The 44,251-nt window shown below is 47.0% G+C and carries 35 protein-coding genes and 1 riboswitch; of the genes, 21 read left to right on the plus strand and 14 right to left on the minus strand.

Annotated elements, in window-relative coordinates; genetic code table 11:
* Window positions 1-227 precede the first annotated feature (227 nt).
* From argS to ABW391_RS14925, 9 genes are all read left to right on the plus strand, one after another.
* The gene (gene argS / locus ABW391_RS14885; protein ID WP_353482680.1) at window positions 228-2,072 is read left to right on the plus strand and encodes an arginine--tRNA ligase; all 1,845 of its coding nucleotides are present in this window, start codon (window positions 228-230) and stop codon (window positions 2,070-2,072) included.
* 59 nt (window positions 2,073-2,131) lie between these two features.
* Window positions 2,132-3,814, plus strand: a complete 1,683-nt coding sequence (locus tag ABW391_RS14890) for a glutamine--tRNA ligase/YqeY domain fusion protein (protein ID WP_353482681.1) — start codon at window positions 2,132-2,134, stop codon at window positions 3,812-3,814.
* 112 nt (window positions 3,815-3,926) lie between these two features.
* Window positions 3,927-4,637 (plus strand): Bax inhibitor-1/YccA family protein, encoded by a 711-nt coding sequence (locus ABW391_RS14895; protein ID WP_353482682.1) that lies wholly within the window; start codon window positions 3,927-3,929, stop codon window positions 4,635-4,637.
* Between the two features lie 47 nt (window positions 4,638-4,684).
* A complete protein-coding gene (gene pyrR / locus ABW391_RS14900) occupies window positions 4,685-5,242 on the plus strand; it encodes a bifunctional pyr operon transcriptional regulator/uracil phosphoribosyltransferase PyrR (protein WP_353482683.1) in 558 nt (185 codons plus the stop codon).
* Window positions 5,243-5,251: 9 nt separating this feature from the next.
* Window positions 5,252-6,187: an aspartate carbamoyltransferase catalytic subunit gene (locus ABW391_RS14905; RefSeq protein WP_353482684.1), complete on the plus strand. Its 936-nt coding sequence runs from the start codon at window positions 5,252-5,254 to the stop codon at window positions 6,185-6,187.
* Window positions 6,188-6,268: 81 nt separating this feature from the next.
* On the plus strand, window positions 6,269-7,117 hold the full coding sequence (locus ABW391_RS14910; protein ID WP_353482685.1) for a helix-turn-helix domain-containing protein: 849 nt from the start codon (window positions 6,269-6,271) through the stop codon (window positions 7,115-7,117).
* A 165-nt stretch (window positions 7,118-7,282) separates the two neighbouring features.
* Complete coding sequence (locus ABW391_RS14915; RefSeq protein WP_353482686.1) at window positions 7,283-7,795, plus strand: (2Fe-2S)-binding protein; 513 nt, start codon at window positions 7,283-7,285, stop codon at window positions 7,793-7,795.
* 25 nt (window positions 7,796-7,820) lie between these two features.
* Window positions 7,821-9,977: a xanthine dehydrogenase family protein molybdopterin-binding subunit gene (locus ABW391_RS14920; protein WP_353482687.1), complete on the plus strand. Its 2,157-nt coding sequence runs from the start codon at window positions 7,821-7,823 to the stop codon at window positions 9,975-9,977.
* Between the two features lie 64 nt (window positions 9,978-10,041).
* Complete coding sequence (locus tag ABW391_RS14925; protein ID WP_353482688.1) at window positions 10,042-10,563, plus strand: hypothetical protein; 522 nt, start codon at window positions 10,042-10,044, stop codon at window positions 10,561-10,563.
* Window positions 10,564-10,618: 55 nt separating this feature from the next.
* Here the strand turns inward: ABW391_RS14925 and ABW391_RS14930 are convergent, their stop codons facing one another.
* The 3 genes from ABW391_RS14930 to rpmI form a co-directional block, all read right to left on the minus strand.
* Window positions 10,619-12,337: a peptidoglycan-binding domain-containing protein gene (locus ABW391_RS14930; RefSeq protein ID WP_353482689.1), complete on the minus strand. Its 1,719-nt coding sequence runs from the start codon at window positions 12,335-12,337 to the stop codon at window positions 10,619-10,621.
* Window positions 12,338-12,496: 159 nt separating this feature from the next.
* Window positions 12,497-12,841 carry a 50S ribosomal protein L20 gene (rplT, locus tag ABW391_RS14935; protein ID WP_353482690.1) on the minus strand — a complete coding sequence of 115 codons (345 nt, stop codon included), beginning with the start codon at window positions 12,839-12,841 and terminating at the stop codon, window positions 12,497-12,499.
* A 92-nt stretch (window positions 12,842-12,933) separates the two neighbouring features.
* Window positions 12,934-13,131 (minus strand): 50S ribosomal protein L35, encoded by a 198-nt coding sequence (gene rpmI, locus ABW391_RS14940; RefSeq protein ID WP_353482691.1) that lies wholly within the window; start codon window positions 13,129-13,131, stop codon window positions 12,934-12,936.
* 217 nt (window positions 13,132-13,348) lie between these two features.
* Here rpmI and ABW391_RS14945 point away from each other — a divergent pair, with 217 nt between their 5' ends.
* From ABW391_RS14945 to ABW391_RS14955, 3 genes are all read left to right on the plus strand, one after another.
* The gene (locus ABW391_RS14945) at window positions 13,349-16,522 is read left to right on the plus strand and encodes an ExeM/NucH family extracellular endonuclease (RefSeq protein ID WP_353482692.1); all 3,174 of its coding nucleotides are present in this window, start codon (window positions 13,349-13,351) and stop codon (window positions 16,520-16,522) included.
* 84 nt (window positions 16,523-16,606) lie between these two features.
* Window positions 16,607-17,866: an MFS transporter gene (locus tag ABW391_RS14950; protein ID WP_353482693.1), complete on the plus strand. Its 1,260-nt coding sequence runs from the start codon at window positions 16,607-16,609 to the stop codon at window positions 17,864-17,866.
* Between the two features lie 30 nt (window positions 17,867-17,896).
* A complete protein-coding gene (locus ABW391_RS14955; protein WP_353482694.1) occupies window positions 17,897-19,486 on the plus strand; it encodes an amidohydrolase in 1,590 nt (529 codons plus the stop codon).
* A gap of 100 nt (window positions 19,487-19,586) precedes the next feature.
* Here ABW391_RS14955 and ABW391_RS14960 read toward each other — a convergent pair whose 3' ends face one another.
* Window positions 19,587-20,630, minus strand: a complete 1,044-nt coding sequence (locus tag ABW391_RS14960; RefSeq protein ID WP_353482695.1) for a UDP-glucose--hexose-1-phosphate uridylyltransferase — start codon at window positions 20,628-20,630, stop codon at window positions 19,587-19,589.
* Window positions 20,631-20,785: 155 nt separating this feature from the next.
* Between ABW391_RS14960 and ABW391_RS14965 the strand changes: the two genes are divergently transcribed.
* Both ABW391_RS14965 and ABW391_RS14970 read left to right on the plus strand, forming a co-directional pair.
* Entirely contained in the window at window positions 20,786-21,958 is a 1,173-nt protein-coding gene (locus tag ABW391_RS14965) for a glycoside hydrolase family 130 protein (RefSeq protein WP_353482696.1), read from the plus strand.
* Window positions 21,958-23,169: an AGE family epimerase/isomerase gene (locus ABW391_RS14970; protein ID WP_353482697.1), complete on the plus strand. Its 1,212-nt coding sequence runs from the start codon at window positions 21,958-21,960 to the stop codon at window positions 23,167-23,169. Before ABW391_RS14965 ends, ABW391_RS14970 begins: the two co-directional genes overlap by 1 nt.
* A gap of 91 nt (window positions 23,170-23,260) precedes the next feature.
* Here the strand turns inward: ABW391_RS14970 and ABW391_RS14975 are convergent, their stop codons facing one another.
* The 3 genes from ABW391_RS14975 to ABW391_RS14985 form a co-directional block, all read right to left on the minus strand.
* A complete protein-coding gene (locus ABW391_RS14975; protein ID WP_353482698.1) occupies window positions 23,261-23,926 on the minus strand; it encodes a hypothetical protein in 666 nt (221 codons plus the stop codon).
* A gap of 70 nt (window positions 23,927-23,996) precedes the next feature.
* Window positions 23,997-25,088 carry a hypothetical protein gene (locus tag ABW391_RS14980; RefSeq protein WP_353482699.1) on the minus strand — a complete coding sequence of 364 codons (1,092 nt, stop codon included), beginning with the start codon at window positions 25,086-25,088 and terminating at the stop codon, window positions 23,997-23,999.
* Between the two features lie 160 nt (window positions 25,089-25,248).
* Complete coding sequence (locus ABW391_RS14985) at window positions 25,249-26,115, minus strand: sigma-70 family RNA polymerase sigma factor (RefSeq protein WP_353482700.1); 867 nt, start codon at window positions 26,113-26,115, stop codon at window positions 25,249-25,251.
* Window positions 26,116-26,451: 336 nt separating this feature from the next.
* On the opposite strand from ABW391_RS14985, the gene ABW391_RS14990 reads away from it, so the two are divergent.
* Window positions 26,452-28,053 (plus strand): AAA-like domain-containing protein, encoded by a 1,602-nt coding sequence (locus tag ABW391_RS14990; RefSeq protein WP_353482701.1) that lies wholly within the window; start codon window positions 26,452-26,454, stop codon window positions 28,051-28,053.
* 134 nt (window positions 28,054-28,187) lie between these two features.
* On the opposite strand, the gene ABW391_RS14995 is transcribed toward ABW391_RS14990, so the two are convergent.
* From ABW391_RS14995 to metX, 6 genes are all read right to left on the minus strand, one after another.
* Window positions 28,188-30,479, minus strand: coding sequence for a polyribonucleotide nucleotidyltransferase (locus ABW391_RS14995; protein WP_353482702.1), 2,292 nt, complete (start codon window positions 30,477-30,479; stop codon window positions 28,188-28,190).
* 148 nt (window positions 30,480-30,627) lie between these two features.
* A complete protein-coding gene (gene rpsO, locus ABW391_RS15000) occupies window positions 30,628-30,903 on the minus strand; it encodes a 30S ribosomal protein S15 (RefSeq protein WP_353482703.1) in 276 nt (91 codons plus the stop codon).
* A 159-nt stretch (window positions 30,904-31,062) separates the two neighbouring features.
* Complete coding sequence (locus ABW391_RS15005; protein WP_353482704.1) at window positions 31,063-31,827, minus strand: SDR family NAD(P)-dependent oxidoreductase; 765 nt, start codon at window positions 31,825-31,827, stop codon at window positions 31,063-31,065.
* A gap of 86 nt (window positions 31,828-31,913) precedes the next feature.
* Complete coding sequence (locus tag ABW391_RS15010) at window positions 31,914-32,822, minus strand: helix-turn-helix transcriptional regulator (RefSeq protein ID WP_353482705.1); 909 nt, start codon at window positions 32,820-32,822, stop codon at window positions 31,914-31,916.
* A 43-nt stretch (window positions 32,823-32,865) separates the two neighbouring features.
* Window positions 32,866-33,285, minus strand: a complete 420-nt coding sequence (locus tag ABW391_RS15015; protein ID WP_353482706.1) for an OsmC family protein — start codon at window positions 33,283-33,285, stop codon at window positions 32,866-32,868.
* A 151-nt stretch (window positions 33,286-33,436) separates the two neighbouring features.
* Window positions 33,437-34,543, minus strand: coding sequence for a homoserine O-acetyltransferase MetX (gene metX / locus ABW391_RS15020; RefSeq protein ID WP_353482707.1), 1,107 nt, complete (start codon window positions 34,541-34,543; stop codon window positions 33,437-33,439).
* Between the two features lie 11 nt (window positions 34,544-34,554).
* A riboswitch (SAM riboswitch) is annotated at window positions 34,555-34,729 on the minus strand.
* 173 nt (window positions 34,730-34,902) lie between these two features.
* On the opposite strand from metX, the gene ABW391_RS15025 reads away from it, so the two are divergent.
* Window positions 34,903-35,853 (plus strand): NAD(P)-dependent oxidoreductase, encoded by a 951-nt coding sequence (locus ABW391_RS15025; RefSeq protein WP_353482708.1) that lies wholly within the window; start codon window positions 34,903-34,905, stop codon window positions 35,851-35,853.
* Between the two features lie 131 nt (window positions 35,854-35,984).
* Complete coding sequence (locus ABW391_RS15030) at window positions 35,985-38,939, plus strand: DEAD/DEAH box helicase (protein ID WP_353482709.1); 2,955 nt, start codon at window positions 35,985-35,987, stop codon at window positions 38,937-38,939.
* Between the two features lie 7 nt (window positions 38,940-38,946).
* Here the strand turns inward: ABW391_RS15030 and recF are convergent, their stop codons facing one another.
* Window positions 38,947-40,056 (minus strand): DNA replication/repair protein RecF, encoded by a 1,110-nt coding sequence (gene recF / locus ABW391_RS15035; protein WP_353482710.1) that lies wholly within the window; start codon window positions 40,054-40,056, stop codon window positions 38,947-38,949.
* A 178-nt stretch (window positions 40,057-40,234) separates the two neighbouring features.
* Here recF and pdhA point away from each other — a divergent pair, with 178 nt between their 5' ends.
* From pdhA to ribB, 4 genes are all read left to right on the plus strand, one after another.
* Window positions 40,235-41,272 (plus strand): pyruvate dehydrogenase (acetyl-transferring) E1 component subunit alpha, encoded by a 1,038-nt coding sequence (pdhA, locus tag ABW391_RS15040; RefSeq protein ID WP_353482711.1) that lies wholly within the window; start codon window positions 40,235-40,237, stop codon window positions 41,270-41,272.
* A gap of 143 nt (window positions 41,273-41,415) precedes the next feature.
* Window positions 41,416-42,135: a tetratricopeptide repeat protein gene (locus ABW391_RS15045; protein WP_353482712.1), complete on the plus strand. Its 720-nt coding sequence runs from the start codon at window positions 41,416-41,418 to the stop codon at window positions 42,133-42,135.
* 82 nt (window positions 42,136-42,217) lie between these two features.
* Window positions 42,218-42,736 carry a 6,7-dimethyl-8-ribityllumazine synthase gene (ribH, locus tag ABW391_RS15050; RefSeq protein WP_353482713.1) on the plus strand — a complete coding sequence of 173 codons (519 nt, stop codon included), beginning with the start codon at window positions 42,218-42,220 and terminating at the stop codon, window positions 42,734-42,736.
* A 56-nt stretch (window positions 42,737-42,792) separates the two neighbouring features.
* Window positions 42,793-43,938, plus strand: a complete 1,146-nt coding sequence (gene ribB / locus ABW391_RS15055) for a 3,4-dihydroxy-2-butanone-4-phosphate synthase (RefSeq protein ID WP_353482714.1) — start codon at window positions 42,793-42,795, stop codon at window positions 43,936-43,938.
* The last annotated feature ends 313 nt before the right edge of the window (window positions 43,939-44,251 follow it).

The following is a 44,251-nucleotide window of genomic DNA, read 5'->3' on the forward strand; positions in this document are numbered from 1 at the left end:
CCCTACGTGGTCGACCCTACGTGGTCGACCCCCTACGTGGTCGACCAAAGAGCCCACGAAGTGGGCGAAGGGCGATCACGTAGGATCGCCCCAACGGATCGCCCCAACAAATAACACCATCTTGAAGAAATGCGCTACCCCGACGATCCCCCCGAAGATTTTTTTCTTACTTTTGCCACCCAGATTTCAATTTACGTTTCAACATACATTTCAACATACCCGGACAAATGAATATTGTCAGTATCATTCAACAGGGAGTCATTCAGGGCGCCTTGAAGTTGTACAACCTGGAAATCAACGCCGAAGACGTTCCATTGAGTACCACGCGCAAAGAATTTGAAGGCGATTATACCCTGGTTGTTTTTCCTTTTACCAAATACGTCAAGAAGAATCCGGAAGCCATCGGCAACGAGCTCGGCGCCTTTGTCGTCGAACACGTTCAATACATCAAGGCTTACAATGTCATCAAGGGCTTTTTGAACCTGGTGGTAGACGATCAGTACTGGCACGATTTTCTACAAGACATTTACGACAATCCTCAATACGGCACCCAACCTGCCAATGGCCGCAAGGTCATGGTGGAATACTGCTCGCCCAATACCAATAAACCCCTGCACCTTGGCCACATCCGCAACATCCTGTTGGGCTGGTCGGTCAGTAAAATTTATGCAGCAGCGGGATACGAGGTAGTGCGGGTTCAGATCATCAACGACCGGGGCATTGCCATCTGCAAGAGCATGCTGGCCTGGCTTAAATTTGGAGAAGGTGCAACGCCAGAATCCACCCAAACCAAAAGCGACCATTTTGTAGGCGCTTACTACGTGCTTTTTGAGAAGAAATTCCAGGAAGAATACAAAGCCTGGCAGCAAAGTGAAGCGGGAATAGCCCTGCTTGAAGAGAAGAAAAAAGAAGGCCAAACGCCCGAAGAATTTTTCAAAGCCTACAAAGACCAGTATTTCAACTTGTACAGTGACCTGGGCAAAGAAGCCCGCACCATGCTGCTGGCCTGGGAAGCCAACGATCCCGCCACCATCGAGCTTTGGAAGAAAATGAACGGCTGGGTGTACGCCGGATTTGATTCTACTTTTGACAAACTCGGCGTCAGTTTCGACAAGTTGTACTACGAATCCAACACTTACCTGCTGGGTCGCGAAACGGTAGATCAAGGCTTGGATTCAGGTGTGTTTTATCGCCTGGAAGATGGCTCGGTCTGGATTGATCTGGAAGATGTCAAACTCGACAAGAAATTGGTGCTGCGTAAAGATGGCACCTCGGTATACATCACCCAGGACATTGGTACCGCACAAGTGCGCTACCAGGATTTTGGTGCTGAAAAAATGATTTACGTCGTAGCCGACGAGCAGAACTACCACTTTCAGGTGCTTTTTGAAATCATGAAGCGCCTGGGAGAGCCTTACGCTGCGGGATTGTACCACCTTTCTTACGGCATGGTGGATTTGCCGACCGGCAAAATGAAATCGCGCGAAGGAACCGTTGTAGACGCCGACGACCTGATCGATGAAGTAGTAAATGAAGCCTGGGAAAACAGCAAAGAACGCGGCTCACTGGCCGATTTGACACCCGAAGCGCAACAGGAGGTCATCCGCAAAATTGGAGTGGCTGCCCTGAAGTTTTTCATTGTCAAAGTGCATCCCAAGAAGCGCATGATTTTTGACCCCAAAGAATCGGTTGACTTGCAGGGGCAGACCGGGCCATACGTGCAAAACGCTTTCGTGCGCTGTAGTTCCATGCTCAACAAAGCTGGAAATCCAGACCTTAGCGCAGCCAAAGATTACCAGACCCTGGAAACAGCAGAAAAGGACATCATTGCCCAATTGTACTCGTTTCCGGAGATCATCGTCCAAGCAGCAGAGGGCTACGACCCCTCGATGGTTGCCATGTATTGCTATGAATTGGCCAAGGCGTTTCACCGTTTTTGGCACGATTACCGCATTTTGCAGGCCGAAACCGAAGCTGCCAAAGCCTTCCGCATCCAATTGTCGATGGCCGTGCGCAATGCCTTGCGAACTGGTCTTGACTTATTGGGCATCGAAACACCAGAAAGAATGTAAACAGAAAGGATGTAACCCGAGCCGAAACATTCAACCCTTCAACTTTTCAACTATAAATAATGAGTGCCGAGAATCAATTGCACGAAAAAGAAGAACGATCACTCAATTTTATTGAGCAAATCATTGAAGAAGACATCGCCAACGGCAAGCACGGAGGACGGATTCACACCCGTTTCCCACCCGAGCCCAACGGCTATCTGCATATCGGCCACGCCAAGGCCATCACGGTCAATTTCGGCATCGCCCAACGGTTTAAAGGCAAATTCAACCTGCGTTTTGACGATACCAACCCGGTTACAGAAGACGTAGAATACGTCGACAGCATTCGCGCCGACGTGCGTTGGTTGGGTGCCGAATGGGACAACGAGTGCTATGCTTCTGACTATTTTCCGCAGCTGTATACTTTTGCGGTTGCGCTGATCCAGAAAGGGCTGGCCTACGTAGACGACTCTACCAAGGAAGAAATTGAAGCACTGAAAGGCAATCCAATCGTGCCGGGGCAAGCAAGTCCATACAGAGATCGCAGCGTCGAAGAAAACTTGGACTTGTTTGAGCAGATGAAAAACGGCGCTTTCCCGGATGGCGCCAAAGTGTTGCGGGTAAAAGGAGACTTGAGCTCGCCGAACATGCACATGCGGGATCCTATCATTTACCGCATCAAACATGCTCACCACCACCGTACGGGAGATCAATGGTGCATTTACCCAATGTACGATTTTGCGCATGGGCAAAGCGATTCCATCGAAGGCATTACGCATTCCTTGTGTTCGCTGGAGTTCATTCACCACCGCCCTTTGTACGAGTGGTTTATTGAGCAACTGGAAATTTTTCCGAGTCGCCAAATCGAGTTTGCCCGCATGAATGTGGCCTACCTGATCACCAGCAAGCGCAAATTACTCAAGTTGGTCACCGAAGGCCATGTCACCGGATGGGACGACCCCCGCATGCCCACCATCTCAGGAATGCGCCGCCGCGGTTATCCAGCTCTAGGCATCATCAACTTCTGCGAACGCGCAGGAGTGGCCAAGCGTGACAATACCATAGAATACGGCTTACTGGAATTCTCGATCCGCGAAATCCTGAACCAAACTGCAACGCGCGCCATGGCGGTACTCGATCCTTTGAAAGTAGTGATCACCAACTATCCCGAAGGGCAAGTAGAGCAAATGGAACTCGAAAACAACCCGGAAGATCCCAATGCTGGAAACCGGATGATTCCTTTCTCTCGCGAAATCTACATCGAGCAGGAAGACTTTATGGAGGATGCCCCCAAGAAGTTTTTCCGCCTCGCTCCCGGAGCAATGGTGCGCCTGAAAGGGGCTTACATCATTCAGTGCGATGCGGTACAAAAAGACCCTGCAACTGGCCAAATTACGGAATTGCACTGCACCTATTTCCCTGAAAGCCGCTCAGGTTCAGATACTTCTGGCCTCAAGGCCAAGGGCGTATTGCATTGGGTATCGGCTGCACAGGCCATTGAAGCTGAAGTGCGCATGTACGATAAACTGTTTACAGATCCAGAACCCACCAATCACGAAGACCGCGATTACCTGGAATTCATCAATCCTGATTCGCTGAAGGTAATTGCCAATGCCAAATTGGAGCCCAGTCTGGCCGAGGCCAAAGCTGGCGATAGCTTCCAGTTTTTGCGCATGGGTTATTTCTGTGCCGATCAGGAAACAGTTTCGGGCAAACCCGTGTTTAATTTGACCGTGGGATTGAAGGATGGGTACAAGCCCTAGTCTATAAGTTTTGGGTTCAAAACTTTAAAACTTGCACGGAACAAAAACTATCCTTAATCTTGTTTATACTATCGGATTCATTTGTTTAACTTTCTAACAAAACCCAATTAAAATGAATGAACGTTCTTTTGTAGGAAATCAAAGACAAGCAGATATTGAAGCAGAACAGGCCAGGTTTATTACCAAGGTGTTCGGTTGGATGGCTTTTGCCTTGGCCATTACGGGAGGAGTAGCTTTTTTGGTGGCCAGTTCTCCTGCCTTGCTCCAATTTATTTTTGGAAACCGTTTCGTCTTTTTCGGACTGATCATCGGTGAATTGATCATGGTAGGGTACCTATCTGCAGCAGTACGTCGCATGTCGGCAGCTACGGCTACCATGGTGTTTTTGCTGTACGCCATGCTGAATGGCCTCACGCTGTCTTTTATTTTCCTGGTGTATACCGCTACTTCCATCACGGGCACTTTCCTGATCACTGCAGGTACTTTTGCGGCCATGAGCGCCTATGGCTATTTTACCAAAAATGACCTCACCAAAGCGGGAAGTTTGCTCTTTATGGCCCTGATTGGTCTGGTGATTGCTTCAGCGGTGAATATCTTTTTGCGCAGTCCAATGATGTACTGGATCATCACTTATGCAGGCATCCTCATTTTTGTAGGACTTACTGCATACGATACCCAGAAGATCAAGGAAATGAACATCATCGGCAACGAAGGTACTGAAGAAGACCATAAGGAAGCCATCATGGGCGCATTGACGCTGTATCTGGACTTTATTAATTTGTTCTTGTATTTGCTCCGTTTGTTCGGACGTTCGAACGATTAATTGGTAGGAAGAATGGCTGAACAGCCATTCTTCCTACACCTTACCATATGGAAAAGCAACGCATCATCATCGGCTCCGAGCGATTTGCCTTGACCATTGATCGGCTCTGCCATCAATTGGTAGAAGAGTTCGATGATTTTACTGGAACCTGTATCATTGGCATTCAGCCCCGCGGGGTTCCCTTGTCGGAACGCATTTACCGCCACCTCATCGAAGACCTCAATATTCCCCATATCGATTATGGCAAACTGGACATTACCTTTTATCGCGACGATTTCCGTCGGGTGGGGGCTTCCATTCATGCCAGCGTAACCGACATTGATTTTTTGGTGGAAGGGAAAAAGGTCATTCTGGTAGATGATGTATTGTACACTGGACGTACTGTGCAGGCCGCTTTGACTGCCCTTAATCATTACGGGAGACCTGATAAAGTAGAGTTGCTGACTCTGGTAGATCGTCGTTTCAACCGGGAATTGCCCATTCGCTCCACTTTTACGGGCATCAAAGTAGATGCAGTGGACGAGGCTTACGTCAAAGTGGAATGGGCGCATACCCACGGTGAAGACCGCGTGATTTTATTTTCTGACAAAAAAGAGGCACAATAAAACGGGACAATGGCAAGTGCGAACCAACAACTGAGTAGCAAACACCTTCTTGGAATCAAAGACCTCAGCACCGAGGACATCAAACTCATTTTTCATACGGCGGTCAATTTTAAAGAAGTCATCAATCGTCCCATCAAAAAAGTGCCTTCTTTGCGCGACATTACCATTGCCAACCTATTTTTTGAAGATTCTACCCGCACCAGGGTCTCGTTTGAATTGGCTGAAAAACGCCTTTCGGCAGATACCATCAACTTTTCCGCATCTTCTTCTTCCGTCAAAAAAGGAGAAACCCTCCTGGATACCGTCAACAACATTTTGTCCATGAAAGTGGACATGGTGGTGATGCGCCATCCCGCTCCTGGAGCCTGTCAATTTTTGGCGCAGCACATCGATGCCAATATCATCAACGCTGGCGATGGCACCCATGAACACCCTACCCAGGCCTTGTTGGATGCCTTTTCTATGCAAGAGCAACTCGGCGATCTGGAAGGTAAAAACGTAGCTATTTTTGGAGACATCCTCCATTCAAGGGTAGCGTTGAGCAACATCTTTTGTCTACAAAAACTCGGCGCCAAAGTACGCGTATGTGGGCCACCAACCTTGATGCCCAAATTCATCCACAAATTAGGTGTAGGCGTCAGCTACAATGTGCGCGAAACCCTGCAATGGTGCGACGTGGCCAACATTTTACGCATCCAATTGGAACGCCAAAACATCAAGTATTTCCCAACCTTGCGGGAGTATTCCCAATACTTCGGCATCAATCGCCAATTGCTGGATTCCTTGGATAAAAAAATTGTGATTATGCACCCTGGCCCCATCAATCGGGGCGTGGAAATCACCAGCGATGTGGCCGATTCAGATCACTCCATCATTTTGCAACAAGTTGAAAATGGTGTTGCTATAAGGATGGCGGTGCTGTTTTTGCTGGCAGCAAAAGGGTAAGTTATTCCAAGGATCTCCACTTCCATTGACTTCATTTTGCATAAAATGGCCATAAAAAGCTATTTTTAAACAAAAAATCCAATGAAGATCAAATTCGAAGACATTCGGCCAGATTCCGATAGCTCTTTCCGAATTTTGCTGACTCCACGGTTGCAGAATACCTTTCTATGGCATTACCATCCTGAATACGAATTGGTATACATAGACGGTGCCAATGGAACCCGGCACATCGGCAATCACCTCTCGCGTTACGAGGGCAGTGACCTGGTTTTTATTGGCCCCAATGTCCCTCATTTGAATTTTGATTACGGTGTACAGACAGAGCACCAAAAAGTAGTGGTACAACTCAAAGAAAATTTTTTGGGAGAAGGGTTTTTCAACGCGCCAGAATTGAGTCAAGTGCGTGAATTGTTTGAGCGGGGTAGGGAAGGGGTATCTTTTTTTGGAGAAACCAAAGTCAACATTGGCCGTCGACTCAAGCGCTTAAATGAGCTCCACCATTTTCAGCAACTGATGGAGTTATTGGATATTTTTCAGACTTTGGCCACCAGTTCTGAAGCACAAGCCTTAGGCGCATCGCCTGTTCAACTCGAACATTCATTTGCAGAACAACAACGCTTGCAAAAGATCTACCATTTTGTTGAGGTGCATTACCGCGAGCAAATCCGCATGGAGGAAATTGTGGCATTGTCTAATCTGTCTCATGCCGCTTTTTGCCGCTATTTCAAACGCATGACGGGTATGACCTTCACCGTCTTTTTGAACCAATACCGCATCAATCAGGCTAAAAGACTATTGCTACAGCAATACAATGTATCAGAATCCTGCTATGAAAGCGGGTTTGAAAACCTGTCTCATTTCAATAAGACCTTCAAAAAAATTGCCGGAGAAAACCCCAAGGATTTTAGGAAACGACACTTGCAGGCGTAATATTTAAAGTAAATAAGACGCAAATTCTTCAGCGGAAAGGGTGTGTATAGACATTTACTTTTAACGCAAGTTAAATTGTTTTGCTGATTTTTGCCAGTAGAAATTTGTATCTTTAAGATGTTTTTCCAAGGAATATATCTAGAAAAGTCCTAAAATTCATCACATATGGCTGTGTTTAACCTAAATGTCAATGGAAAAAAAGTGACAGTTGATGTAGAACCGGATATGCCCTTGCTGTGGGTCATCCGCGATTTTGCTGGGCTGAAAGGCACCAAATTTGGTTGTGGTATGGCACTTTGCGGCGCTTGTACTGTTCACCTCAATGGCCAACCCATTCGTTCCTGCCAAACTCCTGTCTCTTCAGTGGCCAAAAGCGCCAAAATCACCACCATCGAAGGCATCTCCGATGGCAACCAACTACACGCGGTACAACAAGCCTGGGTAGAGGAGCAAGTTCCGCAATGCGGATACTGCCAGTCTGGCCAGATCATGTCGGCAGTAGCGCTGCTCAAAACCACCCCAAACCCTACTGATCAGGACATCGATACGGCCATGAGCGGCAATCTTTGCCGCTGTGGAACCTACGACCGCATCCGCAAAGCCATTCACCGCGCAGCTGATCTGTCCAAAACAAGCAGCAATGCCATGCCCAAAGCAGGAAAAGTAAGCGGCAATTAATTCCTCACCCTCAATTCGATTTAACATGACACCCAATTCCAATAGTCGTCGCGAATTTTTGAGGCTAAGCAGCTTGTCCGGTTTGGGCTTGATGCTCGGGGTCTCAAGTTTCGCCAAAAATGCCTCGCTGGTCAAACTCAGCGCAGAGGCCATTCAACTCGAAATCAACCCGTTTATCATCATCGATAACCTGGGCAACATTACCCTGGTCAATCCCCGCCCGGATATGGGGCAGGGTTCTACCCAGGCCGTACCTTCCTTGCTGGCAGAAGAACTGGAAGTAAGTTTGGAAAAAGTCAAACTCATCCAGTCCGATGGCAAATCCAAATACGGCAGCCAGCTTTCTGGTGGCAGCAGTAGCGTACGCGAACTTTGGGAGCCTCTCCGCAAAGCGGGTGCAGCCGCTCGTGAAATGCTTACCGAAACCGCCGCCAAACGTTGGGGGGTGCCGGTAGCCAATTGTTATGCCCAGGATGGCCGCATTTTGCAGCGCAATTCTGACAAGAGTTTTTCTTATGGCGAATTGGCCGATGAAGCCGCCAAACTTCCTGTGCCTGCTAATCCAAAGCTCAAAGATCCTAAAGATTTCAAAATCATTGGCAAAAACAAGCCTCGCCTCGATGTGCCTGCGCGCGTAACCGGTAAAGCTGTGTTTGGTCTCGATGTAGAATTGCCAGGCATGGTTTATGCCGCCATGCTCCATGCTCCAGCCATTCACAGCAAGGTTCTTGCAATTGATGACAGTGCTGCCCTGAAAATTCCAGGAGTAATCAAAGTGATGAAAGCTGAACGGGCAATGCCCCACCGTACCTCTGAAGCGGTAGCGGTAATTGCCACCAATTGGTGGGCTGCCCTGAAAGGCAAAAAAGCCCTCAATGTGACCTGGGACAGTGCTGGTCTGGACAAAATGACTACCGCAGATTATTACGCCAGAAGCTACGAAGCCGCCAAAGCAGAAGGCATCAATTTTGAAGAAAAAGGCGACATCGATCAGGCATTGGCACATTCCGGCAAGACAATCGAAGCCATTTACGAAACACCCTTTTTGGCACATGCTCCGCTTGAACCAGAAAATGCTTTGGTGCACGTGAAAGACAATGGCGAGGTAGATGTATGGGCTCCGGTGCAAGGCCCCGATCAAGCTTTGGGAAGTGTGGCCGATTACTTGAAAGTAAAGCCAGAAAAGGTCAAAATCAATGTGACGCTGTTGGGCGGCGCTTTTGGTCGCAAAGCTTACCTCGATTTTGTACTCGAAGCATGCTTTTTGTCCAAAGAACTGAAAAAGCCGGTCAAGCTGATCTGGACGCGCGAAGACGACATCACCCAAGGCCCCTATCGCCCAGGTATGTTGAGCGCAATGAAAGGAGCCGTGAATGGTAAGAAAATCGCGGCTTTCCACCACCATGCCATCGGAGAATCCATCAAAGGACAAGTCTTCAAATTTCTTCAAGACCACGAAGTAGACGATTGGGTTACAGGCGAATTGAGCGCCGAAAACCACAAATACGACATTCCTACCTGGAAACTGAGCTGGACGAATGTTAAAACCGACATTCCGATTGTTTGGTGGCGCTCGGTTTATGCTTCCAACTTTGCCTTTGGCCAGGAGTGCTTCATGGATGAATTGGCCATTGCAGCAGGAGTGGATCCCATTGCGGCACGGATGGACATATTGAAAGACGACCGCTTCAAAAAAGTGCTGGAAGTATTGTCTGAAAAAGCCAATTGGAAAGAAAAACTCCCTGCTGGACAAGGCAAGGGTGTGGCCATTTTCAAGAGCTTTGACAGCATCAGTGCCTGTTGTGTAACGGTGTCCAAACAAGCCAGTGGCGGCGTCAAGATAGAAAAAGTGGTTTCGGTGATCGATTGTGGTTGGTATGTCAATCCTGACAACGTCAAGGCGCAAACCGAAGGCAACATCGTAATGGGACTTACTGCTGCGGTAAAGCCTGGCATCACCTTTGTCAATGGCATGGCCGAGCAAAGCAATTACCACAACTACCCCATCATGCGCATCAACGAAGCGCCAAAGATGGAAATCCACATTGTAGACAGTGGCGAAAAACCAGGTGGAGTAGGGGAACCCGGACTTCCTCCTGTAGCACCTGCCTTGGCCAATGCCATATTTGCGGCAACGGGCAAGCGTTTTCGCAAACTACCGATTGATTTGAACGAAGCGTAGAACTATCATTCCGCTGGCTTGGAACTCAGTCCTGAGCCAGCGGATACTTTTTGATTCTATTGTAATGAAAAAACGTTATCCACGCACTTTATCTTCTGGCGCCAACAATACGGTGATCGCCATTTCTGAAACCGAAGCGGGCAAACTCTTTCGGGAGGACACCCGGTCTGACATCGGATCAGAGGCTGATAAAATGAAATTTGCCAATCGAATCAATGATCTGGTGGTAAAATTCATTCGCCTGGAAGAATTTGCCGAAAATTCCGAAATGTTGGTGATGGAACGTTTGTATCCCTTTGATTTTCGGGCGTTTGAATACGAAAGAAGAGAATTGTTTTTGGATGTTTTTGAGGATGAATTGCATCAGTTGCACCGTGAAGGTTTTGTTCATCGAGATTTGCGCCGGCCTTCCGATATGCCAGGTCTAACTTTTGACAATATTTTTCTGACTCAAACCGGAATCCGCTTGATTGACGTAGGCATATCTGCGTTGCAGCAACAAGTTGGACAAAAATTGTTCACCCGTTTTGTGGAACAAGAATTGCTGGAATTGGAAGCATTCAAAGCTTTTTTCTTGTCCAGATGATTTAAATTCATCAACATATTCTACAATACGCCGCTGTCATACAAATCCTTGTGTCTTATTCCCTCTCATTCTCCATATCTGGAAATTCCGCAGGCTCATAAAATACTGGCGGCAAAACCGACTTATCAGCTATTCTTCTGGAATCATATGCTACTACAGAGCGGTTGGACAATTGAAATGATCCTCTTGCTTCGGATAACTTTCCTGCCTGTACATCGGCATAAATGGCAGCGGCCCGTTCTCTTGATTTACTCATGGGCAGAATGCTTCCATCTGTATAGCCCTGGCGTACATTTAGATATGCCTGGATCAAATCCTTCTCGTTTTGATCTGTATACATACTTGGATTAGAAAGACCCGTTTGTTGCATGGCCAATTCCACACAGGGCTTAATCCAGGCTGGACGGTTTACGTGGTTGTCCAACAAAAGGGCTACACCATAAGCCGAAGTAATTACCGTATTAAGTGGATTCCCAAATACCGCGTAACTGGGTTTCCAGTAAAAATTTTTCAAGCGATCCAGGGCGTGTTCAATTTGTACGGCTTGAAAATCAGGTTCTTGCAATGCTCTCCAAAAGCGGAATCCCCAGGCTGGATCCCGGAATTGCTCCTTGGCCTGAGGGGAATTCACCGTAAACCCATTCAGCGTAAGAAACCCATAAGTCGTATTGGTGTCTTTACTTACATCCAAACCAATGTTGCCAAAATGTTTGCGGTAAGTATCCGAAAACTGATCCCGAAATTTCTTCAACAAAGCAGCCAATTCGCCCGCTTTGTCGTCTCTGCCCAAGGTCCACTGGTAAGTGCCGATACTCAAGATGCCTTTGTCGTAGGTATTGATGGCGTCCATTTTGCCTTCGTTTTTGGCAATGGATTCCATGACTTGGAGCGCAGAATAGGTCAAATCCAGTTCCACCAGGCGCTCTTTGTTTTGTTCCACAAAATTGACCAAACCATTGAATCCTGGAGTCGATACACCAACCGGCTGGTGCTTGCGGAATTGAATTTGACGGGTGCCGTCAGAAACAACGATGGTACCTCCTAAATCATTAATTTGTAGGCCATTGCCTAAAGCAGGGTTGGTGTTATTTCCCGGATTGGTGCCAATTGGAGGGGTATATGGAGGTGGGTTGGTATAGCCATTATTTCCATTGTTGTTATTTCCAGGATTGTTTCCATTGTTGTTTGGCCAGGAGTTGTTGCCTGTTGTAGGGGGATTATTGGTGATTTTGCGCAAGCCATCCCCGTACAGTTGGTAAAGGTCGGCCAGAATGGCTTTGGCCAGGGTTTCGGTGAGTTGATACCCATCCGCGCTTAAGCCCTTGCGCATAGCAAAATTGCGCAGTGCTTCTTGGGTAGAAATTCCAGTTATGCTCAAGGTATCCAATAAAGATTTTAGCTCCTGGTTATTGCGGTCGTTGGGATTCTGGATGTTGATCTGAGAATACTGATTGCTGGCAATGATGTTTTCCAATATTTTTATACCCGATAAGCCATCATGGCGATCAACCATGGTCGCCCCCAAAAAAGGAGTAATTGCCCTTCCGGTAGAATCGAGCCGATTGCGTCGGGCAAAACTCACCACTGCTTTTACAACTTCTTCTCCAAAATAATCAGTAGAGGCATTTGGATTGCTGTTTAATTCGGGTGAAAACCCTAGCTCTTTCAACATATCGCGAAATTCAAGCACGTATTGGTTGCGTGCATTTGCACTCAAAAACTTGCTGATGGAGTTGGTGCGGAGCAAGTCGCGGATCGCTTCAATGTTGGCCATGTGATGAGGGTTTAAACATTTCAAAACACACTAAACGTTCAGTTTGTCTAGATCAAGTATAAAAATGAGCTTTTTTTTCATAAAAACAAAACGCGGCAACAATTGATTACCAATTGTTGCCGCGTTGGAATGCTCCCAAGACAATTGTCAAGGGTTATGTTAACGTACAGACTCCACGATGGTCTTGAAGGTATCGGCATGGTTGAGTGCCAAATCCGCCAAAACTTTACGGTTCAACTGTACATCATTATTGGCCAAATGGTGCATCAAGCGAGAATAGGACACGCCATACTGACGGGCACCTGCATTGATACGAGCAATCCATAGACGGCGATAAGCACGTTTTTTGGCTTTGCGGTGGGTGTAGGCATAACCCATTGCCTTATCTAAGGCGTTTTTGGCTACGGTCAACACTTTGGAGCGAGCACCAAAGAAACCGCGCGCACCTTTCAACACTTTCTTGCGGCGAGCCCTGGAGGCTACCGCATTTACGGAACGAGGCATATTAATTTTTTTTAGTACAATACAGAGATCACGCGCTGGGTGATGCTTATTCCTGTATTCTCGTTAAAAAAGATCGCGGAAAAAATCCGAGATTAAGCTTTGCAGAGCATGCGCAATACGCGCTTTTCTTCTGCGTCACATACAAGGGCGGAATCGCGGTGGGCCAACTTTGAGCGCTTGCTCTTATTGCGCATTAAGTGCGAAGTGTTGGCTTGAAAACGCTTCACCTTGCCTGATCCAGTCACCTTGAAACGCTTCTTGGCGCTGGAATGAGTTTTCATTTTTGGCATGGTCTTTCAAATTTTACGAACGAGGTGCAAATGTAGGAATTAGCGGCAAATTTATCTAGCTTTTGCTGAAAAAAATTTAATAATGAATTGGTTTTCGAAAAAACAGCTACTTGCCAACATAAGCTCAGTATTAATTTTGTTAAACGAAAGAACTTCTGCATTGGGAAATCAGCTAAAGCGTTCAAAGAAAATTTACATTTGTACAAACATTATTCCCATGAATCGACTCGCTAAAATAATAGTACAAAACCTGGGTTTATTTTTGATTTTTTTCAATTTCATCCAGATCCATTCTTCCGCCCAACCTTCCGAATTGTTCATTTCAGAATACATTGAAGGTTCCACCACCAACAAAGCGCTCGAAATATTCAATGGCACAGGTAGTACTCTCAATTTGAATGCCTACGTATTGCAAGTTTACCTGAATGGATCGACTTCACCTACTTCATCACTGGCTTTATTTGGATCCTTACCCACGGGCAAAGTCTTCGTAATTGGCCGCACCGACGCCGATCGCGCCATTATTAATGTCATGGACATTGGTTCCAATGGATTGATGAATTTTGATGGAAACGATGCAATTGTATTGCGCAAGGGAGGCGCTACTGGCCAAATTGTAGATATCATCGGCCAAATTGGAGTCGATCCAGGCATTGGATGGAGTAATAAAGATGTTTCAACCAATGATCGTACCCTACGCCGCCGCAAAGACATCTGTAAAGGAGATACAGATGGCAGCAATGCTTTTGATCCTGCTGCTGAATGGGAAGTTTTTGCCGTTAATGCTTTTGATGGATTGGGCAAACATGCCGTAATATGTGGACAAACCGACTTGGAACCGCAAATTTTGAGCGTACTACCATCCAAAGCAGCATCCGGGATTGCCATAAATGCCAATATCGTCATAGAATTTAGTGAACCAGTAATTTTGAATGGAGATTGGATACAAATCATAGGTTCTAGTAGTGGTTCGTACACTCTTTCCAATGCACGCATCAGCATTTCAAATGCTGGAAACACCTATACCCTTGACCCCAAAACCAGCTTCATTGCCGGAGAAGTCATTACCGTACAAATTCTGGCCAAACAAGTGCAAGACCAGGATGCCAATGATCCTCCGGATAACCTGAGTACGGATTATTCTACTTTCTTTACCGTCATCAGCACCACTATCTGCAATACCCCCGCTACCAGAATTTCAGCTATTCAAGGACTGGGCGCAAGCTCTCTGTTGATTGGTCAAATTGTGGATGTTGAAGCGATCGCAACGGGTGATTTTAAGGATGCTGAAATTGGCAGCTTGCTGGGCTATTTTTTGCAGGAAGAAGAAGTCGACTACGATGAAGATGAACGCAGTTCGGAAGGACTTTTTGTATTTGCCAATACTTTTGGTTCAAAAGTAGCAGTTGGTGATCGCGTCAGAATCAGGGCTCAGGTAGATGAGTTTTTTGGCGCAACGATTTTATCCAAAATCCGGGATGTAAAAGTATGCACCACCAAATTGGATTTGCCTCCTCCAGTTGCAATTACCTTACCTTTGGATTCGGCCACTACCTTGGAAACCCTTGAAAACATGCGGGTCATTTTTCCCCAAAAACTGACCATTGTGAACAATCACGGTTTAGGCGAAACGGGCGATCTCGTGTTGTCCTCCACGGGCATTCAATACCAATATACTGAATTTAATGCACCCAATACTGCTGAATTTACCGCTTATCAGACCCAGAAATATGCAGAGCGCATCCTTCTTGATGATAAATTCAACGGATTATACCATACCCCGGTGTACCACCTGCAAGCCAATGCAGGCAATATGTTGCGCATGGGCAACTCGGTTACTGACTTGAATGGAATCATTGATTACAGCAATAATGGTTTCCGCATTCGTCCTGTCGCTCCGGTTGTTTTTACCAACGAGAATCCACGTCCAGCCCCTCCAAAACTTGCAGGAGAGTTGAAAGTGGCCACATTCAACGTACTCAATTTCTTCAACGGCGATGGCGCTGGTGGAGGCTTTCCGACCAGTAGAGGTGCCTTGAATCTACCTGCTTTTCGCTTGCAATTGCGCAAAATAGTCAAGGCCATCAGTAAGTTAGACGCTGATGTGCTTGGGTTGGAAGAAATTGAAAATGAGATTTTTAGCCCTCTAAGTGGCATGCAGGAATTGGTAGATTCGCTGAATGTAGCCAATGGCGCCGGGACTTATGCATTTGTAAGCACAGGAACAAAATTCGGTGCCGATCAGATTATCGTGGCCATTATTTACAAAAAAGCCAAGGTTTCACCTGTTGGCAATCCGGTATTTTTGAAATCCAACTCCGGTATTTTTCTGCAAAACCGCCTGCCTTTGGCACAAACATTCGTGGATCAACGCGGGGAAAAATTCACCCTTGTAGTCAATCACCTGCGTTCAAAATTGGGTGACGGCACGGGCCTAAATGCCGACATACTAGATGGTCAGGCAGCCTTCAATCAAGTGCGCGTGGATGGCTTGCAGGAAATCCTTACCTGGGCACTGGGTGATCCCACCAATTCCAACGATCCTGACATCGTAATGCTCGGAGATTTCAATGCTTACGAGCAGGAAGACCCCATCCGCCTCATGGAAACTGCTGGATTTGTAAACCTGGTTCCTGCCGGGCAAAGCAAAGACTTTAATGGCTTTCTGGGCGATTTAGACCACATTTTTGCCTCTCCAAGCATGGTAAAACAGTTTTTAGGCGGTGCAAAATGGAACATCAACTCCGTTGAATCACTGAGTCGCTTTGAATACCCTGCCGCAGATCTGCTGCCAGGAACAGCCGATGACCCCATTGGAGATGAGTTTCGCTGCTCGGATCACGACCCGGTTATTGCTGGCTTTACCCTGGGTTTTACCCGCAGCATGATCAATGGAGTGGTTGCTGCCCGTGCGGGGCTACCCCTTTCAAATGTCCGCTTGGTTTTAAGTGGCACTACCACTGCTCAAAATCTCACCCAGGACGATGGGCATTTCACCTTTACCAATCTCGATGCCGGAAACTATACCCTTACCCCGGAATCATTGGACGAGAATGCGGTGGAAGGGATCAGTACTCGCGATTTGATCGCCTTGCAGCGGCACATTTTGGGCATTGCTCCGCTTCAAAATCCCTATCAACTGCTGGCCGCAGATGTCAACAACTCAGGGTCGATCACGGCATTGGATCTGGTGCTGATGCGTCGCCTGATTTTGGGATTGGATAAAAATTTCAAAGCCGTACCGAGCTGGCGTTTTGTGGATGGAAGTTATGTTTTCAAAAATCCCCAGAGCCCCTGGAAAGAAGCTTACCCATCGCAAAAAAAATTGGCTGCGTTAAATGGTGCTGCCAAGCTGCGTTTTGTAGGCATAAAAATGGGTGATGTCGAGTAATTTGTTGCTCAAACTTACCGATCAAGTTACAATTGTCCGCAGTATTTTTACCTTTGGTTTTACACTCGAACAAGTAATACATTCATGGCGCAAACCGAACAAAACAGCGCATACGACGTACTCAAAATTCCAGATTTTCGGAAATACCTGCTGGCGCGTACATTTATCACCTTGGGCATCAATATTCTGGGCACTACCGTAGGCTGGCAAGTATATGAGATCACCAAAGATCCATTTTCACTGGGATTGATCGGTTTGGCCGAGTTTTTACCCTTTTTGGTGGTCACCCTGGTGGGAGGCTACATTGCCGATATCTTTGATCGCCGCAAAATCATGTTGACCTGTTTGTCGTTGTATGCCCTTTGCGCAATGACGCTGTATGTGTTGACCCATCAGTACAGCGTAGTTTTTGATTGGCACGGCGCCACTCCGATATTCTTCATCATTGGTTTGACGGGTTTGATCCGAGGCTTTATGAGCCCTGCCCAAACTGCTTTTGCCTCACAATTGGTACCTCCCCAATTGTATGCCAATGCGGCTACCTGGACAACCATGAGTTGGCATCTTTCCTCGATCGGTGGCCCGGCGGTGGGTGGCTTGCTTTGTGCTTTCAGCAAGAGCGCCTGGCCCAGCTACGCATTCACTTCCGTTTTGTCCATTCTGGGGCTGGGACTGATCTTGCTCATTCCCAGTAAGCACGTAGCCAAAGCAGTTGGTGAACGAACTTTGCCAAAAGAAGGATTCTTGGCCAGCGTGCATACTGGATTGGATTTTGTATTCAAAAATCAGGTCATTTTGGGCAGTCTGGCCTTGGATATGTTTGCCGTTTTGTTTGGCGGTGCGGTAGCCCTGTTGCCTGCATTTGCCAAAGAGGTACTCGAAGTTGGCCCAGAAGGCTTTGGTGCACTGCGGGCTGCGCCTGCGCTTGGAGCTTTTATGATGGCCTGGATCCTGGCATACCGCCCACCTACAGCCAATGCTGGACGTTGGTTGTTGGTAGCCGTGGCGGGCTTTGGGGTTTGCACCATCTTATTTGCCCTTTCCAATAATTTTTGGTTTTCCATGTTTATGCTGGCCGGAACCGGTTTTTTTGACAACATCAGCATGGTGATTCGAAGTACAATTGTGCAATTGTATACCCCCAATGAAATGCGCGGTCGCGTATCGGCAGTGAATTCACTATTTGTAGGTTCTTCCAACGAATTGGGCGCTTTTGAATCAGGTTTGGCCGCTAAATTGATGGGACTGGTGCCTTCGGTGGTTTTTGGAGGCGGTATGACCCTGTTGGTCGTACTGGTGGCCTGGTGGCGGGCGCCGAAATTGCGGGATATGGACTTGAGATAAATTGTATTTTACCATTTAAAACCGGATAGTATGATCAAAACATTCAACACGTTGCTCCTCACCTTTGGCCTGGTGGTGGGACTGATGGCCCAAACGTCCAAATTGACCGCCGAAAAAATTGAAGCCCTCAAAAAGGAGGTAGCTGAAAAAGTGCAAAGCCGCGCCAAACTGGCTCAGGTGATGGTTGACAAAGTCTTTAGCTTTTCTGAGCTGGGTTTTCAGGAAATCGAAACCTCCAAGTATTTGACCAGCGTCCTGCGGGAAAATGGCTTTGCCATTGAAAACGGTATCTCTGGCGTACCCACTGCCTGGATGGCGCGTTGGGGCAAAGGAAATCCGGTCATCGCCATTGGCAGCGACCTGGATTGCATCCCCAAAGCGTCTCAAAAGCCTGGGGTGGCCTACCATGACCCAATTGTTGAAGGCGCACCTGGGCACGGCGAAGGCCACAATTCGGGCATTCCGCTCAACATCATTGCGGCCATTACTGTCAAAGAAATCATGGAGCGGGAGAAAATTGAGGGAACGCTGGTACTCTGGCCCGGGGTAGCTGAAGAATTGGTGGGTACCAAAGCCTACTTTACCCGTGATGGTTATTTTGACAAGATCGACGCCTGTATTTTCACGCATGTGGGCAGCAACCTGAGCGTATCTTATGGTCAAGCTTCGGGAACTGGCCTGGTTTCGGTGGAATACGAATTTGAAGGCGAAGCTGCTCACGCCGCCATGGCACCCTGGCGGGGCCGTAGCGCCCTGGATGCTGTAGAATTGATGAGCATCGGGTGGCAATACGCCCGAGAGCACCTCGACCCGCTGCAACGCTCACACCACGTAATCAAAAACGGTGGTGACCAGCCCAATGTGGTGCCTTCCAAAGCCAGCATCTGGTTTTATTTTCGGCACATCACTTATCCGCAAATCATGGATTTGTACAAGCGCGCCAACCGCATTGCGGAAGGTGCGGCCTTGATGACGGATACCAAATTGTCTTCAAGAATTTTGGGCTCAGCCTGGCCCCGCCACTTCAACCAGGTGATCGCTGAAACGATGTACGAAAACATCAAGAAAGTAGGCTTGCCAAGCTGGTCGGAGGCAGATCAAACTTTAGCACGAGCCATTCAAAAGGAAGTGAAATCTCCCCGGGACACCAACGGCATGTCGAGCAAACTGGATACCCTGGGGCAGCCTGTACGCAACCCCATCAGTGGCGGTTCGGATGACATTGGTGACATTTCCTGGAAATTACCTACGGTGACCCTGAGTTACCCTTCCAACATCCCGGGCTTACCAGGACATCATTGGGCAAATGCAGTAGCCATGGCAACTCCGATCGCGCATAAAGGAGTGGTAGCTGGCGCAAAAGTAGAAGCAATGACCCTGGTGGATTTGTTGCTCAAGCCCGAGCTGATCACCAAAGCGAAGGAGTATTTCCGCACGGAACAGGGCATGAAACAACAATACGTTCCGATGGTGAACCCAAGTGACAAACCAGCAGTTTACCTGAATACGGAAATCATGGAGGAGTTTCGTCCGAAGTTGGAGAAGTTCTATTACGATGAGAAAAAGTATGGCAGCTACCTGGAGCAGTTGGGGATCAAATACCCGGTGGTGAAGAAGTAGTCTATTCAATTCCCAATCATCAACAACCAATATTCAATGTTCAAGCGGGTCTTTTGCTGGGCATTGGATATTGGTTGCAGGTTGGTTTGTTGTTTAAAATTCATACCTCCAAATAATGAACCTGTGCCACCTTCCGCAATTTTTCAGCAGCATATTCTGCGGTCACATCCCGTTGTGGCTCGGCAAATAATTCGTACCCAACCATAAATTTCTTCACGGTGGCTGACCGCAACAATGGCGGATAAAAACTCATGTGCCAATGCCATTCCGGATGTGCTTGCCCATCGGTGGGGGCCTGGTGAATCCCCGCAGAGTAGGGAAAAGAAGTCTCAAACAAGTTGTCGAAACGGATGGTAAGCGCCTTTAGGATTTGGGCAAAAGCTGCTTTTTCAATCTCCTTCATCTCCGTAATGTTTTGCATCTGTCGGCGCGGGATGATCATGGCCTCGTAAGGCCAGATTGCCCAAAAAGGAACCAATGCTACAAAATGATCATTTTCCTGGATGATTCTGGACTTTTCGGTTAGTTCCTGTGCGAGGTAATCACCCAGCAAACTGCGCTGATTTTTGGCCCAATAAGCTTCCTGTTGAATGGTTTTGAGCATGATTTCCTGAGGCACGGTGGATTGCGCCCAGATTTGTCCGTGTGGATGTGGGTTGCTGCAACCCATGATGTCGCCTTTGTTTTCAAAAATCTGCACGTGATTGATGAAGTCGATGGCGCCCAATTCCACAAATTGTGCTTGCCACAATTCGATTACTTTGACAATGGCTGCCGGGGACATTTGGGGCAAGGTCAGGCTGTGATCGGGTGAAAAACAAACGACTTTACAGATTCCCCGCTCCCCCTGGGCTTTAAGCAGACCATTCTGAAAGGAAGCATCCGAGGAAACTTCCAAAAGAGCGGCAAAATCATTGGTAAAAACGAAGGTGTCGGGATAAGTCGGATTTTGAAACCCCCCAGCTCGTTCATTGCCAGGGCAAAGGTAACATGTAGGATCGTAGGCAGGTTTTGGGGCGGTGTCCGCTTTTTCAACTTTGCCTTGCCAGGGGCGTTTGGTGCGGTGTGGAGATACCAAAACCCATTCGCCAGTAAGGATGTTGAAACGGCGATGGGGATGCTCGTAAAAGTCCAAGGTTTTCACGTTTATTTGTTTTGTGTGGTAAAAATAAACAAGCTCCGCTGGAAATCGCTATTTTATCCCAATTAGCGGGACAATTCTCCCTCACAAATGTGTCCTCTTCCGAGCTTTCTTTTACATTTGAATTCAAAATTTTATGCACCTCAACATCGATCCAAATGAGTACTTCTTTCGAAAAACGCTTGGCGCAATTGCAAGCCAATCACCAAAACCTGATCAGCATGCCGAATGCACCTATTGGACTTGGCAACGGCATTTTTGAGCGCTACAAACACTCGGTGCTTACCGCAGCACATACCCCCTTATTTTGGCGTTACGACTTGAATCCCCAAACGAATCCTTTTCTGATGGAGCGTTTTGGCATCAACGCCGTTTTCAATGCCGGAGCCATCAAGTGGCAGGGCAATTACCTGGTAGCGGCACGGGTAGAAGGCATTGACCGCAAATCGTTTTTTGCCATTGCTGAAAGCCCCAATGGCATTGACCAATTCCAGTTTTGGGACTACCCGATCACCATGCCAGAAACCGAAGATCCCGATACCAACGTGTACGATCTGCGCCTGGTAGCCCATGAAGATGGCTGGATATATGGCCTGTTTTGCTCTGAACGCAAAGATCCAAGCGCACCCGCTTCGGATACGTCTTCCGCTGTAGCACAGGCGGGTATGGCCCGCACCAAAGACCTGATCAACTGGGAAAGGCTTCCTGATTTGAAAACGCCTTCACCACAGCAACGCAACGTGGTATTGCATCCTGAATTTGTGGATGGCAAATATGCATTTTATACCCGCCCTCAAGATGGGTTCATCAGTGCTGGAACCGGCGGCGGCATTGGTTTTGGCTTGGCCGAAAGCATGACCAATCCTGTGGTGGCCACCGAAACCATCGTACACGAAAGGCAATACCATACGGTTTATGAAGTGAAAAACGGCCAGGGCCCTGCGCCAATCAAGACGCCACAAGGCTGGTTGCACCTGGCCCACGGGGTGCGCAATACGGCCGCTGGCTTGCGGTATGTGCTGTACATGTTTATGACCGATTTGCAGGACTTGACCAAAATTATCCATCAGCCTGCTGGTTATTTTCTGGCCCCAGAAGGCGAGGAAAGGATAGGGGATGTATCCAACGTAGCTTTTTCCAATGGCTGGATTCTGGATGATGACGGTACGGTGTTGATGTACTATGCCTCTTCGGATACCCGCTTGCACGTGGCCACTTCATCCGTAGAGCGATTGGTGGATTATTGCATCAATACGCCCCAAGACGGTTTCCGTTCAGCAACTTCGGTGGAAACTTTGAAAGAAATCATTCGCAAAAACAAAGCATTGTAATGGCCATCGATCGAGCTTTATTGCAATCCTACCACGATGAACTGCAATTGGAGTTGGAAGAAATCATGACCTTTTGGAGAACCAAAACCATGGATTTTCAGCACGGTGGTTTCATCGGTAAAATGGACAACCAAGGCCAGGTGGACTCCAATGCCGCCAAAGGCCTGGTGCTCAATGCCCGTATTTTGTGGGCATTTTCAGCGGCATATGCCAAAACGCAGCAACCTGAGTATCTGAAAGCAGCGAAACGCGCTTATGAAACCCTAACGGAGCTATTTTATGATGAAAAATACAATGGATACTATTGGTCGATCAGTCCTGATGGGGGCGAGGCGAATACCCGCAAACAAGTGTATGGTCAGGCATTTGTGTTGTACGCACTTGCTGAATACCATCGGATAGTAGCAAACGAGTATGAACAAGTTGTGGTGCTTGCACAAGCCGGATTGGTTTTTGGATGGATTGAACAATACAGCTTTGATCAAATAAACAATGGCTATTGGGAAGCACGAGACCGGGATGGTTCTGCATTGGAAGACATGCGCCTTAGTCCACGCGACCGCAATGACCCCAAAACCATGAATACCCATCTGCACATTTTGGAAGCTTATGCCAATTTTTACCGCATCTGGCCGAATCCAAGTTTGCACCAACAATTGAACAACCTGATCGATCTTTTTTTAGACCGCATCATCGATCCATTGAACCATCACCTGATCTGTTTTTTTGATGCGCAATGGAAACCTTCTCCCTCAGAAGTATCGTATGGCCACGACATTGAAACGGCCTGGCTACTCTTGGAAGCAGCAGAAATTGCCCAGCACCGGGTAGAGGATGCGCTTAGAATGGCTGTACTGGTAGCGCATGCTGCAAGTGAAGGCTTTGATGCTCAATTGGGTGCCCTGATGTACGAAGCCCATTTGCCCGAAAAACACTGGTGGGTGGAGGCCGAAGCGATGGTTGGATTTTTAAATGCCTGGGAAATCACTCAAGATGAGGATTTTTTCAAAAAATCATTATCGTGTTGGACTTACATCAAGCACCAAATCAAGGACCACGAGAAAGGCGAATGGTTTTGGGGCATCGATGCCAATGGCAACGTGATGGCAGGGGAAGACAAAGTCGGATTTTGGAAATGCCCTTACCACAACGCGCGGGCTTGTTTGGAAGTCATGCGCAGAACGAGCCAGTATATTAGTAAGTCAAATTAAGACTTTTTCATACTTTGAAAATAATGTGTTGCCAGCCGTGAGTGGGTAACCCTGCGGCTGGTTTTCATCCTATCATATGCGTTCTCAACCCCTATAATTTCCGATCTACCATTTCGTAAATGGCGATGGCCATCAAAATGGCTTCTTCTTCTTTGGTGAGGTCGTTGAGTACAAAATCAAAACAACGCTGACTCAGGGTGTCTTTTGCGCCCGGTTTGGGCATCACGATATTGCCCACAGCCCGGCCTTGAATGACCATTTCCATCTTTTGGAGCTTGGATTTATCCAGTTTTCCAATCGTTTTTTGGCTGCGCGAGCCGATCAGTTCACCCGTTTTGTCCATGTATACACCTACAGGTTGCTGATCAATCACCAGGGTCGCCTCGTTGCCTTTGATCCAAAACAGGTATTCGTGGTTGTAAGATTTGGCAAAAAGCAGGGAATCCCGCTTGCTGGACAAATACTTGCGGTAGTAATAGGCTACCGCAGGCTCTTCAAAAATGGTGACAAAAACCCCACGGTGATCTTTGGTCACGCGTTTTTTGATCGTGGTATCGATCTCTTTGGAAGAAAGCGACTCCAGGTCTTCCATGCGCAATGGGGACAAATCGGGCATAGAATTCAGCACATCCTGCCGAATGGCCTTGAGGTCGGCCTGGATTTTTTTATCTCCTGGCTTAAAATTGGGGAAGCTTTGGGAAAACAAGTAAAAACCTGCTCCGGCTACCATTATTGCTGAAATTGCGAGAATGCCCATTGTTTCTTTAAGTTTTGGGTATTGGATTACACCTCATTCTGCCAAGGTAAAATGGGGCGCAACGCAAAACCTATTCAGTTCGTCCTGTCTGCACATTAACCCTCAACCCATATTTTTCTGGATCTTCCAATTGGAGCAGTCGGGTTTCGAGTGCAATTTTATCCGCTTTAGTCAAGATCACCAAATTTGAACGGCAGATTTGTGCCAATTCATCAATAATCTTTGACCGCTGTTCCCAAAATGAGGGCTTGGATACCGTAATGTCATCAACACAACGATTTTTTTGCAAAATAAGCTCAAGTTTGAAAGGCGTTTTTCGACGATAGAGGGCATCCAACTGTTGGAGCGCTTGAAAATACAGACCACGCCCCAAGAGGCTGCTGCCCTGACCAGGTTCGGTTTCGATGCGGTATCTTGGAATGAGGTATTCGATGCTGTCCTGTGGGAATTGTTGAATGCACCAATCGAAAAAGGCATCATCTTCCTGCCCTTGGGTCTGTTGTGCTTTTTTTCTAAACACCCCAAAATGGGCAAAAAAATAATACGCATCTCCGTTATTGCCCATTTGGGGAACAACCCCAGGCAAAACCACGGGCATCCAAAACAAATCGGGAAGGGCATAGGTAGGATCAACGGCAATGGCAAAGGAAGTATGCAAGGCCAGAGAATCGACGATTTCTCGAAAGGCGTGGTAGGCTTGTGCCAGTTCACGATCCGTTTTGGCTGCATCAAAAGCCAGCGCGTAACGGTTGATTTTTTGTTCCAGTGATTTGCCAAACAAGGCGGCAAGGCGCTTTTGAGGCAATTGTGGAGCGGCCTCTCCATCTTGATTGTACAACACTGCACCATATACCCAGCCTACTTCCCCGGCTTTGGTGCGCACTTTCAACCAGGGTTCGACATAGGAACGGCCTTCCAGTGTCAATGGTGTAAGAAAATGACTCACTTGATGCAAATCATAGAGCATTTCTCCGCGGATGAGGGGTCGAATGGCTCGACCTTCTAAACCCGGGCTCGAAAACAAGCGAATACCAGAATTGAAAACAGTGATGTGCCTTGGATCAGCAGGAAAGGAAGGAGCAGGGGATTGAGAACAAGAAAATACCCCTACGAATAAAAATAGGGAGAAGAGAATGTAAAATAACTTGTAAATCAACCTCATGAAAGGAAAAATTTTGCCGTAAACCGGACAATAGAGATGGGGACAAAAGACAAAATTCAGTCGTTCTACACCTGATCATGTCGCTCAGTTATTACTGGTGCCTCTCGTCCCCTCTAATACAATATATAGGAGTTGTTGCAGTAGGCAACAACCCACCCAATTAGCCTAAATAAGATCTCAAGTTGTTGCGGTTGTACGATTTACGCAAGCGGCGAATGGCGCGCTCCTTGATCTGACGTACCCGCTCCCGAGTCAAACCGTACATTTCTCCGATTTCTTCGAGTGTCAACGGTTTTTGTCCTTCCAATCCATAATAAGCAGAAAGTACTTCTACTTCTCGGATATTGAGGATCGACAAGCCTTGCTTCACTTCATCTTTCAGGGATTGTTCCATTAGTTTGGAATCTGGTCCCAGATCGTCTGCATCGGTAATCACATCAAGCATGGTAGAATCGCCTTCTTCGCCACTCATTGGCGCATCCACACTGACGTGTCGACCGTTGCCTTTGAGCATGTTGGCCACTTCTTTGGGGTTCATGTCCAACAATTCTGCCAACTCTTCGTTACTCGGTTCGCGTTCAAATTCCTGGATAAACGTGAGGTACGCCTCGTTAATCTTGTTGTAAGAACCCACTTTATTCAAGGGCAGACGCACAATCCGGGAATACTCCACAATTGCTTGTAAAATGGATTGACGAATCCACCAAACGGCGTAAGAGATGAACTTAAATCCCTTGGTTTCATCAAAACGTTTGGCTGCTTTCATCAAACCTACGTTGCCTTCGTTGATTAAATCGCTCAACGAAAGCCCTTGATTTTGGTATTGTTTGGCTACAGAAACTACGAAGCGCAAGTTGGCCCGGGTTAATTTGGCCATCGCTTCATCATCTCCTTGGCGAATACGGCGCGCCATCTCTGCTTCGTCATCGGCGGTAAGCATAGGGATTTTGCCGATGTCATTCAGGTATTTGTCCAGGGCCAAACTTTCGCGGGCCGTAATCTTGTTCGTAATTTTAAGCTGACGCATAACTTAGGAAGTTTTGGAATTTTGATCCTAACAGGGGTTAATTTCAAATGGTTAACAATAAGTGAAAAATGCTGAATGATACAAGGGCTTTGCTGATCACTTCGCATTCGCTTCCCCTTATCATACGCTTTCTTCTTAAAAATAGTTTCAAAATTTGAGAAAATCTTGCTTTTATCAGAAAAAAAGTGCAAATCAGGGGATTTTCCTGCACTACATCGGATTAGACGCAAAATTTACGCCAAAGGTTATGGGGAAAATGACTAATAATTAAGCTTTTCAGGGGTATTCCGACCAACAAGTGTTTATGACCTATTGATTAGATCAAGATTTCGACGGATGAGTGGAGTAGATTTTGGTTTGATTACCTCGGGCAATTTTCTTTATCTTTGTTTGGATTCCATCAGCACAACTGCGAAAGAACCAATGAAAAGTTTCAATACTTCCGGGCCTAATATTCCAATTCAGCATTATACGCTGCCACGCAAACCCTTGATTGCACAAGGGCTAGACCTGGTTCGCAATAGCCGTTATTTCACCATTTGGGCGCCTCGCCAAACCGGGAAGAGTACTTATTTCAGGCTGATGATTGATGATTTGGAGAGAGAGGGCTTTACGGTAATGCATGTCAATTTTGAAAATTTCAAGCAGGAGCCTTTAATGACCTTAATGACTTACCTCAATGAAGAAGCAAAGGTTCAATGGGGTTTAACGCTCAATGGAGCAAGTTTTGGAGATTTTTTTAATGAAATTAGAAATTGTACAGATAAAAAACTGGTACTGATCATTGATGAAATTGAGGGACTCAATCCAGATTTTTTTGGACAATTTTTGCACACCATTCGCAATCTTTATCATTCGCGAGAAACGCATTGCCTTAAAAGCACCATTCTGGTTGGTGTTTCCAACATCGTTGGGGTAGTAAGTGACAACGCCAGCCCATTCAATATTGCAGACAACTTGCCCATACCCTATTTCACGGAAGTAGAAGTGCATGAATTGCTCGCTCAACACACCAACGAAACCGGACAAATTTTTGAGCCTAAGGTAGTCGATAAAATTTATGAAGTGACTGCCGGACAACCTGGTCTTGTCAATGGATTTGCTTATCAATTGTGTACGCGCCATCCCAACAAACCTGTGCTTGAATACAAGGACTATTTACAAGTGGAGGATTGGTACATGACGGAGGCAATTGATAAAAACGTGGCCAATATCCTCAATAAATCGGAGGAGTTTAGACCATTTTTAGAATCTCTCCTGTTTACGGAAGCTGAAATCCCTTTTCGCATCGATCGGGAAGCCATTAAGGTTCTTCATACCAATGGCATTGTACGGAAAGGGGAGAGAGGCAACGTAGAATTTTGGGTCCCCCTGTACAAAAAACGCCTCTACGATGCATTTTATCCTTACACCAATGGCGAGACCAAAGAAATTAGTGCGACGCTAAATACCTTCACTTTTTTCAATGCGGAGGGTGAGCTGGATATCCCCAAACTGATCAACCATTACAAAGCCTACGTGGCCAAACGCGGTTTTAAGGTTTTTCTGGAAAAAAATAAAAAAGGCCAATTGACGATCAAAGAGGCAGGATTGATTTATAGTTTTGAAACCTTCCTGGCTGCTTTTGTTACCGAGGCTGAAGGGCGCAGTTATCGCGAAGCGGATGCTGGTTTGGGCAAAAGTGACCTCATCGTGTACCTCAATGGACACGAGTATTTGTTTGAAACCAAGAAGTACTATTCGCCAGGCAAATTTAGCAAAGGCAAAAAGCAGTTGGCGCATTATGCCCGGGGCTTAGGGTTAGATAAGGCGATCTACCTGGTGTTTACTCCACGCCATATTGAGTACCCAGAAGATGTGCAGGAGGGGATTGAGGTTCACGAAGGACTGAATATTATGGTGTATTTGGTGGCATATGACGAGGAGAAGGATTTTTAGGATCGGAAATAAAAAAAGCCTCCTGCACAAACAAATGGCAGAAGGCTTTTTTTAAATTTCAAATCAATGCTCTAATCTTGCTTGTCCATTTTGGACATTGGAAATTGAGTATTGGCTATTGGAAATTGAAACGATCAATCCCGGTTGCCCCAGCTGCCACGGTCGCCGCCGCCGCCTCTGCGGTCACCACCACGGTCGCCACCGCCGCCACGACGATCTCCGCCGCGGTCGCCGCCACGATCACCACCGCCGCCACGTCTTTCGCCGCCACCGTTGTCGCCGCCGCCATTGTCTTCCATTCCTGGAGGTCTAGGCAACAAAGATTTGCGAGACAAGCGCATTTTGCCGGTCTTTTTGTCTACTTCAACGAGTTGGACTTTGATTTCGTCGCCTTCTTTCAGTACGTCTTCCACATTGTCGATGCGGGTATGGCTGATTTCGGAAACGTGCAACAAGCCACTCTTGCCATTGAAGTCAACAAATACGCCATAAGGCATCACTGACTTCACCACACCGCGGAATACATCCCCTACGGTTGGGTTGAAAGTAATGCGGTTGACCCACTCGATGGCCTTGTCAATGGCATCTTTATTGGAAGAAGCGATGGTCACGTGACCTTTGTCGCCTTTCTCTTCGATGTTGATTTGGGTGCCAGTAGAAGCCTGGATTTCCTGGATCACTTTGCCACCTGGGCCGATCACTGCACCGATGTAACTCTTGTCGATGATGATCTCTACGATACGAGGTGCGTGTGGCTTGTAATCTTCGCGAGGTGCTTCCAGGGTCTTTTTCATCTCATTGAGGATGTGCAAACGACCTTCGCGTGCCTGATTGAGGGCACGGATCAGCAAATCGTAAGGCAAACCATCAATTTTGATGTCCATTTGACAACCCGTAATGCCGTTTTCGGTACCGGTTACCTTGAAGTCCATATCGCCCAATGCATCTTCGTCGCCGAGGATATCACTCAGGATGGCTACGCGGTCACCTTCTTTGATCATCCCCATGGCAATCCCAGATACTGGCGCCTTGATTTGGATCCCTGCATCCATCAATGCGAGCGTACCCGCACAAACCGTTGCCATGGAAGAAGAACCATTGGATTCCAAAATATCGGATACAATGCGGATGGTATAAGGCAAATCAGCAGGTAATACTTTGCGCAGGGAGCGACCAGCCAGGTTGGCGTGGCCTACCTCACGACGGCCTGGGCCACGCGATGGTTTCACTTCACCAACGGAAAATCCGGGGAAGTTATAGTGCAGGATGAATTTTTCGTGGTAAAGCTCTTGAGAGTTGTCAATCATTTGTTCGTCCGTCTTGGTACCCAAGGTCAAAGACGTCAATGACTGCGTTTCACCACGGGTAAAGATGGATGAACCGTGCGTAGAAGGCAGGTAATCTACTTCGCTCCAGATTGGGCGAATTTCACTCGTTCCCCGACCATCGAGGCGAATGCCATCCAGGATAACCTCCCGAACAGTTTTCTTCTTCAGCTTGTCAAAATAGCGTTTGAAAAAAGGCTTTTTCTCTGGCCAGGTTTCTGAGCCATAAGCTTCTGAAAGAGCGGCTTCAGCCTCCTTCTTAACCTCTTCAAATTTCTTTTTGCGGGTATTTTTTTCGGATGCGCTGCTGGCTACCGCACGAATTTTGTCAACAACCAGTTCCTTGAGTTTTTCCAGCACTTCCTCATCTTCAGGAAGAGGTGGAACTTCCCGCTTGATCAGCGCTTTGTCTCCTACCAGTTGAGCCAGTTCAAGTTGCACATGGCACTGTACTTTAATTGCTTCATGGGCAACACGCAGGGCATCGATCATAGATTCTTCATCCATTTCATCGGCCTCACCCTCTACCATCGTGATGTCTTGCAAGGTAGCACCGACGATCAAATCGATGTCGGCGTGTTTCAATTCTTCTTTGCCAGGATTGATGACAAATTCGCCGTTGATGCGTGCCACCCGAACCTCAGAGATAGGTCCCTGAAAAGGAATGTCTGACACACTCAATGCAGCCGAAGCAGCCAAGGCTACGAATGCATCTGGCATGGTGTTTTTATCAGACGAGATCAAATTGATGATGATCTGGGTTTCATTCATGTAGTGGTCAGGAAAAAGGGGGCGAATTGCTCGGTCGACCAATCGAGAACAAAGAATCTCGTAGTCGGAAAGTTTAGTTTCGCGCCGGAAAAAGTTGCCAGGAATTCTACCTGCTGAAGCAAATTTTTCTTGATAATCCACCGATAGTGGAAAAAAATCTTGACCAGGTTTGGCTTCTCTGTCAGATGTAGCAACAGCAAAAATCATGGTGTTGCCACACCGCACTACCACCGAGCCATCAGCTTGGGTAGCCAACTTACCAGTTTCGATGGTCACCTCGCGGCCATCAGGTAAGTTAAAAGACTTCGTGATTGGAATCTGTAGTCCCATAAATTGAAATCGCTTTTTGAATATGTCTTAACCTTCGTGTATCCTTATTGGAAAGTTGAGCAGTAGAGAAGTGAGAAGGTGAGTATTGACACTTACCCAAAACAAAGAAAGCGTTCCCGATAAGAGAACGCTTTCTTGTCGTTGGGGATTACTTACGAATGCCCAGCTGTTCGATTAGCTCGCGGTATTTCACAATATCTTTTTTCATAAGGTATTGCAACAAACGCTTTCTTTTGCCGACAAGCATCAACAAGGTGCGCCGACAAGCGTGGTCTTTCCGGTTTTGGTTCAGGTGCTTGGAAAGCTCCAGAATCCGGTAAGTAAAAAGTGCCACTTGGCCCTCTGTTGAGCCTGTGTTTTCAGCGGCTCCCCCGTACTGAGCAAAAAACTCAGCTTTCTTCTCTTTTGTTAAGTATACTGCCATTGTGTTGGAATTAATACCGTTAGTGATTTCAAGAATCAGTTACAGCGCCGCAAAGGTAAGATTTTTGCGGGAAAGAAAAAATTAATTTTAAGATTTGTGGCAGAGATCAAAGGCTTGAGATTCGATATTGATGAGAAGTAACAATGCTCGAACCCTGCACTAAAGCATCATCCCCCCCGACACCTCGATGCGTTGGGCATTAATCCAGCGGGCATCATCGCTACAAAGGAAAGCCACTACGCCACCGATGTCTTCGGGTAATCCAACCCGTCCCAGGGCAGTTGTGCCAGCTACCATTGCATTGAGCGCCTCATTGTCGCGCACAGCTCCTCCTCCAAAATCGGTTTCAATAGCTCCCGGTGCCACTACATTGACCCGGATGCCTCGTGCACCCAATTCTTTGGCTTGATATTTAGTCAGGGTTTCGACGGCTCCTTTCATGGATGCATAAGCAGCATAGCCAGGGAAGGAAAAACGCGCCAGTCCAGTCGAAATGTTGATGATGCCCCCACCGTCGTTGAGTAGCGGAAGGGCTTTCTGGGCCATAAAAAAAGCACCCTTGAAGTGAATGTTCAACAAAGTATCAAACTGCTCTTCGGTGGTTTCGGCAAAAGAGGCATGTACACCGATTCCAGCATTGTTGACCAAAAAGTCGATTTTATCTGTGTTGAAGTGACCCTTCAGGATTGTGCTCAATTGAGCAAAGAAAGCATCAAAGCTATTGCTTTCGCCTACATTGAGTTGCAACGCCGCAGCTTTTTGACCCATGGCTTCAACTTGTTGTACAACTTCCTGTGCTTCATCTGCTTTACTGAGGTAAGTGATGATGACGTCGAGACCCTTTTGGGCAACACGCAAAGCCATTTCCTTGCCAAGTCCACGACTACCGCCTGTGATCAGCGCAATTTTTTGATTGGATGTCATTGGTTGATTTGTTTAAAATGATGCCACAAAGTTATGCGTAGCAGCAAGGGATGTAAATGCTGAAATCAAACCAATAACTGCAAAAATCAAACAATGGCTTTTTCGCGAAAAGTTTTGGGCGTGAGCTCGACATGTCTTTTGAAAAAGTTGATGAAGTGAGGCGACTCTTCGAAGCCCAAACTCCAACCTATCTCTCCAATGTTCCAATTGGTGTGGATGAGTAAGGCTTTAGCTTCTTGCGCTACCCGTTCGGCAATGACCTGAGAGGTGGTTTTACCGGTGGTTTCTTTCAGGGCGCGGTTGAGATGGTTGACATGTACGGCCAATTGGGAGGCAAAATCCGTAGGTGAGCGAAAAGCAATTTGTTGCCCACTTGATTCGATGGGGAATTGCCGTTCCAGCAGTTCTGTAAACATCGAAGCAATTCGAGCCGCTCCATTCGATGCTTCGTAAATAGAGGTTTTGGCGGGTTGCATTTTCAGGGCACTGTATACCAATTGTAGCACCAAAGTACGCAGTACATCGTATTTGAAGGCAAATTCAGTAGCAATTTCAACATGCATTTGCTGGAAAATCTCGCGAATGGGTTCGATTTGATCTTCCGACAATTGAAAAAGTGGATTGCCTCCAGGTTGGAAAACGGGATACTCCTTGATGTTTCCAAAATGGGTGAAAAAACCTTCGGTAAATATGCAGAAATGCCCTGAATAGCTTGTGTCCAAGGGTTCCCATTTATAAGGTATCTGCGGATTGGCAAAGAGTAGGGTAGGGCCGTGGGTTTCTACGACTTTATCGGCATAATGTGCGCGGTTTTTGCCTAAAATGAAACTGATTTTGAAAAAATCCTTGCGGCTATATGGCATGGGCTTGGCCTGTGGTCCAGAAAAGTCATCCAGCCTGAATACGTTGAAATGGCCGAGTTCCTTTTTCAGGTTTTCGGGCATCCAATTGATCTTGGAGTGGTAGAAGTCTTCGATGCTTTCGGTCTTGTTCATGGGGTAAAGTTACAAAAATCAAACCATGGAACCCTACTTCAAATCATTCTGCAATCACATTCGCTTCCCAGGTAACCTTTGCGGTTTTCTCCAGAATTTTCGTCACGGAGCAATATTTTTCCATCGACATGTCTACCGCGCGTTTGGCCTTGTCTACATCCAAGTCTCCGTAAAGGTCAAATTTTACGTGTATATCTGTAAACAAAGAGGGGATTGCGTCTTTTTCGCGTTCTCCCTGCAGCGTAATTTTGATGTCTTGCAGGGGTTGGTGCATTTTGTTCAAGATATTGATCACGTCGATGGAACTGCAAGCGCCCAGGCTGCTCAACAGCATTTCCATCGGGCGCATGCCTTTGTTGCTGCCGCCGATGTCTGGTGATCCATCTGTTTCTACCGTATTTCCTGATTCATTGGTTGCCCGCAGGTGAAAAGCGTTGTCTAGGCGTTCAATTTGAATTTCCATTGGATTGGTATTTTAGGGGTAAGTAACGCAGAAAAATTAACTTCCCGATTTTGGGTTTTGAATAGGAAGTCGAACGGTTCAATTCAAGTGAGCTTCCTATTCAAAAGCCTCTCAAAAAATCGGGAAGTAATTTTTTGCGTCATATTATGTATTAGAATTTTTCAGATCCAGGAAGTGCCACATTGGATACATTCCAGGCTTGCGATGGTCGCGGACTGGCATCAACCTTGGCTTCTGGTGAAAACAAAAAACGGCGAATGATGGAATCAATGCGTTGAAATTCAACCAAAAAACCATCGTGGCCGTAGATGCTTTCCAGCACGGTATATTTGGCATTTTCAATGCCTTTGGCGATGCGCTCCTGCTCCCTGATGGGAAACAACAGATCCGATTCAATCCCGATAACCAGGGTATTGGCGCGTATTGCCCGCAATGCATTGTCTACTCCGCCTCGGCCTCGGCCAATATTGTGGCTGTCCATAGCTCTACTCAGCGTCAAATAAGAGAAAACATTGAAACGCTTCCAAAGTTTTAATCCTTGATAACGTTGATAAGAACTGGCGCGAAAATCATCCAGTTTATCGTCTGCATCAGTTTGCGACAATTGATAGGTATCGTAGCTGCGGTAAGACAACATGGCGATAGACCGGGCAGTTTCCAAGCCTTTTTTCCCCGCTTCGGAATTGCCTTCCTCCAGCAAAGTACTGTCGGCATAGATGGCCATGCGCTGCGATTCATTGAAGGCGATGCCCCAGGGAGAATGCTGGGCATTGGTGGCCAAAAGCACCAGATTGTCAAAGCGTTGGGGTTGCAAGATGGCCCATTCCAGTACTTGCTGGCCACCCATTGAACCGCCCAGGGCAACATGAATTTTGTCGATGCCCAATTGTTGACGCAGCAACTCATGCGCTGCAACCATATCGCGAATAGACACCAGAGGGAAGTTGTTTCCGTAAGGTTTTTGCGTAGCAGCATTTATAGTACCTGGTCCTGTACTGCCATAACAAGAGCCCAGCATGTTGGCGCACACAATGAAGTATTGCGCGGGGTCAAACAATTTACCGGAACCAACCAGTCCATCCCACCAATCAGCGGCTTCGGCATTTCCGGTCAGTGCATGACAAACCCATACCACATTGTCTCCAGCGGAGGAAAGTTCACCATAAGTATGGTAGGCAATTTCGATTTCGGGCAGCGTGGTGCCACATTCCAGATGAAAGGGTCGCGTGACCTTCCAAATTTTGGGTGATTCAGCCATGAATTTTAGCGATTTTATAGGCCCATTAATGGCGGGATTTGGCACCGTTACTTTTTGAGTGATGAGTTATGAATTATGAGTTATGAATGACTTTAGATCAATTCATAACTCATAACTCATCATTCATCACTCCGTTGGTTGCCAGAGGTTCATGGAGCCCGTTCTCTCCCCTCTTCTGTATAAAATCACACCTTACTTGCAAGAAGTGATTGAAAGGGCGAAGTTATGGAGCGTTGCGGAAATTTCAAACAATGAAACGGAATTAGATTAAATAATTGTTAGTTCTCCTCCCAGACTTGTTAAATTCCGCAAGTCGCTGCATATTTACATTTTGTCTGAACGCTGAAGGATTTTAACCGATGAGCAACCAAAGAAGAGTCATCTTTATCGACAATACCTATCCCTTTCTTTTTCAACGCCTTACAGAGTTGGGTTTTTCTTGTGAAGCGCATTACAGCACCCCACGGGAAGAAATTTTGGATCAACTGTCAGACTGCTTTGGCCTGGTATTGCGCAGTCGCCTGCGCATTGATACTGAAATGTTGAACCAAGGAAAAAAATTGGCCTTTGTGGCCCGTAGTGGGGTAGGGTTGGAGCACATCGACCTCGAAACGGCTGCTCAATTGGGCATTCAAGTGCTGAGTTCACCCGAAGGTAGCCGCGATACAGTGGCCGAACACGGCATCGGCATGCTGTTGATGTTGATGAACAACCTGGGTCTGGCCGATCGCCAAATTCGGGAAGGCAATTGGGTACGCGCCGCCAATCGGGGCATTGAAATCAAGGGCAAAACCATCGGAATCATTGGCTACGGCAACATGGGTTCAGCTTTTGCTCAAAAAATCAGCGGCTTTGGAGCTCGATTGATCGCTTACGACAAATTCAAAACCAATTATGGTAATGATTTGGTGCAGGAAGTTGAGCTGGAGCAAATTTGGAATGAAGCGGACATAGTGACTTTGCACATTCCTTTTTTGCCCGAAAACCATTACTTCGTCGATGACGCTTTTTTGCAAAGATTCAAAAAACCGATTTATTTGGTCAACACTGCCCGCGGTACGGTGTTGAATACTGCCCATCTGGTAAAAAACCTGCAATCGGGCAAAGTACTTGGCGCAGCCTTGGACGTGTTTGAGTACGAAGAACAATCGTTTGAAAACCTCAAGCCCGAAGATTTACCCGAGCCTTTTCAATACTTGCGCCGTGCCAATAATGTCGTTTTGACGCCCCATTTGGCCGGAAGTTCGTTGGAAGCCAATGAAGGTCATGCCCGGGTTTTAGCTCAAAAAATTGAAAAGTTATTCTGTTGAGAAAAGCAGAAAAATTAACTTCCCGATTTTAGGTTTTGAATAGGAAGTCGAACGGTTCATTTCAAGTGAGCTTCCTATTCAAAAACCTCCATTAAAATCGGGAAGTAATTTTTTGCGTCATACCGAGAAATATGCAGCTGTTTTCCAATACAGTCGAAATACAAGGCAAACACGATGTCGTCTACAACCTGATGGAGGTAGCGGATGGGGTGTATTTGCCCAATGCCTATATTGTCAGTATCGATCACGATGGCTTGTTTGCGCACATCCGCCAAAAAGCCCTGGAAGAAACCATCGTTTCTTTCAAATTGGAATTGGATCCCATTCGGGCCCGACTCTTTGCCATCATTGAAGAATTGCAGCCCAAAAACCTCGAAAAGAAATACAGTCCACCCAAAAAGAAAGTCAAACCACTCGAAGAACTTGTAGCGGACAAAGACATCCAAACCGTGTTGCTGGGCTTTATACACCGCAAGCTAGACGAACTGCTGAATCTGGTGGTTGAATACAAATTGCCTCTGTCCTGGAATGTAGATCGACGCGGCCTCGTGAAGGACTTTATGATGGAATTGTCGGATCAGCATGCAGAACTCGATGTCCATTTGTTTTTCAAAAAGACCCGCGATAGTGTGTTATACCGCTTCCAACTCAGCGAAGGTGACGGCGAACCTTGGGTGTTGAGCTCCAAAGATGTGGTACCGATTACCAACCATCCTGCCTGGCTGTTTGTGGATTACCGCTTGCACAAGGTAGGCGCCATCAATGGCAACATGGCCAAACCCTTTCAGCGGCGCGATGAAGTGATCATTCCGGCCAATTCGGTCAAAACTTACTTTCAAAAATTTATCCTCAAAGTTGCCGAAAAAGTAGACATCGAAGCTGAAGGTTTCGACATCGTGGTTTGGGAAGAGCTGACCGCTTGTGAATTGGAATTGGTGCCCAGTGTCTTCAATGGCGCATGGGTATTGTCGGTAAAAATGGTGTACCCACAAGTTGTTTTCAACTGGAAAGAGAAAAGAACCAATCGCACCACCCTCGAATTTGGAGAAAACGACGTACGCATCCATCAGGTGCGCCGCAACCTGGAGCAAGAAGGCAAATACATCCAGTCTTTGCAATCAATGGATTTGCACAACCCTGAAGCAGCCTATTTTACTTCAGTTGAAGAAAACCGCGACCCCTTTCAGCTCCTGAATTGGCTGATAGAGCAACGCGTTGCATTGGAAAAACTGGGTTTCAAAATTTGCCCGGTCCTGCTAGACGAAAAACAAATTTATGCGGCCAAAGCCCAACTGAGCATCCATTCCGAGCGCATCAACGACTGGTTCGACATTTATGGCGAGGTGAAAATCGGTGAATTCAGCATCCCTTTCCTATCTCTGGCGCGCAACATTCGGGAAGAAAACCGCTTTTACCTCTTGCCCAATGGCGAATACTTTGTGATTCCCCTCGAATGGATGGAAAAATTCCGCGCCTTGATGCAGTTTGCCCGCAAAGAAGGCAACGCCCTGCGGCTCAACCGAAGCCAATATACCCTGGTCGACGAGCTGGGGATCCACCAAAAATCAGGCCCTGAAGAGGATGCCGTCGACTTGGCTGATTATGTGCCAGGGCCAAAATTGAAGGCCAATCTCCGACCCTATCAACTGGACGGTGTACGTTGGCTGATCAAGTTGTACCGCAACGAATTGGGCGCTTGCCTGGCCGACGATATGGGCCTGGGCAAAACCTTGCAAACCATTGGGGTGCTTTTGTATGCCAAGGAACAAAAAGCGGCCTTGCCTACCACTGCCTCGACGGGCAACCAGATGGACTTGTTCAATACTGGCGCGGGAGACGAGGAGTTTCTCCAGGCTCTGAATGCCTTGATTATCTTGCCAGCCTCCCTGGTGTTCAACTGGGAAAGCGAACTGCGAAAATTTGCGCCCAGCCTCACGATCTACAAGCATGTAGGCCAACGGCGGCACGATGACATCCGCTTGTTGAAGCGCTTTGACGTCATTTTGACCACCTATCAAACTGCCTTGCGCGATGAGAAACTGCTGATGCAGTTGGAATACGAATACATCATTCTGGATGAAAGCCAGCAGATCAAAAACCGGGAGAGCAAGATTTTTCAATCGATTCACGAGTTGCGGGGCAAACACCGGATTTCCTTATCGGGTACCCCAATCGAAAACTCCCTGAGCGATATCTGGGCACAAATGCAATTCATCAATCCGGATTTGTTGGGCAATTTTTCTTTTTTCAAGCGGGAATTCATTACCCCGATCGAAAAACACCAAGTGGAAGACAAAAAAATCCGCCTGCGCAATTTGGTAGCGCCTTATTTATTGCGCCGTACCAAAGAAGAAGTGGCCAAAGACCTGCCGCCTCTGACTACCCAGATTTTTTACTCCGAAATGACCCCTGAGCAGAAAAAACTCTACGAACGGGAAAAAAGCGCGGCCAGGAATTTCTTATTGGAAAACTACGATGCCAACAGCCCGCAATACCGGATTCTGGTACTGCAATCCCTGACCAAATTGCGCCAATTGGTGAACCATCCGCGCTTGATTTCGGAGGAATACACCAAAGAAAGTGGAAAATTCAACGATATTCTGGAACAATGGGACACCATCCGGCGCAGTAACCACAAGGCCTTGTTTTTCAGCTCTTTTGTGCAATACCTAAGCTTGTTTCGGGAGGAATTTCAACAACGCAAGCAACAGTTTTCCTGGCTGACCGGAGACCTCACCGCCAACAAGCGGGTGGAGGAAATCAAGAAATTTGAGGAAAATCAGGATGTGCAATCTTTCCTCATCTCCATCAAATCGGGCGGAACGGGCCTCAACCTCACCGCTGCCGATTACGTCTTCATCCTCGATCCCTGGTGGAATCCCACTACTGAGCAACAGGCAATTGCCCGTGCCCACCGCATTGGTCAGGAAAAAAGTGTAATCGCCATCAAGTTCATCACCAAAGACAGCATCGAAGAGAAAATCCTCAAACTTCAGGATAAAAAATCCCGCCTGGCTGAAGACATCATCGAAAATGTAAACCGGGCTGATTTTACACGGGGAGATATTGAGTTTTTGTTGGAGTAGGTTGGACTTATCCCTCCAAACCCCTAATCACTCCATCTTCCACGACGAACCTGCGGTAATCCACTCCAAATTGCTGGATGATTTCCGCAATCCGGGTTTCGTGGGTATCGGTGATGAAAATTTGACCAAACTGGCCCTCGGTGAGCAAGCGCAGCAAATGGGTCACCCTTTGGGCGTCCAGCTTGTCGAATAAGTCATCGAGCAGCAAGATGGGCGGTACGGATTTGTTTTGGCGCAGCATCTCGTATTGCGCCAGCTTGAGGGCCAGTAAAAAGGATTTGAGCTGCCCCTGAGAGCCGAATTTTTTCAAAGGATGTTCGCCAAGGCTAAACACCAGGTCGTCGCGGTGAATGCCTTTGGTGGTGCGCTGCAAAAACAAGTCCTTCTGGCGGCTAGCCACCAGAAGCTCACCCAAATCATTTTCCAGCAATTGCGATTCGTAAGTCAATTTTACCGCCTCTTTTTGGCCAGAAATGTATTGATGGGTAGACTGGAAGATGGCGCTGAACTTTTGGGCAAATTTCACCCGTTGTTCCAGGACATACAAAGCCGGATCGATCAACTGCTCGTCGTACACATCCAGCAAACTCAAGGAGCCACTGTTTCTTTCAGCCAGGGTTTTGAGCAAGGCATTGCGCTGTTGCAGTACCTTATTATAGGTGATGAGTTCGTACAGGTAGCGTTGATCCAGTTGGGAAAGCGTGTTGTCCAAAAAACGCCGCCGCTCCTCACTGCCTTCCCGGATAAGTTGTACGTCATCAGGGCCAATGAATACGACGGGCAGCAAACCAATGTGTTCAGCTAGTTTAGCATACCCCACATCGTTGCGTTCCAGCTCTTTGAGCTTGCGGGGAATGACTTTGGCAACGATCTTTTCCTTTTTTTCCTGCAAGATAAAATGCCCTTCAACCCGAAAAAACTCCTCATGGTGGCGGATAATGGCGTTGTCGGCCAGGTTGAAGTGGCTTTTGGCCATGCACAAATAATAAATGGCATCAAGCAAATTGGTTTTACCCATGCCGTTGTTGCCCACGAGGCAATTCAGCCGATTGGAAAAGTCAAGCTTTTGATTTTCGTAATTTTTAAAATTCGCTAAAGCAATGCGTTCGAGATACATTGGACATAAACTTTATCGGCTGAGCGGAATCGAATGATAGTTGAAAACCTTCTCTTGATTCGGACGTTGAAGGTAAAAATAAAAATCTGCCTAACACTTTTGTTGGAAGATATATATTTGCCTTATCTTTAGCTCAACTATTATTAATGTACAGCGAATTTTCGCTAAAACAGTGCACATGGATTCGGTTGTAGATAAGAAAGCGTCAGCCAAGAAGAAAAGCAATCAGGTTACTTACAGCAAAGAGCAGTACCTCTTTTGGTACGAGTTGATGCTCCGCATCCGCCGCTTTGAAGAGCGCGCGCTGATGATGTATGGACAGCAAAAAATTCGTGGATTCTGTCACGTATACATCGGACAGGAAGCGATTGCGGCAGGTATTGAATCGGCATTAACCAAGCAGGATGGCATTGTGACTGCATACCGCCAGCACGGCATCGCCTTGGGACGTGGCGTAACTTCACGAGAAGCAATGGCTGAATTGTACGGCAAAGCAACCGGAATTGTCAAAGGCAAAGGAGGCTCAATGCACTTCTTTGACGCCCGGAACAAATATTTTGGTGGCAACGGTATTGTTGGAGCGCAAATTCCAATCGGTACGGGTATCGCTTTTGCCGAAAAATACAAAGGCACTAAAAACCTTTGTGTGACCATGTTTGGGGATGGTGCATCTCGTCAGGGTGCCCTTTACGAGTCGTTCAATATGGCCATGACCTGGAAATTGCCCGTTCTCTACATCGTGGAAAACAACGGCTATGCCATGGGAACATCGGTAGAACGTACTTCTAACGTAGAAGAACTGTGGAAAATCGGTTTGAGTTTTGAAATGCCCAGCGAATCGGTAGACGGCATGGCACCCGAATCTGTGCACGAAGCCATCTCACGCGCTGCCGAGCACATCCGTGCCGGCAATGGGCCGTATTTCCTCGAAATTCGGACTTATCGTTACAAAGGCCACTCGGTATCCGATCCAGCCAAGTACCGCACCAAGGAGGAAGTACAAGCCTATCAGGATCGCGACCCTATCAAGGTGACTGAAGATAAAATCATCAGCGGTAAAATTGCCACTGCAGAAGAAATTCAGGCCATCAAGGACTTGATCAAAGCAGAGGTGGAAGATGCAGTAGAATTCGCAGAAAACTCTCCTTACCCTGATGCTGCTGAGTTGTACACAGACAATTACGTCGAGTCAGATTACCCTTACATCAAGTATTGATCCGGGGATTTTCTATAAACAGATGAAGTGTACGGCGGTACCATTTTGGTTACCGCCGTATTTTTTTGCACTAAATAGGGGGGGAAACAAAACTTTATTTATTTTTGCCTCCCTAAAAGATAACCAGCTAACAAATACTTAAAATGGCAAAAGGAAGACAGGTGCGTAAAGTCGCTTCTTCTAAGGCTACGAATCGGCCAGAAGATGAAGTTTTGGTGGACATTGTGGAGGTACGCGACCGTGCACAGGACACGTTTAATCGTTTCCGTAGACCTTTGATGATCGCAGGAGGTGCCTTATTGGTACTGATAATTGGCTTGATTGCTTGGAGAGTGTACATTAGCACCCAGCAAACCGAAGCAGTAGAGCAAATGCGGCAAGCAGAGCGTTTGTTTGAAAAAGACTCATTTGCAGTGGCCATGTTGAAGACATTGCCTGGAGGTTTCAAAGGTTTCCCTCAAATCATTGAAGATTATCCGGGTACTCAATCCGCCAACCTCGCCAACTACTATGCTGGCGTTTGTTTGTTGAACCTGGGCAAATATGAAGCGGCAATCAGCTATCTCAGAGATTTTAGTGCCAAAGGAGAACTTTTGCCCATCATGAAAAATGGTGCATTGGGTGATGCCTACTCTGAAATCAAAGATTTTGCCTCCGCAAAGAGCTACTATATGAAGGCAGTCAATGCCAAGGCGAATGAATTGCTTACGCCTTTTTACCTCAAGCGCCTGGCAATGTTGGCTCAAAAAGACAATGATGTTGAGGCTGCTCGCAAATACTACCAGGAACTGAAAGACGAGTATCCCAATTCAAATGAAGGGCAGGATGCAGAAAAATATTTGATCTATCTCGAAGGGAAATAATCTTTTCTGAGGATCATTTTGTTTGGGAAAGGTAAGGAGGCAATGTGGTTTCCTTACCTTTTTCAATTTAAAAAACATACAAATGGCCAGTGCCCTTAAAAACTTGTCTGAGTACGACGAAAATGCCCTGCCCTCGGCAGAAACTTTGCGTTTTGGCATTGCCGTAGCCGATTGGAATGCCAAGATCACGCATGCTTTGTACCAAGGTTGCTTGGATACTTTACTCAAGCATGGCGCCAAAGAAGAAAACATCCATGTGATCCAGGTGCCTGGATCATTTGAACTGACTTCGGGAGCAAGGCTTTTGGCGGGCGCCCACAAATTGGATGCGATCATCGCCATAGGCTGTGTAATCAAAGGCGAAACCAATCACAACGAATACATCAACAACAGCGTAGCCATGGGCTTGACCAACTTGAGCATTGCTACCAGTGTACCTTGCATATTTGGTGTTTTGACCCCCAATGATGAACAGCAAGCCATTGACCGTTCCGGAGGCAAATACGGCAACAAAGGGGTTGAAGCTGGCGCAACGGCTATTCGCATGGCCGCGCTTAAAATAGCTTTGCAAAAAGGGGATAAGTTAAAAATAGGTTTTTAAATACCCGACAATTTTTCCGCCCATAAGCGGCAATTGCCTGGATACTCATTCGCATTATGGAAGCTCTGACCATTGATAAAACCATTCAACTCAATACCATCCCGGAAGCCATTGAGGCCATCCGCAATGGTGAAGTCATCATTGTTGTAGATGATGAAGACCGTGAAAACGAAGGCGACTTTATTTGTGCCGCCCAAAGTGTTACACCTGAAATCATCAACTTTATGGCCACCCACGGTAGGGGGCTGATTTGTACGCCCTTGGACGAACGCCGGGCTGATGAGCTTGACTTACCGATGATGGTTTCTTCCAATACCGCCTTGCACGAAACGGCTTTTACTGTTTCGGTTGATTTAATCGGCAATGGCTGTACCACCGGGATTTCCGCTTATGACCGCGCTACGGGCATCCGGGCATTGGTTGATCCTGCTACCAAAAGCACCGATTTAGCGCGTCCGGGGCATATTTTTCCTTTGCGGGCCAAGCAAGGAGGTGTACTTCGCCGTACCGGACACACCGAAGCCGCAGTTGATTTGGCGCGCTTGGCTGGATTTTCACCGGCAGGAGTACTGGTAGAGGTACTCAACGATGACGGTACCATGGCTCGTTTGCCTGAGCTGCTTAAAATTGCGGCCAAATTTAGCCTCAAAATTATCTCTATTGATGATTTGGTCGCTTACCGGATGCAAAATGAACGCCTGGTGAAAAGAGCTTCCTCTTTACAAATGCCTACCCAGTTTGGTACCTTTGAAGTGATTGCTTACCAGCAAGTTCCAGGGGGAGAAGTGCACCTGGCATTCAAGCACGGAGACTGGACTGCCGAAGAACCCGTTTTGGTAAGGGTACATTCTTCATCAGAAGCAGGGGATATTCTGGGGACACTTTTTCAGGATCACGGCATGCAACACCGTCAAGCCATTGAAGCCATTCAAAAAGAAGGGAAAGGATTGGTGTTGTTTATGCGCCAGGCCGATAAAAGCGATGCTGCTCTTTTGGAGGCCTTACATCAATTGGAAAAACAAGGGGCAGAAGGCAAGGAAATGAAAATACCCGTGGAAATGACCCAGCGTGATTTTGGGGTTGGGGCACAGATTTTGCGCGATTTGGGTGTCTGCAAACTCCGCTTACTCACCAACCATCCCCGCCGCAGAGTAGGGTTGATTGGCTACGGATTGGAAATTGTGGAGAACGTTCCGTTTTAATAGCGCACATTGTGCAATAGCAGCTTTGCTGCTTCGATTTTTCACCACCTTAGGCCTTCAGAGACCTAAGAGTCACCTTAGGCAATACAATTTGGGTTCTTTGGTGACTCTTAGGTGTCTGAAGTGCCTAAGGTGGTGAAATGATTACAGCAGCGAAGCTGCCTACGTCATATGAGTTAATACAATACAGATTGAAGTTAAGTGAATTTCAACCTGTATTTTTCTAAAACTTCGGGCAAAGCACCGTTTCATTGTCGTAATTCCCCAAGAAAGCCAGGGAGATTTCCAATGCACCCAAGCGGCGACCAGAAGT

The organism is Haliscomenobacter sp. (assembly GCF_040403615.1).
Taxonomy (GTDB): domain Bacteria; phylum Bacteroidota; class Bacteroidia; order Chitinophagales; family Saprospiraceae; genus Haliscomenobacter.

Excerpts from the sequence above, each read along its gene's own strand:
- ABW391_RS14980 (WP_353482699.1), bottom strand. The coding sequence starts at position 25,088 with ATGAGGTTGATTTACAAGTTATTTTACATTCTCTTCTCCCTATTTTTA.
- pyrR (WP_353482683.1), top strand. The coding sequence starts at position 4,685 with ATGGAAAAGCAACGCATCATCATCGGCTCCGAGCGATTTGCCTTGACC.
- ABW391_RS15010 (WP_353482705.1), bottom strand. The coding sequence starts at position 32,822 with ATGAACAAGACCGAAAGCATCGAAGACTTCTACCACTCCAAGATCAAT.
- ABW391_RS14925 (WP_353482688.1), top strand. The coding sequence starts at position 10,042 with ATGAAAAAACGTTATCCACGCACTTTATCTTCTGGCGCCAACAATACG.
- ABW391_RS14970 (WP_353482697.1), top strand. The coding sequence starts at position 21,958 with ATGGCCATCGATCGAGCTTTATTGCAATCCTACCACGATGAACTGCAA.
- ABW391_RS14945 (WP_353482692.1), top strand. The coding sequence starts at position 13,349 with ATGAATCGACTCGCTAAAATAATAGTACAAAACCTGGGTTTATTTTTG.
- recF (WP_353482710.1), bottom strand. The coding sequence starts at position 40,056 with ATGTATCTCGAACGCATTGCTTTAGCGAATTTTAAAAATTACGAAAAT.
- ABW391_RS14975 (WP_353482698.1), bottom strand. The coding sequence starts at position 23,926 with ATGGGCATTCTCGCAATTTCAGCAATAATGGTAGCCGGAGCAGGTTTT.
- ABW391_RS15015 (WP_353482706.1), bottom strand. The coding sequence starts at position 33,285 with ATGGAAATTCAAATTGAACGCCTAGACAACGCTTTTCACCTGCGGGCA.
- ABW391_RS15005 (WP_353482704.1), bottom strand. The coding sequence starts at position 31,827 with ATGACATCCAATCAAAAAATTGCGCTGATCACAGGCGGTAGTCGTGGA.
- ABW391_RS14915 (WP_353482686.1), top strand. The coding sequence starts at position 7,283 with ATGGCTGTGTTTAACCTAAATGTCAATGGAAAAAAAGTGACAGTTGAT.
- rplT (WP_353482690.1), bottom strand. The coding sequence starts at position 12,841 with ATGCCTCGTTCCGTAAATGCGGTAGCCTCCAGGGCTCGCCGCAAGAAA.
- rpmI (WP_353482691.1), bottom strand. The coding sequence starts at position 13,131 with ATGCCAAAAATGAAAACTCATTCCAGCGCCAAGAAGCGTTTCAAGGTG.
- ABW391_RS14995 (WP_353482702.1), bottom strand. The coding sequence starts at position 30,479 with ATGGGACTACAGATTCCAATCACGAAGTCTTTTAACTTACCTGATGGC.
- metX (WP_353482707.1), bottom strand. The coding sequence starts at position 34,543 with ATGGCTGAATCACCCAAAATTTGGAAGGTCACGCGACCCTTTCATCTG.
- ABW391_RS15025 (WP_353482708.1), top strand. The coding sequence starts at position 34,903 with ATGAGCAACCAAAGAAGAGTCATCTTTATCGACAATACCTATCCCTTT.
- ABW391_RS14985 (WP_353482700.1), bottom strand. The coding sequence starts at position 26,115 with ATGCGTCAGCTTAAAATTACGAACAAGATTACGGCCCGCGAAAGTTTG.
- ribH (WP_353482713.1), top strand. The coding sequence starts at position 42,218 with ATGGCCAGTGCCCTTAAAAACTTGTCTGAGTACGACGAAAATGCCCTG.
- pdhA (WP_353482711.1), top strand. The coding sequence starts at position 40,235 with ATGGATTCGGTTGTAGATAAGAAAGCGTCAGCCAAGAAGAAAAGCAAT.
- ribB (WP_353482714.1), top strand. The coding sequence starts at position 42,793 with ATGGAAGCTCTGACCATTGATAAAACCATTCAACTCAATACCATCCCG.
- rpsO (WP_353482703.1), bottom strand. The coding sequence starts at position 30,903 with ATGGCAGTATACTTAACAAAAGAGAAGAAAGCTGAGTTTTTTGCTCAG.
- ABW391_RS14955 (WP_353482694.1), top strand. The coding sequence starts at position 17,897 with ATGATCAAAACATTCAACACGTTGCTCCTCACCTTTGGCCTGGTGGTG.
- ABW391_RS14890 (WP_353482681.1), top strand. The coding sequence starts at position 2,132 with ATGAGTGCCGAGAATCAATTGCACGAAAAAGAAGAACGATCACTCAAT.
- ABW391_RS15045 (WP_353482712.1), top strand. The coding sequence starts at position 41,416 with ATGGCAAAAGGAAGACAGGTGCGTAAAGTCGCTTCTTCTAAGGCTACG.
- ABW391_RS14910 (WP_353482685.1), top strand. The coding sequence starts at position 6,269 with ATGAAGATCAAATTCGAAGACATTCGGCCAGATTCCGATAGCTCTTTC.
- ABW391_RS14965 (WP_353482696.1), top strand. The coding sequence starts at position 20,786 with ATGAGTACTTCTTTCGAAAAACGCTTGGCGCAATTGCAAGCCAATCAC.
- ABW391_RS14930 (WP_353482689.1), bottom strand. The coding sequence starts at position 12,337 with ATGGCCAACATTGAAGCGATCCGCGACTTGCTCCGCACCAACTCCATC.
- ABW391_RS14895 (WP_353482682.1), top strand. The coding sequence starts at position 3,927 with ATGAATGAACGTTCTTTTGTAGGAAATCAAAGACAAGCAGATATTGAA.
- ABW391_RS14990 (WP_353482701.1), top strand. The coding sequence starts at position 26,452 with ATGAGTGGAGTAGATTTTGGTTTGATTACCTCGGGCAATTTTCTTTAT.
- ABW391_RS15030 (WP_353482709.1), top strand. The coding sequence starts at position 35,985 with ATGCAGCTGTTTTCCAATACAGTCGAAATACAAGGCAAACACGATGTC.
- ABW391_RS14905 (WP_353482684.1), top strand. The coding sequence starts at position 5,252 with ATGGCAAGTGCGAACCAACAACTGAGTAGCAAACACCTTCTTGGAATC.
- argS (WP_353482680.1), top strand. The coding sequence starts at position 228 with ATGAATATTGTCAGTATCATTCAACAGGGAGTCATTCAGGGCGCCTTG.
- ABW391_RS14920 (WP_353482687.1), top strand. The coding sequence starts at position 7,821 with ATGACACCCAATTCCAATAGTCGTCGCGAATTTTTGAGGCTAAGCAGC.
- ABW391_RS14950 (WP_353482693.1), top strand. The coding sequence starts at position 16,607 with ATGGCGCAAACCGAACAAAACAGCGCATACGACGTACTCAAAATTCCA.